This is a genomic window from Burkholderia sp. MSMB1835 (assembly GCF_001526365.1).
Taxonomy (GTDB): Bacteria; Pseudomonadota; Gammaproteobacteria; order Burkholderiales; family Burkholderiaceae; genus Burkholderia.
In genome coordinates, this window is sequence record NZ_LOYP01000014.1 from 57,672 (window position 1) to 104,073 (window position 46,402).

General features: G+C 67.9%; 28 protein-coding genes and 2 pseudogenes. 17 read left to right on the forward strand and 13 right to left on the reverse strand.

Going from position 1 to position 46,402, the window contains the following annotated elements; all coding sequences use genetic code 11:
• Positions 1 to 52 precede the first annotated feature (52 nt).
• Positions 53 to 763, forward strand: coding sequence for an outer membrane protein (locus tag WS96_RS06445; protein WP_059831302.1), 711 nt, complete (start codon positions 53 to 55; stop codon positions 761 to 763).
• A 411-nt stretch (positions 764 to 1,174) separates the two neighbouring features.
• Here WS96_RS06445 and WS96_RS06450 read toward each other — a convergent pair whose 3' ends face one another.
• From WS96_RS06450 to WS96_RS06460, 3 genes are all read right to left on the reverse strand, one after another.
• Positions 1,175 to 2,485: an MFS transporter gene (locus WS96_RS06450; protein ID WP_059831351.1), complete on the reverse strand. Its 1,311-nt coding sequence runs from the start codon at positions 2,483 to 2,485 to the stop codon at positions 1,175 to 1,177.
• Between the two features lie 393 nt (positions 2,486 to 2,878).
• Positions 2,879 to 3,712: a hypothetical protein gene (locus tag WS96_RS06455; RefSeq protein WP_059831304.1), complete on the reverse strand. Its 834-nt coding sequence runs from the start codon at positions 3,710 to 3,712 to the stop codon at positions 2,879 to 2,881.
• 141 nt (positions 3,713 to 3,853) lie between these two features.
• Positions 3,854 to 4,633 (reverse strand): carbonic anhydrase family protein, encoded by a 780-nt coding sequence (locus WS96_RS06460; RefSeq protein WP_059831353.1) that lies wholly within the window; start codon positions 4,631 to 4,633, stop codon positions 3,854 to 3,856.
• Positions 4,634 to 5,292: 659 nt separating this feature from the next.
• On the opposite strand from WS96_RS06460, the gene WS96_RS06465 reads away from it, so the two are divergent.
• The 5 genes and pseudogenes from WS96_RS06465 (at position 5,293) to WS96_RS06480 (ending at position 14,421) form a co-directional block, all read left to right on the forward strand.
• Complete coding sequence (locus tag WS96_RS06465) at positions 5,293 to 6,072, forward strand: response regulator transcription factor (RefSeq protein WP_059831306.1); 780 nt, start codon at positions 5,293 to 5,295, stop codon at positions 6,070 to 6,072.
• A 197-nt stretch (positions 6,073 to 6,269) separates the two neighbouring features.
• Positions 6,270 to 9,176 (forward strand): hybrid sensor histidine kinase/response regulator, encoded by a 2,907-nt coding sequence (locus WS96_RS06470; protein ID WP_257127946.1) that lies wholly within the window; start codon positions 6,270 to 6,272, stop codon positions 9,174 to 9,176.
• Positions 9,177 to 10,063: 887 nt separating this feature from the next.
• Positions 10,064 to 10,186: pseudogene (locus WS96_RS34860) on the forward strand (ESPR domain-containing protein); the annotation flags it as partial.
• 99 nt (positions 10,187 to 10,285) lie between these two features.
• The gene (locus tag WS96_RS06475) at positions 10,286 to 13,480 is read left to right on the forward strand and encodes a YadA family autotransporter adhesin (protein WP_373557863.1); all 3,195 of its coding nucleotides are present in this window, start codon (positions 10,286 to 10,288) and stop codon (positions 13,478 to 13,480) included.
• A 254-nt stretch (positions 13,481 to 13,734) separates the two neighbouring features.
• The gene (locus tag WS96_RS06480) at positions 13,735 to 14,421 is read left to right on the forward strand and encodes a response regulator (protein WP_059823732.1); all 687 of its coding nucleotides are present in this window, start codon (positions 13,735 to 13,737) and stop codon (positions 14,419 to 14,421) included.
• A gap of 114 nt (positions 14,422 to 14,535) precedes the next feature.
• Here the strand turns inward: WS96_RS06480 and WS96_RS06485 are convergent, their stop codons facing one another.
• The 3 genes from WS96_RS06485 to WS96_RS06495 all read right to left on the reverse strand — a co-directional run bounded on the left by WS96_RS06485 (position 14,536) and on the right by WS96_RS06495 (position 23,403).
• A complete protein-coding gene (locus tag WS96_RS06485) occupies positions 14,536 to 15,279 on the reverse strand; it encodes a response regulator transcription factor (protein ID WP_059831310.1) in 744 nt (247 codons plus the stop codon).
• A gap of 315 nt (positions 15,280 to 15,594) precedes the next feature.
• Positions 15,595 to 16,317, reverse strand: coding sequence for an OmpA family protein (locus tag WS96_RS06490; protein WP_059831312.1), 723 nt, complete (start codon positions 16,315 to 16,317; stop codon positions 15,595 to 15,597).
• Positions 16,318 to 16,425: 108 nt separating this feature from the next.
• Positions 16,426 to 23,403 carry a YadA-like family protein gene (locus tag WS96_RS06495; protein WP_257127950.1) on the reverse strand — a complete coding sequence of 2,326 codons (6,978 nt, stop codon included), beginning with the start codon at positions 23,401 to 23,403 and terminating at the stop codon, positions 16,426 to 16,428.
• Between the two features lie 316 nt (positions 23,404 to 23,719).
• Here WS96_RS06495 and WS96_RS34395 point away from each other — a divergent pair, with 316 nt between their 5' ends.
• Positions 23,720 to 23,854, forward strand: a complete 135-nt coding sequence (locus WS96_RS34395; protein ID WP_257127951.1) for a hypothetical protein — start codon at positions 23,720 to 23,722, stop codon at positions 23,852 to 23,854.
• 59 nt (positions 23,855 to 23,913) lie between these two features.
• On the opposite strand, the pseudogene WS96_RS34760 reads toward WS96_RS34395, so the two are convergent.
• Positions 23,914 to 25,374: pseudogene (locus tag WS96_RS34760) on the reverse strand (ESPR-type extended signal peptide-containing protein); the annotation flags it as partial.
• A 289-nt stretch (positions 25,375 to 25,663) separates the two neighbouring features.
• Between WS96_RS34760 and WS96_RS06505 the strand changes: the two are divergent.
• Complete coding sequence (locus WS96_RS06505) at positions 25,664 to 28,663, forward strand: sensor histidine kinase (RefSeq protein WP_059831318.1); 3,000 nt, start codon at positions 25,664 to 25,666, stop codon at positions 28,661 to 28,663.
• A 36-nt stretch (positions 28,664 to 28,699) separates the two neighbouring features.
• Here the strand turns inward: WS96_RS06505 and WS96_RS06510 are convergent, their stop codons facing one another.
• From WS96_RS06510 to WS96_RS34405, 5 genes are all read right to left on the reverse strand, one after another.
• The gene (locus tag WS96_RS06510; protein ID WP_059831320.1) at positions 28,700 to 29,599 is read right to left on the reverse strand and encodes a LysR family transcriptional regulator; all 900 of its coding nucleotides are present in this window, start codon (positions 29,597 to 29,599) and stop codon (positions 28,700 to 28,702) included.
• Between the two features lie 72 nt (positions 29,600 to 29,671).
• Positions 29,672 to 30,376: a cysteine hydrolase family protein gene (locus WS96_RS06515; RefSeq protein WP_059831323.1), complete on the reverse strand. Its 705-nt coding sequence runs from the start codon at positions 30,374 to 30,376 to the stop codon at positions 29,672 to 29,674.
• Positions 30,377 to 30,886: 510 nt separating this feature from the next.
• On the reverse strand, positions 30,887 to 31,714 hold the full coding sequence (locus WS96_RS06520) for a peptidylprolyl isomerase (protein ID WP_059831325.1): 828 nt from the start codon (positions 31,712 to 31,714) through the stop codon (positions 30,887 to 30,889).
• Between the two features lie 437 nt (positions 31,715 to 32,151).
• A complete protein-coding gene (locus WS96_RS06525; RefSeq protein WP_059831356.1) occupies positions 32,152 to 32,937 on the reverse strand; it encodes a glycosyltransferase family 25 protein in 786 nt (261 codons plus the stop codon).
• 14 nt (positions 32,938 to 32,951) lie between these two features.
• Entirely contained in the window at positions 32,952 to 33,224 is a 273-nt protein-coding gene (locus WS96_RS34405; RefSeq protein WP_257127947.1) for a hypothetical protein, read from the reverse strand.
• A 698-nt stretch (positions 33,225 to 33,922) separates the two neighbouring features.
• Here WS96_RS34405 and WS96_RS06535 point away from each other — a divergent pair.
• The 8 genes from WS96_RS06535 (at position 33,923) to WS96_RS06570 (ending at position 44,123) form a co-directional block, all read left to right on the forward strand.
• A complete protein-coding gene (locus tag WS96_RS06535) occupies positions 33,923 to 35,311 on the forward strand; it encodes an undecaprenyl-phosphate glucose phosphotransferase (protein ID WP_059831327.1) in 1,389 nt (462 codons plus the stop codon).
• 134 nt (positions 35,312 to 35,445) lie between these two features.
• Positions 35,446 to 36,651 carry a polysaccharide biosynthesis/export family protein gene (locus WS96_RS06540; protein WP_059831329.1) on the forward strand — a complete coding sequence of 402 codons (1,206 nt, stop codon included), beginning with the start codon at positions 35,446 to 35,448 and terminating at the stop codon, positions 36,649 to 36,651.
• Positions 36,648 to 37,145, forward strand: coding sequence for a low molecular weight protein-tyrosine-phosphatase (locus WS96_RS06545; protein ID WP_059831331.1), 498 nt, complete (start codon positions 36,648 to 36,650; stop codon positions 37,143 to 37,145). The genes WS96_RS06540 and WS96_RS06545 overlap by 4 nt, the downstream gene beginning before the upstream one ends.
• On the forward strand, positions 37,142 to 39,412 hold the full coding sequence (locus WS96_RS06550) for a polysaccharide biosynthesis tyrosine autokinase (RefSeq protein ID WP_059831333.1): 2,271 nt from the start codon (positions 37,142 to 37,144) through the stop codon (positions 39,410 to 39,412). Before WS96_RS06545 ends, WS96_RS06550 begins: the two co-directional genes overlap by 4 nt.
• Complete coding sequence (locus tag WS96_RS06555) at positions 39,409 to 40,632, forward strand: glycosyltransferase family 4 protein (protein WP_059831335.1); 1,224 nt, start codon at positions 39,409 to 39,411, stop codon at positions 40,630 to 40,632. The genes WS96_RS06550 and WS96_RS06555 overlap by 4 nt, the downstream gene beginning before the upstream one ends.
• Positions 40,629 to 41,795, forward strand: coding sequence for a polysaccharide pyruvyl transferase family protein (locus tag WS96_RS06560; protein ID WP_306454026.1), 1,167 nt, complete (start codon positions 40,629 to 40,631; stop codon positions 41,793 to 41,795). Before WS96_RS06555 ends, WS96_RS06560 begins: the two co-directional genes overlap by 4 nt.
• Positions 41,792 to 43,081, forward strand: a complete 1,290-nt coding sequence (locus tag WS96_RS06565; protein WP_034205674.1) for a lipopolysaccharide biosynthesis protein — start codon at positions 41,792 to 41,794, stop codon at positions 43,079 to 43,081. The genes WS96_RS06560 and WS96_RS06565 overlap by 4 nt, the downstream gene beginning before the upstream one ends.
• The gene (locus WS96_RS06570) at positions 43,071 to 44,123 is read left to right on the forward strand and encodes a hypothetical protein (RefSeq protein WP_059831337.1); all 1,053 of its coding nucleotides are present in this window, start codon (positions 43,071 to 43,073) and stop codon (positions 44,121 to 44,123) included. Before WS96_RS06565 ends, WS96_RS06570 begins: the two co-directional genes overlap by 11 nt.
• Here the strand turns inward: WS96_RS06570 and WS96_RS06575 are convergent, their stop codons facing one another.
• Positions 44,124 to 45,116, reverse strand: a complete 993-nt coding sequence (locus tag WS96_RS06575; protein WP_059831339.1) for a hypothetical protein — start codon at positions 45,114 to 45,116, stop codon at positions 44,124 to 44,126.
• Between the two features lie 627 nt (positions 45,117 to 45,743).
• Here WS96_RS06575 and WS96_RS06580 point away from each other — a divergent pair.
• A partial coding sequence (locus WS96_RS06580; protein ID WP_156443595.1) for an amino acid permease occupies positions 45,744 to 46,402 on the forward strand: 659 nt, incomplete at its 3' end.

Here is a 46,402-nt window from a genome sequence, read left to right on the forward strand (position 1 = left end):
CGCAATTCCTACGATGACGGTTTTCATCGATCGTCTACAAGGAAACGCTTTCATGTCCCGACTCTTCGTCATTCCGTCGTCGCTCGCGATGCTGTTCTCCGGTGCCGCCCCGGCCGACGCCGCGGAGCCGACGCCCCGCACGTCGACCAACGGCGACGCCGGCTACTACGCGACGGCCCGCGTCGTCGGCGCATTCGACAACGCCGCCAACATGGAACTCACCAGCCCGCGCGTGACGAGCCGCATCGGCGGCCCGGACGGCCAGTCGCGCGTGACCGGCGCGGTCGGCCTCGGCTATCAGTTCGGCAATGGCTGGCGCGCGGAAGGCGAATACACGTTCAAGCGCAGCGGCAACTTCGTCAGCTACTGGGCGCCGTTCGACGCCAACGCGAACCAGTTCCAGGTATCGTCGCAGCGGCTGATGCTGAACGGCTATCGCGATTTCGACCTGGGCCGCGGCTTCTCGGTCTACGGCACCGCCGGCGTCGGCGTGGCGATCGTGTCGGCGGACGGCTGGCAGACCAACGATACGCGCCAGTTCGCGTCGCGCACGCAAACCAATTTCGCTTATTCGGCCGGCGCGGGTATCAGCTATGCGATCAACAAGCGCTTCACGCTCGACGTCGGCTATCGCTTCGTCGACATGGGCAACGTCGAATCCGGCTACAACACGTTCGTGAACCGCGTGTCGGCGCGCGACGAGCAACTGAAGGCGTCGCTCCGTTCCAACGAAGTGTTCATCGGCCTGCGCGGCCGCTTCTGACCGGCCCGCGAGCACCGCGCGATCCTGTCGCTCCGGATTCCGAATCGAATGGCGGCAGCCAGCCGCTGCCGCATCGTTTCAGCCCAGTCCGATTGGCCGGCAGCCTGCCGGCTTGTATGCTTTCGATGCGCGGTACCGGAACGGTTCGTCGATGGCAGTCTGGACGCTGCATGTCGGGAGGAGCGAACCGCTCCGCCTGCCGCGCCCCGCCTGCCGGCGACGGCTTGAACGCGGGTGCTCGATGGTGGCCGGTGGGCGCGGCCACATGTAGTCCGACGCTATGTTCCGTACCTCTAGAGAAACGCTGCCTCATGCGAGCATCGAGCGCCCGCATCCAAGCCGTCTCCTCCCCCTTCATGATCGATATCCGCACGTGCATCATGCATCGGCACGGCGCGCGTGCGGCGTCCACTACTGCGCGGCGCGCTTGCCGAGCATGTGCTTGAGCAGCAGGCACGCGCCGCCGCCGATCGCGCTCATGCACGCGACGTAGCCGAAATACAGCTGGTAACCGTGCATGCCCGGATACTCGGTGGTCAGCCAGCCGTTCAGCAGCGGCAGGAATACGTCCGGCGAATAGCCGAGCAGCGAGATCACGCCGATCGCGAGCCCCTTGATCGGCGCCGGCACGTCGCAGCGCTCGAGTACGCTCCAGTACAGGCCGCGCACCGCATAAGTCAGCAAACCGATGAAGATCACGACGCCGGCGAGCAGCACGACCTGGTTGAACGACGGAAACACGATCAGCGCGACGAACGCGAGCGCGGCAAGCAACAGCGCGGCGCACAGCACGTTCAGCGTGCCGACGCGATCGCCGACGAAACCGCCGCCGATGCCGCCGATCGGGCGCATCCACAGCTTCAGCGACGCGATGAAGCCGGCCGCGACGATCGACATGCCGACGCCCTTCTGCTGCAGGTACGGCGAAATGCTGTACGTGGCCCACGACAGGTGATAGCCGCAGAACACGATGACGGCGAACACCCACAGCAAGCGATTGCGCGCGAGCGTCGCCAGATCCCGCAGCAGGTTGCCCCGCGCACGCCGGTCCGCCGGCGCGGCGGACGAGGTGCCCGCGTCCGCGTCCTTGACGGTCAGCAGCACGATACCGAGCGCGACGCAGACGATCGCGTAGCAGAACACGACCTGCTGGAACGCGCCGCCATGCGACGTGCCGCGTGCATCGACGAGCCAGGCGAACAGCGCGAGCGATGCGGTGGCGAGCAACGCCTCGATCAACCCGCGCCCGCCGTCGAGGAAGCCGAAGAAGCGGCCCTGCTCTCGAGGCAATGCGATCGTGTTCACGCGCTTGATGACCGAGGCCCAGAACGTCAACCCGGTCGTCACGCCCCAGCCGCAGAAGATGACCATCAGCACCGGATACGACGGTGCGCTCGCGTAAGCGACGCCGAGTGCACCGGTCGCCACCAGCGAGAAACTGATCAGATAGCGCGGCGGCAGGCGATCGGCGAGCCAGCCGCTCGGCAGATAACAGATGAGGAACGTCGTGCCGAGTGCCGAATACAGATAGCCGAGCTGCGCGCGCGAGATCTGGAACAGATCCAGCATCGTGTCCTGGTAGAACTGGCGCAGATACAGCATCGGATAGATCGCGCCCGCCGCGCACACGAGAAGCGCAAGCTGGAAATAGCGGCTGGCCGCGGCCGGGGTGGCCGATTCTTCGGGTATTCCGATGTTCGATGCCGCGTCTCGATCCGACATGTGCTCCTCCATTCGAGTATTCGAAGTTTTATGACGATGTGCATGCGATACGCTCGCCGCGTCGCCGCGGGACATTCGCGGTCGTCCGCCGACACGGACAAAAAAAGCCGCTCCGGAAAGAGCGGCCATCAAGGAGAGGTCTCCGCGTCGAGGAGACACCGACAGGCCACCACACCCACCGGCATGCCCATTGTCGACGACGGTTCATCGGCTGGGAATCGGTTTGGTCCGAATCCGCGACGACCTTCAATTCGTCTGTGATGCGAATTTTTTTATTCGCACGCTTCCTCACCGCCATGCATCGTGTGTGCAAGTGCCGGTCATATCGCTCCGTGATTGTCGCGACGCGCGGCTCGGTGCGGGACCTCCGATCGCGACGCCGCGATGCGTCCCTCAGCGATCCGTCAAGCGAATCTGATTCGTCAGGCCGACGCGCAACGCGTCGGGATTCGACGGCGCGGGCGCAGCCGCCGCGCGCGACGACTCGCGCGTCGCGTCGAGCCAGCGCGAAAACTCTGCAGCCGTCATGCCGATCGCTTCGGCCGCGCTCGGTACCGGCTCGACCGACGCCTGTTGCTGGCGCGGCGCAGCGGGCTTCGCCGCCGTCGCGCGCGCCGGGATGCCGCCGAACGCAGCCGCGCGATCGGGCACCGCGACCGTTGCCTTCTTGCGTCGCGCAACGGCCGGCTTCGACGCGGGCGCCGACGTCGGCAATGCATCCGCCGCACGACCGTCAGGCTGCGCCGCGCCCACGGATTGCACCGCGACTGCCACCGCATCGTCCGCGGCGGGCGGCGGAACGTCCGGCGCCACGATCGCCGCCGCGGGAGTCGTGACGAGCGCCTCCGCCGGCTGAACGGCAATCGCCGCCTCGTAGACGGTATGCGGCGACGGCGCACGCTTGCCGGCGTCGAACAGCCGGGTGGCCGCAAAGCCCACGGAACCGAACGCGAGGCCGGCGATCAGCGCCAGCAGCGTCGGCCGCCAACGGCGCGGCGCCTTCGGTTTCACCCACGGTCGGTTGTCCGAACCGAAATCCGTCGCGCGAACCGACGGGGCGCGTACCGCCACGGGCGCCTCGCGCACCGCACGCAGATCGAACACGCCCGGCGTCGGCCGCTTGCTCTTCACGAACGGCCTGCGACGCCGTCCATACGGCGGCGGCACGTCCGTGTAAGGACGCGCGAGCGGTAACGCGAAATGTCCGGTGATGTCCTGCATGCTCATGATGTCGACGACGAATCGTCCCGCGTGTGCCGCGCCGATCCGCTCTCCCGTAATGTCAATGAATGGTCCCGAGTATCGCCGCGCACACGGTCCGAGTAAATCGGACTGGGCCTATTCGAGCGGCTGCGGCACGCGGACCGCCTATCGCGCGTCGTAACGCAGCAACGGTCGCCCGTTCAGCGGCTGCACCACCCGCGCGTTGTGCGAATAGCGCATCCGGAACGCGGTGATGTCTTCCGCGGACAGCTCGACCGGCTCGTCCAGCACGTACCATTCGACGTTTTCGGTCAACGGCGGCGTCGTCAGCGACCCGAGGTAGTGATAGTAGATATTCATGTTGCCCGGCATCAGCGCGGCCGCGCGGAACGACGAGAGGCTCGCCGTATCGCCTGCCTTGAGCGCGTCCATCGCGGCCGCGAACTGCGCATTCTCCGCGCCGGTGCGATAAAGCACGGCAACGACCGCCAGACGCCCGTCCTGCGCGCGAAACACGAAATGTCCCTCGATCGGATAGTTGCGACCGTCGATCGTGTGCTCCGACGGCGAATGGAAGTGAATCTGCTGAAGCGTGAAATGGCGCCCGCGGATCGTGGCGCTGCCGACGGCCGGAACGATCTGGATCGTATGGCCGTTGTCGATCGCCTTCGCACGCGTGTCGGCGATATGCATGCCGATCGCGTTGTTCTCGTCGGCATAGCGGGTCGCCTGTCTGGCCGTGCTCGCGTCGATCGCCACCGGCGACTGCGCGTCGCCGGATTCCAGATGCCAGTCGCGCTGGTGGTCGTAATCGAATGCATGATCGGTCGGCGCAGCGCTCGCCGGCGCAGAGGCATCGGCCGCATGGGCGGGCAGCATCGGCGCCGTCACCGCACATAGCGTCGCGGTGACGAGCCGGGTAATCGCGGTTCGTGTCACGTTCATGTCGAGTACCGGGTGTTCTTCGATCAAAGGCGCGCGATGCGGCGAATGCCTGCTCGCGGTTCCGTGGCGCACCGTTCCGATGCGGTGCAGCACGCATTGTCGGCACGATCCCGCTTCCGGTGGTCCGATACTGAGCGCGGTATCGGTCAGCCCAGTCCGATACATGCGTCGCGAACGCGGCGTACAACGGCGTTCGCACAGGCGACGACGAGGGGGCCGAACGCATACCTCCGGGAAAAACCGGTACGCCGCATTCGATGCGCACTTCGCACGCATCCTGCCCGCCATTTTCGGACCGGGCCGATTCACGCCACGCGCCAACGCCATCACAATCATTCCGCCGGCATGCCCGTTCCCCCGAATCCGGGCATGCCGCGCATTCCAGAGATAGATAGTCGATATTCATCCCGCCCTCGCGGCGGGATCTTTTTCGCGCGAGATTCGCCTTTCACGCGCGCATCGAGTCCGTCCATGAGCACTCTTCCCTTCGCGCGGCGCGGGCGCATCGAAGCCGCATCCCTCTCGCCGGACGAGCGCCGCGACAGCGCCGCCCCCGTTTTCGGACGAGCCGCCGCGAGCCGGCGACGCATGCAGGCCCGCCGGCCCGCCGCGCCCGACTCGCGCGTGCGCGGCAGGCCGGCTTCCTGTACGCGCCGGACATGACCGCCGACTCGACGCTCTTGATCGGCATCCTGACGATCGACCATCCATCGCGGCATGCATTCGACGATCGGCTGCGACGGGCCGGCCACGGCTACGACCGCCTGCGGATCGACGACATCTTCCGGCGGGCCGGCTATCGTCCCGTCCGCTTCGAATACCTGCCCGACCTGCTGGCGGCCTGCGACCTGCGGCCGTTCGACCTGCTCGTCGTGCAATGCGAAGCGCCGTGCTACCGGGCCAGCGACGCGATCCGCACGCTGCGTGCGCGCTTCTCGGATTCGATGCCGATCCTCGCGACCAGCCAGACCGACGGCGCAACGGCGCAAGTGCTCGCGTTCGAAGCCGGTGCGAACGAGTACCTGCCGTACACGTCCCCCGCCGAAACGCTCGTGTCGAGCGTCGCGATGTGGCTGCGCTGGGCCCACTACCGGACGACCAGCCACCGGCGCTGGCGCATGGGCGACTTCGAGTTCGACACCGGCAGTCGCACGATCCGCGTCGCCGGCCGCGAGCACGTGCTGACCGAGAAACACTTCCAGATCGCGACGGCGCTGTTCATGAACCTGGGCCGGCCGCTGTCGCGCGCCCACCTGAGCCAACTCGTCTGGGGGTCGCTCGTCGCGGTGACCAGCCGCCGCCTGGACACGCACATCGTGAACCTGCGCGACCGCCTCAAACTGGACGGACGGCACGGCCTGCGGCTGCTCACCGTCTACGGATTCGGCTATCGACTCGTCGAATCCGGGCCCGAAGAGGATCACGCTGAGCGGCGTTAGCGGCTCCGCGCACCCTTTTTCACGCCTTCGTCGCGCATCGGCTACCGGCGCGCCCCCGCGCGGCACGCCCGCACCGCGATCGGTCTCGCTTATCATGGCGAAACCTCATCCGCCCGCCCCGTGCCACGATGGATCCTCGCGCCGCCGCAGACCGCCGCCGTCCCGCTTCCCGCACGCCCGTCGGACGCCGCCAGCGCATGCTGCTGTATATGGGCGGCATCGGCGTGACGCTCGCGGCGCTCGTCGCGAGCGGATCGCTGCTGTATGCGATGGGCCGCGACTACGTGCAGGAGCGCTATACGCAGTTCGCGGTGCGCCAGTTCTTCGTCCGGTTCGAGTTCAACCTGCGCACGACCGGCATGGACACGCTGGTCACGCACGAAGAAGCGGTCTGGAGCACGCGCGCGACGGATCCGGTGCTGACCGCGCAGCTCGCCGACGGACATGGCCGCCTCGTGCTGCAGGGCAGCCCGCGGTTTCCGCCCGTGCTCGCCCTCGCCGACCTGTCTCCCGGGCAGCCCGCCGCGTCGTACGGCCCCGATCTCGAGATGGCCAGCGACATGAGTTATCGGGTCGGCGCGTACGTCGCGACGCAGGAGGCCGACCGCGCGATCGCCGGCTACGCGTACGCCCCGAATCGCCATTTCGCGCTCGTCATCCCGCAGCCCGAGCCTGCCGACCCGCTGGCCACGACCGGCGCCGCCGACGTCGCCGCCTTGCTCGACAAGCTCGCGCCCGATCTCGAACTCGCGCCGGCCGGCCGCTACGTCTGGCATGCGCCCGCCTACGATCCGATCCAGCGGCGCGACGTGTTCCGGCTCGTCGGCACCGCGTACGAGGCCGGCCAGCCGCGCATGGTGTTCGTGTCGACACTCCCGACCGGCCTGCTGCGCGAACGGCTCGCAGGGCGGGACGACGGCGATGCCGCGATCATCGTCGACTCGGCCGGCCGCCCCGTGCTGCGCGTCGGCGCCGCGGAACACGGCGATGCGGCCGAGGCTGTCGTCGAGCGGCTGATCGCCGCCGCGCGCGCAGTGCGCGCCGACGGCCCGCAGCCCGCACATCGGGCGGGCGACTTCACGTTGAGCCAGCGTATCGGCGGCACCGACTGGACGCTCGTCCAGTCGTTCTCGATGCGCTCGGTGCTGAGCGCGCTTGCGCGGCGCATCGGCTGGTATGCGGTGCTGATGACGATCGCGCTCGGCTTCGCGTGGGCGATGCTCGTGCTGTTCGACCGCAAGGTTCTGAAGCCCGACGACGCGCGCACGCGGCGCATCGTCGAAAGCGAGAACCTGAACCGCACCATCGTCGAAGCCGCGCCTTCGGGCATCGCGCTGCTGTCGCTCGACGACGGCACCGTGCTGATGCAGAACGACACGATGCGCGCGTACGACGCACGCGCGGCGGGCGACACGTCGCTCGCCGCGCGCCTGTTCGCGCGCTTCGACCGGTCGCCCGGCGCGAACGCGTGGCAGCCCGATCTGCACGTGCCGCTGCCGACCACGCAGGGCGACACGGTCGACCTGCTCGCGACGCTCGTGCGCACGCGCTTTCGCGACGCGGACGTGCTGCTCTGCAACGTGTCCGACATCACGTCGCAGAAAGCCATCGAGCGCCACCTCGACGACGCGCGGCGCGCGGCCGACGCGGCGAACGATGCGAAGTCCGCGTTCCTCGCGACGATGAGCCACGAGATCCGCACGCCGCTGAACGCAATCCTCGGCAACCTCGAGCTGATCGGCCGCGAGCCGCTGAGCGACACGCAAGGCGAGCGCCTGCATACGGTCGAAGGCGCATCGTCGACGCTGCTCGACCTGATCAACGACATCCTCGATCTGTCGAAGATCGAAGCCGGCCAGATGACGATCGAGGCGATTCCATTCGATCTCGCGGAGACGATCCGCCAGACCGGCGCGATGTTCGAACCGCTCGCGGCGGCCAAGGGCCTGCAGTTCGACATCGTCGTCGACGACGCGCTCGCGCCGCGCTACGTCGGCGACCCGACCCGCATCCGGCAGATCGCCGCAAACCTCGTGGGCAATGCGATCAAGTTCACGAGCCGCGGCGAGGTCACGCTCGAAGTCTATCTGCGCGACGACACCGATCCCGCGTCGCCCGTCGCGATCGGCGTCAGCGACACGGGCATCGGGATGACCGATGCGCAGCGCGCGTCGCTGTTCAAGCCGTTCACGCAGGCCGATACGTCGATCTCGCGCCGCTTCGGCGGCACGGGGCTCGGGCTTGCGCTGACGAAGCGGCTCGCGACGCTGATGAACGGCACGATCGACGTCAAGAGCGAAGCCGGCCTCGGCAGCACCTTCGTCGTCACGTTGCCGCTGCGAGCGTCGGCCCAAGCAGATGCCTCGCCCAAAGACGAGGCCGACGATGCGGCGGCGCTGCCCGCGCTCGCCGCGCGCGTGCTCGTGGTCGACGATCACCCGGTGAACCGCACGCTGCAGCAGAGCCAGCTCGTCGCGCTCGGCTATGCGGCCGACGCGGCCGACGGCGGCGCGGCCGCGCTGCGCCGCTGCGCGGACACGCGCTACGACCTCGTACTGACCGATCTCAACATGCCGGGCATGGACGGCTACACGCTCGCGCGCGTGCTGCGCGCGCAGTATCCCGACCTGCCCGTGGTCGCGAGCACCGCGCATGCGAGCGCCGACGAGCGTGCGCGCTGTGCGGAAGCCGGCATCGTCGCGGTGCTCGTGAAGCCCGTGCTGCTGGATACGATCGACCGTACGGTGCGGCGTTTCGCGAACGTCGCGACCGCGCGCCCGCGTGCATCGGCGCTCGTCGAACTCGCGGAAGGCCCGCTGCCGCCGGACGTGCAGGTGCTGCTGACCGACAGCGTCGAGCGCTCGCTCGCGGCGATCCGCGCGGCGCTCGCGCACGACGATCAGCGTGCGTTGCGCGACGAGCTGCATGCGCTGCGCGGCGCATTCGCGACGATTCACGAACATGCGGTGGCGGACGCCGTGCGCGACATGCAGGATGCCGTGCGCGCCGGCAATACCGCGTCGCTCGCCGCGTTGTTTACCGACACCGAGCGCCTGGCGCGCGAAGCGCTGCGACGGCGTGCGGCGCCCGCGCCGACGGCCTGAGCGACGCGCGTCTTTCACGCTCTCCGTCGCACACTCTTGCGGCCGGAATCGGACTGGGCTGATCGTCACACGCACTTTCTGCCGCTAGGATGGCAATGCGCCGTCGGTATGGCATCGAACCGCGCACGGTTTCCATGACTCACGGTACGCATGGCCGAGAAGGCAGCGACCATGCGCGTGCCAGCGACTTGCCGCAACCGCCCCGCATGGATTCCGGCCACTTTCAGCCTGGTCCGATTGGACGACACGGACGGTGAAGGTAAGCTGTCCTGACATGATGCCGGCAACGGTCGTTGCGTTCCGGCCGGGAGCCGGCTGAGGCGCGGGCGTTTGGTGGTGGCTGGTGGGCGCGGCCACGACAGAGATGGGTGATGGTGTTGAAACTTACACGCTGCCAGATGCGAACACTGAACGCTCGCCCCTCAGTCCGTCGTTCCCGTTGCCGCGGAGGCGGCATGCTCGGCGTCGCGATCGCGTCGCGCGAATGCGCATGCAGTGCATCCTCGAGCCGCAGCGGCGCAGCCTTCCAGCGGATCGCAGCCTTGCGTTCTCCCTTCTCACGATGGTCTCCGGTATCGCCGCATGCGAGCGGCGTTCGTTTTTCTTTCTTCCAGCAGACACGCGGTGCGTGCGCTTCGACGCCGCGTTGCCGGCCGGCAGGCGCCACGGCTTGCGGCAAGGTCGCGTTCCGGCTCGTTCCACGTGCCTGCACCGGCTCACGCCCGGCCCACGAGCGCCGGTCAGACACATGCGATATAAAGCGGCCGCCCGCGTGTAGGACTGGCCCCACGGCGATCACGCAGCGATTCAGCCCCGGACGACAGATTCGGGCGCGCCCGATCCCTACCATGCTTTCAGTTACCCAACACACTGAAAGGAGTAGGGACATGAACAAGACGTACCGCAATATCTGGAACGCCGCGACGGGCACGTGGACGGCTGTCGCCGAAACGGCGAAATCGCATTCGAAGGGCTCGGCGCGCGTGGCGCGCAGCGCCGTGGTCGCGCTCGCGCTGAGCGGCGCGGGTATCGGTGGCGCGTTCGCGGCCGATGTTTGTACGACGGCGGAGGGCGAGAGCGGTGCGCTCGACGCGGCTGACGTATGCAAAGTGAGCAGCCCGGCGAGCGCTCGCTCGATCGGTACGACGGCTGCGCTCGACGATGCATACATTAAGGTCAATAGTGGAGGGGGCGCCGCTGCGATAGCTAGTGGAGGCGGCTCGATGGCACTCGGCGGAAGCACGCTCTCGGCCGGGGCGAATTCCGTTGCCCTTGGATACTTGGCTACGGCCGGGAGTGTCGGAGCGATTGCTATGGGTTCGGGCGCAAAGGTCGCCGATACTACTGCTGACAACGGCATAGCTATTGGCCGGGGCGCTAGAGTCAACAGCGGCGGCACCAACAGCGTTGCGCTGGGTAATGGTAGTACTACTGACCGTGCGAATGCATTCGCGGTCGGCAACACCACCACGCTGCAACGCCAGATCATCAACATGGCCGCCGGCACACAAGCCACCGACGCCGTGAACGTGTCGCAGCTCTCGCCTGTCGTCGCCGCACTCGGCGGTAACGCGTCGATCGACCCGACCACCGGTGCGGTGACCGGCCCCACGTACACCCTCGCGAACGGCGGCACGCAGACCACCATCGGTGGCGCACTCGGCGCGCTCGACGGCAACATCACGACCATCAACAACAAGCTCGCCGCGGCCGTCACCGACGATTACTTCAAGGTCGACACTTCGTCGGGTGCGGCCGCCGCACAGGCAGCCGGCAGCGCGCTGGCCATCGGCGCGAATGCGCAAGGCACCGGCGTGGCCGCCACGGTCGTCGGCAACAACACGGTCGCGAACAGCCGGAACAGCTCCGCGTTCGGTTTCGGCGCGCAGGCGATCGGCGGGACCGGCACCACCACGGGCGCGGCCACCGCTGTCGGCGCGTACGCATCGGCCACCGGGTTCCACTCGTCCGCGCTCGGCGTAGGTGCGGTCGCAGCCGGTTCGGAGTCGGTCGCGCTCGGCGTCAACTCGCGTGCCGACCGCGACTACAGCGTTGCAGTCGGTAACGCCACGCAACAGCGTCAGGTCATCAACATGGCCGCCGGCACGCAAGCTACCGACGCCGTGAACGTGTCGCAGCTCGAACCCGTCGTGACCGCGCTCGGCGGCGGCGCGTCGATCGATCCGACCACGGGCGCCGTGACGGGCCCGACGTACACGCTCGTGAACGGCGGTACGCAGACCACCGTCGGCGGCGCGCTCGGCGCGCTCGACGGCGAACTGACGACGGCCAAGAGCGACATCACGAAGAACGCGACCGACATCACGAACATCAACAACCAGCTCGGCGATCTGACGAGCGGCACGATCGGCATCGTGCAGCAGGCGAGCGCAGGCGCGGATATCACGGTCGGTGCAAGCAACGACGGCGAGGCAGTGAACTTCACGGGCACCGCGGGCGAGCGCAAGCTGACGGGCGTCAAGAAGGGCGACGTGACGGCAACGAGCAATGAAGCCATCAACGGCTCGCAGCTGCACGGCGTGTCGGAAAGCGTCGCCTCGGCGATCGGTGCCGGCTCGACGGTGAACACCGACGGTTCGATCACGGCCCCGAGCTTCACGGTCGGCGACGGCAACGGCGGCACGACCGTCGTTCACAACGTCGGCGACGTCGTGACCAATCTCGACGGCCGCGTGACGACCAACGAAGGCGACATCGCGAAGCTCGCCGACCAGATCGGCAACGGCACCGTCGGCCTCGTCCAGCAGGATGCGACGACGCGCACTATCACGGTCGCGAAGGATACCGACGGCAAGATCGTGGACTTCACCGGCACCGCGGGCGAGCGCAAGCTGACCGGCATCGAGGCGGGCGACGTGACGGCGTCGAGCAACGACGCCGTCAACGGCTCGCAGCTGCACGGCGTGGCGGACAGCGTCGCATCGGCGATCGGCGGCGGCTCGACGGTCAACCCCGACGGCTCGATCACCGCACCGAGCTTCACGGTCGGCGACGGCAACGGCGGCACGACCATCGTTCACAACATCGGCGACGTCGTGACGAACATCGACGGCCGCGTGACGAACAACGAAGGCGCGATCACGACGATCAACAACCAGCTCGCGGCAGGCGAAATCGGCCTCGTCCGGCAGGACCCGACGACGGGCGCGATCACGGTCGCCGCGAACACGGGCGGCACGTCGGTGAACTTCGCCGGCACGGGTGGCCCGCGCACGCTGAGCGGCGTCGGCAACGGCGTGAACGACGACGATGCGGTGACGATCGCGCAGCTGAAGGCGACCGGCCTGATCGACTACACGGGCAAGGAACTCGGCGCCGTGGTGTACGACGGCATCGATCTCGACAGCGTGACGTTCGGCGGCGTGGGCGGCACGGCGCTGCACAACGTGGCGCCTGGCCTGATCGCGTCGGGCAGCATGGACGCGGTGAACGGCGGCCAGCTGTACGCGATGCAGCAGGACTTCGCGCTGCAGTATGGCCAGTTGAGCGGCCAGATCGGCGATCTGTCGAATCGCGTCGGCGACCTCGAGACGGGCAGCGGCTCGGGCGGTGGCTCGGGTGGCGGCATGGGCCCCGGCACGGGCACGGGCGGCGACGGCTCGCTCGTGGTCGGCGAAGGCTCGAACGCGTCGGGCGAGAACAGTTCGGCCATCGGCCAGGGCTCGGTCGCCACGGGCGACAACGGTACGGCCGTCGGCCAGGGCTCGGTCGCGTCGGGCGACAACGGCACGGCCATCGGCCAGGGCTCGAGCGCGGGCGAAAACGGCACGGCCATCGGCCAGGGTTCGAGCGCAGGCGAAAACGGCACGGCCATCGGCCAAGGGTCGAGCGCGAACGGCAACGGTTCGGTCGCGATCGGCGCGGGCTCGAAGGCGGACGAAGCGATGACCGTTTCGTTCGGCGACGGCACCGACGAAGGCAACCGCCGGCTCGTCAACATCGCGGACGGCGTGAACGCGTCGGACGCGGCGACGAAGGGCCAGCTCGACCGCGCGATGGAATCGGTGGACCAGCGCTTCGGCGAAACCAACCGCATGATCAACGACGTCGCGAAGAACGCGTACGCCGGTGTGGCCGCGGCAATGGCGATGCCGAACCTGACGCCGTCGCAGCCGGGCAAGACCGTCGTCGCGGTCGGCGCCGCGAACTACAAGAGCGGCTCGGCGGTGGCGGCCGGCGCGACCTACCGGACGCGCGACGGCAAGTGGCTGATGAACGGCGCGCTGTCCGTCACGTCGACGGGCGATGCGGGTGTGCGCGCCCAGGTCGGCTACGAGTTCTGATCGACCGGCTCCGCGAATCGACTCGATTCGATTCTCGGAGCCACGGAGCGAGAGCGGAGGGCGCGATCCCTCCGCCTTTTCGCCCGACGGCCGATGGCGGTTCCTTGCGAGCCGCCATCGGCCGTCGGCGCGAGGGCGTCATCGCGGGGCCGCGAGGCCGGCCGCGAGTGCGCCCTCACGCCGGCGCTCAGCAGGCGTTTATGCAGAACGACGAAACGCGCCCCGCATGGTGCGGCGCGACCATCGAGACCAATATGATGAAGAGCTTCCCCATACGCGTGATCATTGCCGACGACCATCCGGCCGTCGTCATCGGCTCCCAGTACGAACTGTCGGCGTCGAGCACCGTGTCGGTCGTCACGACCGCACACGATTCGACGGCGCTGATGGAGGCGCTCGCCGCGCATCCGTGCGACGTGCTCGTATCGGACTACGCGATGCCCGGCAACGAATACGGCGACGGGATCACACTGTTCAGCGCGATCCTGAAGCGCCACCCGAACCTGAAGATCGTCGTGATGACGATGCTGGAGAACGCGGTCGCGCTGCGCGCGCTCATCGATCTCGGGATCCATTGCCTCGTCAGCAAGTCGGACATGACCAACCATCTGACGATGGCGATTCACGCCGCCTATACGAACGGCCGGTATCTGTCGCCGTCGATGGATCGCGCGCTGCGCCAGCTCGGCGCAGGCGGCGGCAAGACGCCCACGCTGTCGGTGCGCGAGGCGGAAGTCGTGCGGCTGTTCGCATCGGGGCTATCGGTCAACGAGATCGCGGACAAGCTGAACCGCAGCAAGAAAACCATCAGCACGCAGAAAAGCTCGGCGATGCAGAAGCTCGGCCTCGAGCGCGACGTCGACGTGGTCCGCTATGCGATCGCCTGCGGCCTGGTCGCCGACCCCGGCAGCGCAGCGCTGCCGGCCGACTCGACGTCCTGACGGCACGGCATCGTTCGCCGGCCGACTGCTGCCGCTCACCGGCCGCTGCGCCGACTGCCAGCGGCGGCCGCAGCAGGTCGCGCGGCGGCGTGCCGGCGCCGACGCCGGCGGCGCTCACGCGTCGACGCCCGGATTCCCACCGGCGGCTCCCCCGCCCGCCTCTTCCCCGCCTTCCCCGCCTTTCCCCTCGCTACCCGACGCGGCCACGATGCCGTTCTCGATCGCGTAGCGCAGCAGGTCCATGTCCTTGTCGATCCCGAGCTTCTGCATCGCGCGCGACTTCTGCGTGCTGATCGTCTTCTTGCTGCGGCTCAGCTTGTCCGCAATCTCGTTGATCGTCATCCCCGACGCATACAGCCGCACGACCTCGATCTCGCGTGTGCTCAGCGCGGGCGCCTGATCGACGAAACGCGCGCTCGAATGTGCGGACAGCGTGCGCACGACCTTTTCGACCGACGGCGAATAGTAGGTGCCGCCCGTCGCGGCTGCGTGAATCGCGGGAATCAGGTGATCGACCGTATCGGATTTGCTGACGATGCAGCCGATGCCGAGCCGCACCAGCGCGCCGACGACGGCCGCGTTGTCGAGCATGGTCAGCACGACCAGCTTGACGTCCGGATAGCGGCGCTGAAGGTAGGAAAAGAGCGCCGTGCCGTCGCCGTGCTCGTTCGCGGGCATCGCGTAATCGGACACGAGCACGTCGCACGCGCCATCGTCGAGCAGGCGGATCAGCTCGGTCGAATTGCCGGCCTTGCCCGCGAGATGGATCGTCGGCACCGACGACAGGCCGTGCTCGACGCCGACGAGCATTGCCGGGTGGTCGTCGGCCAGTACCACGCGTATCTGATAGCTTCCCATAGTCGTCCGGGGTTCACCGCTGTCGAGGCGGCGAACGGCCGCCCGGTTGCCGGCGTCGGCGCGGCTGCGCGTGGCCGGATCCTGATTCGGCGCTATCTTCGCACGAAACCGGGGCGTGATCCACGGATCGCGGACGGCCCACCGCCGCCCGCCGTGTCCCCCAAAAGAAACAGGCCGCCGGCTCTCGTGGAGCGGGCGGCCTGAAGCCTGCCGGAGGAAGCCTGCACGCGACGGTCCGGTCGCGTGCCGCTCGTGCGCCGGTTCGTGGCCGGCGCCGGCATGACGGGCGCCGGATAGCCGGCGCCCCGCGATGCATTACTGCACGTCGAGGCGAATCTCGACGCGACGGTTCTGCGCGCGGCCTTCTTCGGTCGCGTTCGACGCGACCGGGTCCGACGCGCCGAGACCTTCGGCCACGAACGAGCGTGCCTGCAGCCCGTTCGCGCGCAGGTAGTTCACCACGGTGCGCGCACGCGCTTCCGACAGCGTGCGGTTGTGCGCCGCGCTACCCGTCGAATCGGTGAAACCGGTCACGGCGACACGCGCGAACGTCACGCCGCGATTGACCGCGAGGAAGCGGTCGAGATCGCTGCGGGCCCGCGACGTCAGCACCGCGCTGTCGGTCGCGAAGTTCGCGTCGCCCTGCAGCAGCACCTGGCGCTGCTGCACCGGCTGCGGCGCGGGTTGCGGTTGCGGTTGCGGCTGGGCCTGCGGCGCCGGCTGCGCGACCGGTTGCGGCTTGCCGCACATGAACGTGATCTCGCGCGGATCCTTCATCGGCGCGCGGCTGTATACGCGGTCGATCATCTCCAGCGGCGTGAAGCCCTTGCCCTGGCAGAATTCTTCCGCCGCGCGGGCGCACGAATTGGCGCTGCCGAGCAGCCCGTCGCAGCTCACGCGGAACGCGCGGTCCGGCTGGCCCGGCACCGATACGGCGCGGATGTCGTAAGTCAGTCCCGATTGGGTCGTACAGGCGCCGAGCGCCATCGCGATCGCGCCGACCGACGCGGCGCGCAACAACAGAGTTTTCATGGTCATGATGAAACGTCCGCCCGAAGGCGGACGCCCGATTTGAATTGGAATGAACGGAATGCGTGACGCGGTAGCGCACGGGCGAAGCGGCGCGAGCCGCCCCGCCTCATGCGATTACCACTGGTACGACGCACCCACGCCGACGGTATTGCCGCCGCTCGACAGACCCACGCCGGCCTTCATCTTCAGGTTCTGCGTGATGCGGGCTTCGCCGCCGAACGCCACTGCCTGATAGCCCTTGTAGGTCGCGCCGCCGACACCGAACGACAACGTCTTGCCCGGATCGACACCCGGAATCATCGTCAGCGCGGTGGCTGCCGCGATACCCGAGTACGCGTTCTTCGACACGTCGTTGATCTGCCCTTGCAGACCGCCGACCGCGCGGTCGAGCTGACCCTTCGTCGCCGCATCGCTCGCATTGATACCGTCCGCGATGTTGACGATTCGACGGTTGCCGTCGTCGGTGCCGTTGCCGAACGAGACCGTGTTGGCTTCCGTGGCCACCGAGCCCTGGCCGATCGCGACCGAGTTGCCCGCGCCTGCCGCGACGCTCGAACCCTGGCCGATCGCCGTGCTGCCTTCGCCGCGCGCGCTCGAACCGGAGCCGATCGCGGTGCCGTTCGATCCGCCGACGTTCGAGCTGGAGCCGATCGCCGTGCCGTTGTTCACACCGTCGCTGATCGACGAACCCGAACCGATGGCCACGTTGCCGTTGCCGTTGCCCGGGTCTGCCGGCACGATGTTGCCGCCATCGCCGGCCGTGCCGCCGACGAGGTCGCCGCCACCCGAGCCGCCGCCCGAGCCGCCGCCGGAACCGCCGCCCTGTTCGAGCTGAACGACGCGATCGTCCATGCTGCCGATACGATCGCTCAGTTCGGTGCGCAGGTCGGACAACTGCCCGTAGTTCACGGCGTCGTACGTGCTCGTGCCGTTCGCGACGTTCGTCAGCACCACCGGCGCCGCCGCCGAACCGCCGAGGGTCACGGAGCCATAGTTCACCGTACCGTCGCCGTTCAGGTCGTAACGCACCGCTTGCGGATCGGTCGCGCCGTACGCAGCCGCGGCCTGGACAGCCTCGGAAACGGTCTTGTACTTGTAACCGTTCACCTCGATCGCCGTGCCCGCCAGCTTGCCGTCCGCGTCGACCGTCGTGCCGCCGCCGATCGCATCCGCCACGCTCTGCGCCGAGCCGTACAACTGCGAGCCGTTGATCGCGTCCTTGCTCGCCGCGCTCACCGCGCCTGCCGCCACGTTCGTGATCGTCGTGCCATTCGCACCGCCCAGCGTGATCGAGCCCTTCTGCGCATCGTCGTAGCCGACCGCCAGCGACGTCAGGTTGCCGTTGCCGTCTTCGCCGACGAGGCCGGTCGACTTCAGCTGCGCCACGTTCACCGCATCGTGGTCATCCACACCGTCGGCCACGTTCGACACACGTACCGGCGTACCGTCGTTACCCAGCTTCACCGCCGTCTTGGTGCCGTCCGTGTACGTCAGCGCCAGCGATTCGCCCGTCGTCGGGTCGATCACGCCGCTGTTCGACAGTTGGTCGCGCAGATTCGAAATGCCGTCCGCGTTGGCCTGCGTGCGGCCATCCAGGTTCGTCAGCGCATCGCCGACGTTATGCACGTTCGTGCCGCCGACCGTGTAGGTCGGCGCCGTGACCGTGCCGTCCGGGTTCACCGTCGAGCCGCCACCCAGCGCACCGGCCACGCTCTGCGCGGTGCCGAACAGTTGCGAACCGTTGATCGCGTCCATGCTGGTTGCGCTCACGGTGCCTGCCTTCACGTTCGCGATCGTGGTGCCGTCCACACCAGCCAGCGTCAGGGTCGACTTCGTCGTCGCGTCGTCGTAGGTCACCACACCGTCCACCGGTGCGCCGCCGCTCGCCGCTGCCGCGTCGATCGCGTCGGCCACGTTCGTGTAGTCCTTGCCGTTGACGGTGTACGTCGGCTGGACGATGCTGCCGTCCGCGCCGACCGCCGCACCGCCGCCGAGCGCACCCGTCACACCGGCGAGCTGGCCGACGTTGACGGCATCGGTCTTCTGCGTACCGGCCGCGACGTTGATGATCTGACGCTCCGCGCCAGCGCTGCCGATCGACAGCGCGTTGCCGCGGTTCGCGGTCGAGCCCGCACCGAGTGCGATGCCGCCGTTCGCGCCGGCCGCAACCGATGCGTTCGTGCCAAGCGCAATCGCGTCGGCGACGTTGAGCGCGACGGTCGCCCCCGTACCCGCGGCAATCGCGTTCGTCGTTCCGGCGAGCGCCTGCGCGCCGTTGCCGAGCGCGATCGAGCTCTGGCCGATCGCTTTCGAGTTGCTGCCGACCGCGAGCGCGTTGTCCGCGTTCGCCTGGACGTGCGCGCCGAGCGCCACGGCTTCCTTGCCGTTCGTCTGCGCGTCGGAGCCCATCGCTACCGCATACGGCTGACCGTTGCCGGTCTGCGCGAAGCTGCCGATCGCAACCGAATTGTCGGAACCCGCGAGCGCTTGCAGGCCGATCGCGGTCGCATTGCTGCCGCTCGCGACGGACGCCACGCCGACGGCGATCGCCGATGCGCTCGCCGGATCACCGCCGTTGAGCGACGCGTAGTTGTCGACACGCTGGCCATCGATCGCGACGAGCGGATCGGTCGCATCGTTGACACCGATGGACTTCGCGCTCAGCTCGGCGATCTTCTGGTCGGTTTCCGACTTCAGCGTGGTCGTCAAGCCGTTCAACGCCGAGTAGAGCTGCGAACCGTTGATCGCGTCGGTACTGCCCGCGCTCAGGTCGCCCGCCGCGACGTTGACGATCTTGCGCTCGTTGCCGATGCTGCCGACCGACACGGTGTTCGCCTGATTCGCGACCGAGTTGAAGCCGATCGCCACCGCGCCGTTCGCGCTGGAGCGCGCACCGGAGCCGAGCGCCAGCGAGTTCGGACCCGACGACGATGCGCCCGAGCCGATTGCAACACCCTGTGCACCGGTTGCCAGCGCAGCGGTACCCGTTGCGTTGACCTTGATGTAGCGCAGGTCGATCCCGCCGTTGGTCAGGTCCTCGCGGAGATCGGACAAGCCGCTCGTGAGCTGGCTCACGTTGACCGCGTCGGTATCCGCCGTGCCTGCAGCCACGTTGGATACACGGACCGGCGTACCAGCGTTACCCAGCTGCACCGCCGTCTTGCCTGCGTTCGTGTACGTCACCGCCAGCGATTCGCCCGTCGTCGGATCGATCACGCCACCTTGCGACAGCGAGTCCTTCAGATCACCGATCGACTGGTTCGTCGCGAACAGCTGCGAACCGTTCACCGCGTCCGTGCTCGTCGCCGACAGCGCGCCTGCCGCCACGTTCTGGACCGTCACCGGCGTGCCGGCATTGCCCAGCTGCACCGCCTTCTTGTCCGCGTCCGTGTACGTCACCGCCAGCGATTCGCCCGTCGTCGGGTCGATCACACCGCCGTCCGACAGCTTGTCGCGCAGGTCCGACAGACCATCCGAGTTCGCTTGCGTACGGCCGTCCAGGTTCGTCAGCGCGTCGCCCACGTTGTGCAGGTCCGTGCCGCCGATCGTGTAGGTCGGAGCCGTGAGCGTGCCGTCCGGGTTCACCGCCGAACCGCCGCCCAACGCGCCCGCCACGCTCTGTGCCGTGCCGAACAGCTGCGAACCGTTGATCGCGTCCTTGCTCGTCGCGTTCACGGCGCCCGCCGCCACGTTCGTCAGCGTCGTCCCGTTCGCGCCACCCTTCAGCGCGATCCGGTCGAAGTTCGCCGAGTCGTCCGCGTTCTTGTCGTAAGTCACCGCCAGCGAAGCCAGGCCGGAACCCGGGTTCGTCGGATCGATCGGTGCGATCAGGCCCGCGTCCTTCAGCTGCGCCACGTTCACCGCATCGGTGTCGTCCACACCGGACGCCACGTTCTTCAGTTGAACCGGAGCCGTCGCACCCGCGCCACCCAGCGTGACCTGGTTCTTCGCCGCGCTGTCGTACACCACCGCCAGCGATTGGCCCGTCGTCGGATCGATTGCGCCGCCGTTCTTCAACGAATCGCGCAGATCGCCGATGTCTTGGTTCGTCGCGAACAGCTGCGAACCATTCACCGCATCCGTGCTCGTCGCCGACAGCGCACCTGCTGCCACGTTGTGGATCGCCACCGGCGTGCCCGTGTTGCCCAGCGTGATGCCTGCCTTTGTCGCGTCGTCGTACGTCACCGCCAGCGACGTCAGGTTGCCCTGACCATCGTCGCCAACGAGACCCGAGCCCTTCAGCTGACCAAGGTTCACCGCGTCGCTGTCGCCCGTTGCGTCAGCCACGTTCGTCACCTTCACCGGACCATTGCCGTTGCCCAGCGTCACCGAGCCGTAGTTCGGCGTGCCGTCAGCGTTCTTGTCGTACGTCACCGTTGCGCGTGTATCGCCGTTGCCGTCGACCAGACCGGTATCCGCCAGCTTGTCCTGCAAGTCGACGATATCGCTCTTGTTCTGCGCCGTACGGCCGTCCAGGTTCGTCAGCGCATCGCCCACGTTGTGGTAGTCCTGCTTCTGCGATGCATTCGTCGGATCGGTCAGCGAGTACGTCGGGTTCGTCACGTTGCCGTTCGCGCCGACGGTCGAGCCGCCACCCAGCGCATCGGCCACGCTCTGTGCCGTGCCGTACAGCTGCGAACCGTTGATCGCATCCGCGCTCGTCGCCGACACTGCGCCTGCCGCCACGTTGTGGATCGACACCGGCGTGCCGGTCTTGCCCAGCGTCACGCCCGACTTCGTATCGTCGTCGTACGTCACCGCCAGCGATTCACCCGTCGTCGGGTCGATCAGGCCGCTCTTGGTCAGCGTGTCTTCCAGCGAACCGACGCGCGTGTTCGTCGCGAACAGTTGCGAACCGTTCACCGCGTCCGTGCTCGTCGCCGACAGCGCGCCTGCCGCCACGTTCTGGACCGTCACCGGCGTGCCGGCGTTACCCAGCTGAACCGCCTTCTTGTCCGCGTCCGTGTACGTCACCGCCAGCGATTCGCCCGTCGTCGGATCGATCACACCGCCGTCCGACAGCTTGTCGCGCAGATCCGACAGACCATCCGAGTTCGCTTGCGTACGGCCGTCCAGGTTCGTCAGCGCGTCGCCCACGTTGTGCAGGTCCGTGCCGCCGATCGTGTAGGTCGGAGCCGTGAGCGTGCCGTCCGGGTTCACCGCCGAACCGCCGCCCAACGCGCCCGCCACGCTCTGTGCCGTGCCGAACAGTTGCGAACCGTTGATCGCGTCCGCGCTCGTCGCCGAAACGGCACCTGCCGCTACGTTGCGGATCGACACCGGCGTGCCGGCGTTACCCAACTGAACCGCCTTCTTGTCCGCGTCCGTGTACGTCACCGCCAGCGATTCGCCCGTCGTCGGATCGATCACGCCGCCTTGCGACAGGGAATCCCTCAGATCGCCGATCGACTGGTTCGTCGCGAACAGCTGCGAGCCGTTCACCGCGTCCGTGCTCGTCGCCGACAGCGCACCCGGCGCCACGTTGTGGATCGACACCGGCGTACCGGCGTTGCCCAGCGTCACGCTCGTGTGACCCGCATCGTCGTAGCTCACTGCATCCGCAGACGAGCCGCCTTGCGAAGCCGCCGCCTTCAGCGCGTCCTCGACGTTGTCGAACGTTTCGGTACCGATCGTATAAACCGGTGCAACGATACTGCCGTCCGCGCCCACGGTCGCGCCGCCGCCGAGCGCGTTCGTCACGCCACGGAGCTGGTTCACGTTCACCGCATCGGTTCCTTGCGTACCGGCCGCCACGTTGATGATCTGACGCTGCCCCACGGTGCCGCCGCCGACCGACAGCGCATTGCCGCGGTTCGCGACCGATCCCTGGCCGAGCGCGATGCCGCCGTTCGCGGTCACATTGGTGCCCGCGCCGAGCGCGAGTGCATCCGTCACGTTGCCGGCGACGTTCGCGCCCTTGCCCATCGCGATACTGCTCGTCCCGCCCGTGCTCACGCGCGCGCCGTCACCCATTGCGATCGAGCTCTGGCCGAGCGCATACGTGTTGTTGTTACCGACCGCCAGCGCGTTGTCCGCGTTGGCCTGCACGTGCGCGCCGATCGCCACGGCCTGCGTGCCGTTCGTCTGCGCATCCGAACCCATCGCGACCGAATAGTCCTGACCCGCGCCCGTTTGCGCGAGGCTACCGATTGCGACCGAGTTGTCCGAGCCCGCGACCGTCTGCAGACCGACCGCGATCGCGTTCGAGCCGCTCGCCGCCGACAGCACGCCGATCGCGGCAGCCGTCGACGTCGCCGGATCGCCGCCATTCAGCGATGCGATGTTGTCGCCGTTCTGGCCTTCGACCGCGACGAGCGGCGCCGTGACGTCGTTGATCCCGGCCGACATGCTATCGACGCCGAACAGGCCCGCCGTGTTGCTTTCGAGCGCCTTCGTCTTCGCGTCGAACGTCGAAGACAGCGAGTTCATCGCGGCATAAAGCTGCGAACCGTTGACCGCGTCCGTGCTGTTCGCATCGACGTCGCCTTCCGCGACGTTGACGATCTTGCGCTCGTTGCCGATGCTACCGACCGACACGGTGTTCGCCTGCGTCGCGACCGAGTTGAGGCCGATTGCAATGGAGTTGAGGCCGGACGAACGCGCGCCCGTGCCGATTGCGAGCGAGCCATTGCTGGTCGCGTTCGCGTTCGAGCCGATTGCGACGGCGTTCGTGCCGATCGCGTTCGCCTGCGCGCCCGTCGCATTGACCTTGATATAGCGCATGTTGAGGGTGCCGTCGGCCAGATCGTTGCGGATGCTGTCGACGGCGTCGGTCACCTGACCGACGTTCGCCGCGTCCGTCCGCGCTGCACCGTCGGCCACGTTCGACACGCGCACCGGCGTGCCCGCATTGCCCAGCGTGATGCCCGCCTTCGTTGCGTCGTCGTACGTCACCGCCAGCGACGTCAGGTTGCCCTGACCGTCGTTGCCAACGAGACCCGAGCTCTTCAACTGGCCGACGTTCACAGCATCCGTATCTTCCGTGCCGGCGGCCACGTTCGTGATCTGGCGCTGTTGCGTGGCCGAGCCAACCGAAACCGTATTGTTGCGATTCGCGGTAGCGCCCGAGCCCAAAGCGACGGAATTGGTCACGTTCTCATCGATTCCGGCCTGCGAGCCAATCGCGACGGAGTTGGTTGCCCCAGTCTCCACGTTGGCGCGATCACCCAATGCAATGGAGCTTTGAGCTTGTGCGGAAGCCATATTGCCCATCGCCGTCGCGGCATTATTGGTCGCAGCACTGCCACGGCCAACACTCACGGCGCCGGTTCCGTTTGAGTTGGCGCTATTACCGAGCGATACCGACGACAATCCTTGCGCGCTAGCGTTTGAGCCAATGGCGACCTGATGGGTGTAAGTGCTATCTCCGCTGACTCCAGCGACGGCACCGCTCCCGATAGCAATCGAATTGATCGTGTTCGCCGATGCGTCATCCGCCCCATTGACCTTGACGAGCCTGTTATCGACGGCCGCCGAGAGCCTGTTGTTGATCGTCGTGATGTTGCCGTCGAGCGCCGTCAGCGCACCGCCGACGGTCGTCTGACGGCCGCCGTTCGCGAGGGTGTACGTCGGGCCCGTGACGGCGCCGGTCGTCGCGTTGATCGTCGCGCCGCCGCCGAGGGCGGTCACGACCGGCGTGAGCTGCGACACGACAACGGCGTCGTTCGCTTGCGTGCCGGCCGCCACGTTGACGATCTGCCTCTGTGAATTCGCTCTGCCAACCGAAACGGTATTGGCGCGGTCAGCAACAGCGTTATAGCCCAGCGCAACCGCGTCGCTTGCCGAAGCAACCGTACTGTTTCCGAGCGCAGTCGCGTTCAGCCCCGTCGCGCCCGCGGAGCGACCCAGTGCAGTTGCATTTTGAGCCGTCGCGCTGGCGCCCACACCGACAGCCACTGTCTCGGTGCCCGTTGCCCTCGAAATCGTACCGATCGCCACCGCGTTCTGCGACGCACTCGCCAGTGCGCCGCCGCCGAGTGCGACGTTGGACCTGCCACTGGCAGTGGCACCGGCGCCGATCGCCGTCGCGCCATCTCCGGCAACCGCCGCTCTGGCCGGTGCAAAACTGCCGCTGTTGACCGTGACATACGGATCGTCCGCCGCTGCGATAGCGGCATTCATCTGCGCCAGGTTAACGGCGTCGTTCGCCTGCGTGCCGGCTGCCACGTTGACGATCTGTTTCTGCGCGTTTGCTGTACCAACCGAAACGGTATTAGCACGATCGGCAACGGCCGCCCCCCCAAGCGCAACCGAGCCACCTGCCAAAGCTCGCGCACCATATCCCAGTGCAGTCGCCCCTGCCCCCGACGCAGTCGAAGCACGCCCCACCCCAGTCGCATAGTCGGCCGTTGCGTTGGCGCCTACACCGACGGCCACGGTCTCGATGCCCGTTGCCCTCGAAATCGTACCGAGCGCCACTGCGTTCTGCGCGTTCGCCAATGCGCCGCCACCAAGTGCGACATTAGATATTCCGCTAGCAGTGGCCCCAGCACCGATCGCCGTCGCCCCATCTACACCAGCGACTGCCGGTCTGGCAGGCGCATATACACCCGCAGTGATCTTGATATACGTATCATCGAGCGCCGCCATCGTCCCGATCGAATCCGTGCTCGTCGTGCCCATCGGCATCAGCGACTTCGTGCTCGTGATCGGCGTCTGGATCACGCTTTCATCATCGACCTTGCTATCGCCGCCTTCCGACGCGCCGACGACATCCGCCGCCGACGCACCGCCGATCGCCATCCCGCCCAGCGCGACAGCGGCAAACGCCTTGCGCGCCACGCGCGACGATCCCTTGGATTTCGAGCGCGCCGTTTCTTCGGCTGCTGCCCACGTGCCCGTCGTGGCATTCCAGACGGTCCGGTAAGTCTTGTTCATGTTGATTGCCTCATGTGCAAAAGAGAGTGAGACGAAGCCCGTGTTACACGAGGCAATATATTTTTCGCGGGCAATTTCGATAATCAGACGTCTGGATACACCCCAAGTATTTTTATAGGACTCGTCTGAATATGACGATGCCTGACAATTCTGCGAGGAAAACGCGACATGCACGCTTCGCCACATCGTCGTTTCGTTTGACACGCGCCCGCCTCGGGCCGTATAAACGCAGCTCTCGGCGACTTTCAAAAAATAGGACTAGTCCTAGCCATCTGCGTCAATTGTTTCGGACTGCCCTACATACCGATGGCCCCGCCATCTCGATAATTGGCTCGTTCCCCGAGCCGGCAGCGCAACCGCCTGCCTTCCCACACGGCTTACGGATATCGCCGCGCGTCACGGATCGCACCCGGCCTTCATCGGACGACCCCTGCGCGCCACCCGATCTGTGCATTGATTTCACGGTATTCGTCCCATGCCCATCCGAAAACTCTTTGCGTCCACCACCGATGCCGGCGCGCCGTTCGCGACGATCGAAGGCGAAGCGCGCGACCTGAGCCTGCTCAACCGCTACCAGCGCTTCACGCTGTACGGCGGGGCCGCGGTGCTGTCGCTCGTGATCCTGTTCGCGACGAGCATCCTCGTCGCCGGATCGGTGCGCGACTACATCTCGAAGCGCCGCGAGCTGTTCGAGACACACAAGGCGCTCGTGCAGCTCGAGATCGACGCGAAGCAGGCGTCGATGCGGCGTGCGGTGATCAATGCGGAACTGCTGTGGAACAGCCACCCGCGCCACGCGCGCAGCGCGGTGGACGCGATCGTGCGCGACGGACACGTCGTGCTGGCGCCGCTGAGCAACGTCAGCGAGATCTTCGCGGCCGCGACGCCCGCCGCCGCGGCCAGCGGCGAAATCGACGCGTACGTGCAGTTGATGGAGCGTCTGACGATTTCGGTGGCCGCCGCCGAGCGGCAATCCGGCATGCCGATGTCCGGTTATGCGTACAGCCCCGATCGCGGCGTGATCGCGATCACGCCACCGCCGTCCGTGCCCTATCGCGACGTGCTGGCGCGCATCGGCGTGCCCGATACGGGCGCGCTGATCGATCGCCTGGCCCTCGACGCCGCCGACTGGTCGAATCCGTCCATCGCCCGCTACTGGCGCGACACGCGCCGCATCGCATGGCAGGCGCCATCGATCGATCCGCTCACGGGCAAGAACGTGTTCCGCCTCGTCGAACCGGCCTTCGAAGGCCAGCGGCATTTCATGACCTTCGTCAGCGACCTCGACGTCGACGTGATCGACGACCGGCTGAAGCAGGCGCCCGAGGACGCCGTCGTGATGCTGGTCGATCATGCGGGAAACATGCTGTTGAACGAGGACCGCACGCGCGAATCGATCGACGGCGGCGCGCTGATGCGTCACGCGCTCGCCGAAAATGCGTGGCGGCGCGGCTTCGACCGCTTCGACGAGAGCTACCTGCATGGCATCTTCACGATCAGCGACCGGCTTTCCAATTCCGGCCTCGCGATCGTCTACGCGTATTCGTGGCGCACGATCGCGATCGCGATCTGGCCGACGATCGTGCGCGAGTTCGGCGTGGCCGGACTGATCCTCGCCGTGTTGTGGACGCTCGTGATCATGTTCGACCTGAAGGTGCTCGCGCCGCTGTTCCGCCGCTCGCGACGCGTGTTCGACAGCGAGCAGATGAGCCGCGCGATCATCGCGACTTCGCCTTTCGGCATCGCGCTCGTGTCGCTCGGCACGCGCGACGTGCTGCTGCGCAACCGCATGCTGGAACTGTACGAGCGCGAGGCCGGCACGCCGCCGCTGCACGAGCGCCTGCTCGCGTGCTACCAGGCGCGCGCCGGCGGCGCGCCGGTGCTCCTCGACGTCGAGTTGCCGTTGACGCTCGGCGACGGCCGCACGCGCGATCTCGTCGTCAACTTCGTGCGCGGGCGCTACCGGGGCAAGGACACGCTGCTGTGCAGCTTCTCCGACATCACGACGCGCGCCGACGCCGAGCGCGCACTCGACAGCGCGAACCGCGCGAAATCGACCTTCCTCGCGACGATCAGCCACGAGATCCGCACGCCGCTCAACGCGATGCTCGGCAATCTCGAGCTGCTCGACAAGGCACCCGACCCGAGCCGGCAGAAGCTGCGGCTGCATGCCGTCACGTCGGCCGCGCGGATGCTGCTCGACATGCTGAACAACGTGCTCGACATGACCAAGATCGAGGCGAACCGGATGACGCTCGAAGCGACGAGCTTCCGCATCGACGAGCTGATGCGCGACATCGTCGACCTGTTCGAGCCGATCGCCGCCGCGAAGGGCGTCGTGCTGTGCACGGAAATCGACCCGCGCATCGCTCGCCCGTACATGGGCGACCCGATGCGGGTGCGGCAGATCGTCGTCAATCTCGTCAGCAATGCGATCAAATTCACCGACCGTGGCTCGATTGCGTTGTCCGTTTCCGCGTCGGGCGCAGACGCGACGCCCGTGACGATCCGCGTCAGCGATTCCGGAATCGGCATGACGGCCGCGCAACTCGAACGCATCTTCGAGCCGTTCGCGCAGGCCGACGCGTCGACCGCGCGCCGCTTCGGCGGCACCGGCATCGGCCTCGCGCTGAGCTGCAAGCTCGCCGAGTCGATGGGCGGCAGCATTTCGGCCGACAGCGTGCCGAACATCGGCTCGACGTTCGTCGTGAAGCTGCCGCTGCCGTGCGACGACGCGCCGGGCGCCCCGCACGCGGGCGCGGAAGCCGACGCGCCGAACCTGCGCGTGCTGTTCGTGGACGACAACCCGGTAAATCGCGCACTGGTGCACGATCAGCTCGACGTGCTCGGCTACCGCGCGGATCTCGCCGCGAACGTCGCGGATGCGCTGGAACTGATCGGGCGCAACGACTACGCGGTCGTGATGACGGACCTGAACATGCCGGGCCTCGACGGCTATACGTTCGCACGGGTGCTGCGCGAGCGCGGCCACCGCGCGCCGATTCTCGCGGTGACGGCCCACGTCGAGCCGGACGAGCAACACCTGGCGCTGGACGCCGGCATCGACGGGATCGTCACGAAGCCGACCTCGCTGAAATCGCTCGAACAGGCGATTGCCCGATACACGGGTGTGCGGCGCGACACGCGACCGGCGGCGAACGCGCTGTCGTCGGCGGACGGGCCGCTGCCGGGCGAACTGCACGCGGTGCTGTCCGACGCGATGCTGCGCGCGAATGCCGCGATCGTGCGTGCACTCGAACACCGCGACCTGAAGCTCGCCCGCACCGAGATTCACAGCATGCGCGGCGCGTTCGCGATGATCGGCGAACGCGATATCGCGGATAGTTGCGCGACACTGGAGCGGTTCGCGATCGCCGGCGACGCCGCGGCGTTTGCCCGGGAGTTCGAGCGTTATCGACGGGAAGCCGGGGATGCGCTGGCGCGGCGGGCCGCAACGAGAATCGAAGCAATGTGATGTGGGATGGCCGGCGGTTGCGCCGGCCGTGCGTCGTTACGACTTGGCTTTACCGTAAAGGTCCGCCACGAAGTCGACGAACGCGCGCAGCTTCGGCGCGACATGGCGTGCTTTCGGATAGAGCGCGTAGTACTTGCGCTTCGCCAGCGTGTAATCGGGCAGCACGTGCACGAGACGGCCGCGCTCGAGGTCGCCGCGCACGGTGAGCTGCGTGAACGCGCCGATCCCCAGGCCGGCGACCGCCGATGCGTGAATCGCGGTGATCGCGTCGAGCCTCAGGTAGCCGTCGAGCTTGACGGAAACGGCCCCGCCGCGCGACGGCGTGAGCTGCCACGCGCCGCCGTCCTCGCGTCCGCTGTAGGGCAACAGTTCATGGGCGTCGAGTTGTGCGGGCGTTCTCGGCAATCCATGCCGCGCGATATAGGCAGGAGAGGCGACGAGAATCTCGTCGGAGACGGCGAGCGTTCTCGCCACCAGGTCGGAATCGGGTAGATCGCTGCTGATGCGCAGCGCGACGTCGAAGCCTTCGCCGACCAGATTCGAGAACCGGTCGCTGCACGACACGTCCAGACGAATATCAGGAAAACGGCGATGGAAAGCCGGCAGCCAGTCGGGCATCTCCAGCGTGCCGATCGACAGCGGCATGCTCACGCGCAACGTGCCCGACGGCTTGCGCGGGCTGTCGGCGACGGCTTCCGCCGCCGCTTCGACCCGATCGAGAATCTCCACGCAGGACGCGTAATAACGTTCGCCGGCCGCCGTCAACGCGACGTTCCGCGTATTGCGATTGACCAGTTGCACGCCGAGCGACGCTTCGAGCAGCTTCAGCTGACGCGATACGGTCGAATGGGTCGTATCGAGGCGCGCGGCCGCCGCGGAAAAGCCGCCGGCTTCCACGAGACACCGATAAACGCGCATTGCGAACAATTGATCCATGGTGGAGCGCAGCGTGATGGCGGAACCGACGCAGGTCCGGCCGTGCTTTCATGCGGGCACGGCCCCGTACGCTTACCGAACCGGCAGCGCGATGATCTCCGACGTGGACTTCACGTCGCCGAAGGTATCTTCGATCTCCGCGAGCGCTGCGCGATGCAGCGTGTCCTTGTCGACCGTCTCGCCGTTTGCCCGGGCGATGCTCCGGGTGGCGGAGGCGTCCGATGCTACCACGACCTGGTAGCCGAGCGGCACCGCGTCGCGCGCGGCGCCGGCGACGCACGCATGCGTCATCAGGCCGGCGATCACGATCGTCTTGATGCCGTCGTCCTTCAGGCGGCGGTCGAGATCCGTGCTGGCGAACACGCTGACCGTATCCTTCTGCAACACGGTGTCGGTGGCGCGCGGCGCCATCTCCGGAATGAACTTCACCGTCTCGCCGTCGCGCGCGAACACCGCCGAGCCGGCCGGCGTGACGTGCTGGACCTGGAACACGCGAATGCCATTCTTGTCCGCGAATTCGATCAGGCGGCGCGTATTGACCATCGCGCGCTGCACGTCGGGAATCGGCATCTTGCCGTTCAGATATTCGTTCTGGAAATCGATGACGACGAGCGCGGTCGACTTCGGATCGATGCGGTCGATCGGTTGCGCGCCTGCCATGGCGCGAATCGTCGGCGTGGCCGGGAATGCCGGCGCGGCTTCGCTCACCGGCACGATGGTGGCGGCGGAAGCGAGGACGACGAAGCGTGTGAGCGTGCGAAGCGAGAATGCAAACATGAGACGTTTCTCCGAATGTGAACAAAGGGTGCGACGAATTTAACTTCGTTCTCGCCGCATCACGACCACATCAGGACGACAACTCCTGTGCACTCGGCGCACAGATGCAACGCTCCCCCGTTCGGCTCGTGCAGCGATGGCCAAGACCATGACGCTCGTGCATCGGCCACGGCTGGCCGTGCCGATCCGACTGCAATCGTTCGTGAGGATCGCGGAAAAATCGCGGAAACCGCGAGAGGAAAGGTGCGTGGCACGCGAAGTACCGGCCATCGACGCTCGCATGAGGCAGCGTGAGGAGTAGTGCTACGGGGAAGTAGCGATGGATGCGGCCGCGCCCACCGGCCGCCGTCGATGTGGCTTCGATGCCACGCATGACCAGCATAGCGGCGATCGCGCCCCGAACCAATCGGACTGGACTGATTCGGCAGGTGCCGCCGCGCGCGGAAGCCGCCAACGCGCCGCGCACGCGTTCGGGCGCAGCGGCGTTCGCCGCCGCGCGCCCTTGCCGCGTTACTGCTCGATCTTCGCTTGCGAAGCCAGTTTGTCGACCAGCGTGCCGAGCGCGCGCTCGGTCGCCTGAGCGTCGAGCTGCTGACGCAATACGCCCTTCGCCTGCTCGAAGGTCGGTACGACCGTCTTGCGCTTCTCGTCGAGCTTCACGATCACGTACGCGTTGCCGACCTGGATCGGGCCGGTCGTCGCGCCGGCCTGCATCGACGCGATCGTCTGCGCGAGCGGCAGCGGCAGGCCGCCGGTGTTGCCTTGCGCGAGCGGCGTCTTCAGCGACACCCATTGCGCCACGCCGCCGTTGGGCGTCGTATTGAACGCGTTCGCGACGTCGGCGAATGCCACGCCCTGCTTGAGTTGCGCCTGCGCAGCGTTCGCCTTGGCCGCATCGTCCACGGCGATGACTTCCGCGCGATATTCGAACTGGCCCGCGGCCGCGACGATCGCGTCGTAACGGGCCTTCACCTGCGCGTCGGTCACCGGCTGCGGGCGCAGTGCATCGCGTACATAGAGATCGGTCGCGGCGTCATCGCGCACGCGCTTGACGGCGCCGAGCACCTCGGGGCGGCTGCCGTAGTTCGCCTTGTCGGCGGCCTGAGCAAGCAGTTGCTTGACGATCAAGTCGCGCTTCACCTGCGCGCGCAGCGCCGGCGTGTCCGGCTGGCCGGTCGCCTTGAGCACGGCATCGAACTGGCTTTGCGGAATCGGCACGCCGTTGACGACCGCCACGACGCCGGCCGGCAGCGGCGTTTCGGCAGCGATGGCATGGGTTGCGCCGGCCGCGCAGGCCAGCACGATCAGGGCGCTCATGGCGCGAAGTCGGGTTTTCATGATGAACTCCTTGATGATGAGAAATCCGGAGCACCGAACGAAAACGGCACGATGCGTCCGCAGACAGGAAGGAATGCCCTACGCTCGCATATGGCAGCGTGGTTCCGTCAATCAACTGGAATAGGTCAGTCGATAAGCGGCCGAGCCCACCGGCCGCCGCAGGGCATTCGTTCGTGTCGAATCTGAACCCGGTTCCGGTTCGTTGCGCGCCGACGCGCGACGTGTGTCCGGAAAAAAGACGCCGCTCGCTCGAGCGGCGTATGAAACGAAGACAAAGCTTCGGATACGAGGTATCGAGCGGTAAACCATGCAGCCGCTCGACCCGGACATTCTCCGATGGCCGCATCGCTCGCACAATCGGCCTGGTCCGATTTCGCTCGATGTCCCGCCGTGCCGGACAGAGCGGCCATCCGGCCCTTGGGTCGCGCGGCATCGCATCATGTCTGAATCGTCGACGTGCGACGGTCGTTCATCGTGATCGCGAGCGGCGGAAACGACGCCACGCTCCGCATGTCGCCATAGCACTTGTTCATCGCGACGTCGATGCCGAAGTTCGATATGGGGCGGTCGAGCCCGTACGAAAACAGGACCTCCGGCTTCAGCGGAAAACAGCGATCGAGCAGAAAACGTGCACCCGCCGGCGAGACGGTATAGGCGCAAATCCCGTAGAACTCCAGCAGGTTCATCACGAGCACCGCGCTTCGGTCGCTTCGAAACGCGTCGACGGAGCGCGCCAGCGCGGTTTCGTCGAAACGCATCGTCACAGGCGTCCGCGAGTTGAAGATCGAGCCGCGCAGGATCGAATCGAAGTTGTAGCCCCACGCGATGAAGTCGTAGCACCCGGCGTTCGCCTGCAAGAACTGCTCGGTGATCTCGTGAAAATCCGGCCTGAAAATCGCGTCGTCCTCGGCGATCGTCACCAGCTCGTCGCCTGCCGCGATCTCGGTCCACAGACGATGCGTCGTCATCGCAATGCCGTATGCGCCGCGGGAATACGGAAGCCCGGGCGCGAACAGGCCGCTGTTCGCGATGTCGTCGTCCGACAGCGCAGCGCCGTCGACCGCATCGACGAACTCGACATCGAGTTCGGGGTTGCCGGCGCGGAATGAAGCGCGGCGCGAGCGGCCGTCGGTCAGCGAAATGACGCTTACCGCGCGCCGCAGCGTCGGCGCGCACGTGCCATGAGTCGCGACGATGGGTCGGCCCGGGTTTCGGGCGCGCATCTGAACGGGATTCATCACCAGCCCGCCACGACGGAAATGCCGAACACGATGCCGAGCACGATGCCGATCGAGCGCCCCTGCAGCATCGGCTTCAGTGCATCGGGCTCGAAGAACGGATCGATCGCCGACTCGCGATTGCGCCATGCGCTGACGACCGGCGGCACGAGCAATGCAGCGGCCATCAGCAGAACCGCCACGATCGTCACGACGGGACCGTCGGCGGACCATCGCGTGCCGACGTCGATCACGAAATGAACGAGCGCGACGGTCGCCGAACTCGCAATCATGCCGGTTATCGCACCTTTCACCAGAAAATCCGCTTGACTCATCGCCAGTACTCCACGTTGTCAGATTCGCGCCGATCGATGTCGGCCGGGATGCTTCGTATTAAAGACGGACTCGACGCCGGTCTCTATCGGACTGGTCCGATTTCTGAGTCGCAACGTACGGCTGCAAGACAGGGACGGCAGGCAACCGGGGGGCGAGGAGGGAAAGGAGAATGTCGACTCGGTAACTGCGGTGCTCGACCGCCGAGCGGGCACGTCTTGCTTCGACGCAGAAAATCGGACCAGGCTGATTCCACCGGCGGTCCATGCCCGACAGAATGACGTCGCTGGATGGCTGAACCCCGTCACCCCAGCTATCGCGTTCTATCCGCGATGCCTCCGTTCTGCGCCGCCCCCTCCGGGCGGCGTTTTTTTTATGCGCGCGCCGACACCGCGAACTGCCGTTTTCCGCGCACGCCGTTCGATCGAAAAAGTCAGATTTGGTCAACCCGCACGGCCAATAGGCCCAGTCCGATCCGAACACGGTCTTGACTGCTCGCTGTCCGATGGTCTGGAAACGACATCGCTCATAGACTCGTTTCATACCCGGATGCACGCAGCGATTGTCCGGGTGATACGCCGCGCATGCGGTCGCGGGAACCGAGGCGTGCAACCCGTGACACGAGCATGTACGTGACAGGCTTGGATGGGTAGATGAAATGAAGAAGAAGCAAGCTCCGGGCAACGAGATCGTCGTATGTGCGATCGACGTCGTCGTGATCGTCGCGGTCGCGGCGCTGGCCCACCAGGGATCGATCGGCGATTTCGCCACGCTCAGGATCGAAGCGATCCTGACCGGCGTCAGTGCGCTGTTGGCCGCCTTCCTGCTGCGGCTGGCCGGCATCGGCCTTGACGGTCGCAAGCTGCCCGCCACGCGCCATGCAATGCGCACGGTGGCGCTGTGGCTCGTCGTGCAAGGCTTCGTCTTCGTCAAGATGGTTGCGCTGACAACCGTCACGCTGGTGCTGACGAAGTGGTTCCTCGACTGGACCATCGGCGTCGCGATCGCGCTCGTCGTATTCCGGATCGTGCTCTGCATCGTCCGACGCCGCAGCCTTCGCGCGCCGGTTACGCCCGCCACGGTCGCCATCGTTGGCAGCGGCGAGCGCATCGCGCAGATCCGCGCCGAGCTCCGTGCGAGCGCGGCGGCCCGCTACCGGGTCGTCTGCGTGTATCGCACGACCGGCGAGGCCGCCACGCTCGACGACGACGTACCGGTAATGACCGATCTTGCGTCGTTTGCAGCCGGCGTACGCCGCGAGCATGCAGACGAAGTGTGGATCGCGCTGCCGCTCGACGACGACGAGACGGCCCGCACGGTCGACGCGTTCCGCAGCGACTTCGTCGAGCTGCGCCTGATGCCCGACGTCAGCAAGCATGCGCTGTTCGGCAGCCGCGCCGGCGAGATTCTCGGCGAGCCGGCGATCTCGCTGGCCGCGCCGCCGCTGTCGCGAGGCGCGCTGGCGCTGAAGGCCGTGTTCGACCGCGTGTTCGCCGCCGTCGCGCTGATCCTGCTGATGCCGGTGCTGCTCGCGATCGCCGTCGCGGTCAAGCTGTCGTCGCCGGGGCCGGTGCTGTTTACGCAAAAGCGCCGCGGCGCCGACGGCCGCACGTTCGACATCTACAAGTTCCGCACGATGCGCGTGCACGTCGAACAGGCGGGCACGGTCGTGCAGGCGACGCGCGGCGACCCGCGCGTCACGCGGATCGGCGCGCTGCTGCGCCGCACGAGCCTCGACGAGCTGCCGCAGTTCATCAACGTGCTGCTCGGCGACATGTCGGTGGTCGGCCCGCGCCCGCATGCAGTGGAACACGACGCGCAGTACCGCACGCTCGTCGACGGCTATATCCATCGCTACCGGATCAAGCCGGGCATCACCGGCTGGGCGCAGGTCAACGGGCTGCGCGGCGCGACCGAGCAACTCGAAAGCATGCAGTCGCGCGTGGAGTATGACCTGTATTACCTGCGCAACTGGTCGTTCGCGCTCGATCTGCGAATCATCGGCGCAACCGTGCTGAAAGGGATCGTGCACCCGAACGCGTACTGAGTGGCGCGGCCGTTCGCCTGCCTGGCGACGCGGCCGACGCATTGTCGATTGACCCCATGCGGGTCCGCGCAAGCGGGCCCGCGCGCGCTGCCTCGTCGATACGTCGATACGCGCCGCGCAACAGGAAGGAATCCATGAACACCTCGATCGCATCGACGGCCACAAGCCGCCGTCGCGCGCTCGCGCTCGTTCTGACGGCCTGCATAGCGCTGTCCGGATGCGTGCTGGCGCCCGGCATGAAGATGAACACGACCCAGCCCGGCACGCCGGCGGGCAATCCGAACCCCGTCGCGTCGCCGGCCGGCGACGCGCGCGCGGCCGCGACGCCCGATGCCGCGACGCCCTCGGCCCGCACGGCCGTCGAGATCGTCGCGATCGATCCGGCGCTGATCGCGCGTCAGCGCGCAGCGCGCGACGCGACGATGGCGTCGTTCGACGCACCGGCCCCGGCGCGTGCGCCGGCCTACCGGATCGGCCCCGGCGACGTGCTGCAGATCACCGTCTGGGATCACCCCGAGCTTGCCGCCGCGCAAGCCGGCGCGCAGCAGACGCCGCCGCGCGCGGCGGACCCGATCGCCGGCTTCGTCGTCGACGACGACGGTAATCTCACGTTTCCCTATGCGGGCAGGCTGAAAGTCGCGGGGCTGACCGCGGCCGATGCGCAAGCACGCGTGAAGCAGGCGCTTGGCCGGATCTACCGCGATCCGCAGGTCACGCTGCGCGTCGCGTCGTTCCGCTCGCAGCAGGTCTACGTCGACGGTGAGGTCCACACGCCGGGTGCGCTGCCCGTGAACGACGTGCCGATGACGCTGGCCGACGCGATCGCGCGTGCGGGCGGCTTCACGGCCGCCGCCGATCAGAGCGACGTGACCGTCGTGCGCAACGGCGTGCCCGTGCGCATCGATCTGGCGCGCCTGATCGAGCGGCATCGCGATCCGTCCGCCATTGCGCTGCGCGGAGGCGACCTGCTGCGCATCGGCGCGCGCGACGACAACGGCGTGTACGTGATGGGCGAAGTGAACCGTCCGATGCTCGCACTGCCGAAGCGCAACGGCCGCCTCACGCTCAGCGACGCGCTGCTGCAGGCCGGCAGCATCAATTCGAACACGGCGGACGCGGCGCAGATGTTCGTGATCCGCGGCACGCACAGCGGCGCGCCGACGGTATTCCATCTCGACGCGCGCTCGCCGGTCGCGATGGTGCTCGCGAACCAGTTCGAGCTGGAGCCGAAGGACGTCGTCTATGTCGACGGCAACGGGCTCGTCCGCTTCAGCCGCGTGCTGAGCCTGCTGCTGCCGAGTGTCAACACGGGCGTCGCCGCCGGGATTGCAACGAAATGAGCGCGCGCCCGTTCCTGCTCGTCGTATGCGAAGGCAACATCTGCCGCAGCCCGCTCGCGGCCGCGCTGCTCGCCGCGCGCCTGCCGCAGGCCGACGTGCGCTCGGCCGGCCTCGCGCCGCCGCCGGGCCGCCCGGCCGACCCGCTCGCCTGCGACATGGCGCACGCGCGCGGCGTGACGCTCGCCGGCCACACCGCCCGCGCGGTGACGACCGACCTGTGCACGCACGCCGACCTGATCCTCGTGATGGACGACGGCCAGCGTCGCGTGCTCGAAGCACGCCACCCGTTCCTGCGCGGCCGCGTGTTCCGGCTCGGCGAATACGCGCGCGCGTCGGACGACGCGCGCCCCGGCCTCGACATTCCCGACCCTTATCGCGGCACGCGCGCGGATTTCATCCGCTGCGCGGCGCTGATCGATCTCGCCGTCGCCAGCTGGCTGCCGCGCGTCGCCGCGCGCTGGCCGGCCCCACCCGTTTCCACACTCCAGTCATGAACACGCCCGCTATCCCCGAACGCGAGATCGACTTGATCCGCGTGCTCGACACCCTGCGCAACGCGCGGGGCACGATCGCTGCGATCGCGACGGCCTGCATCGCCGCCGGCGCGCTCTACGCATTCGTCGCGCCGCCGACCTACCAGGCCGACCTGATGATCCAGACCGACGATGCGACCGACACCGCATCGAAGAACCTGCTGGGCGATGCCGCATCGTTCTTCAACGTCGGCTCGCCCGCGTCGGCCGAAGCGCAGATCCTGTCGTCGCGGCTCGTCGTCACGCGCGCCGTCGAAGACCTGCGCAGCTACATCGTCGCGAAGCCGTCGCGCGTGCCCGTGCTCGGCGCGTTCGTCGCGCGCTTCAACGACGGCGCGGTATCGCCCGGCCTGCTGGGCTTCGGCGGCTACGCGTGGGGACAGGAACGCATCGACGTCGCGCGGTTCGACGTGCCGACGCGCGCCGAGGGCGACACGTTCCACGTCGTGCGGCTCGACGACACGCGCTACCGGCTGACCGGATCGGACCTGACGGCGGACGCCGTCGGCACCGTGGGCGCCGCGGAAACCTTCGCGACGCGCTACGGCCCGCTGCACATCGAAATCACGGGCTTCGACGCCCTGCCCGGCACGCGCTTCAAGCTGATCCGGCAATCGCGCGCCGAAACGATCGACACGTTGCGCACGGCGCTCGACGTGCAAGAGAAGGTCAAGCAATCGGGTGTGCTCGTCGCGTCGCTGCGCGGCAACGATCCGGCCGAGATCAGCGCGACGCTGAACGCCGTCGCGAACCGCTACGTCGAGCAGAACATCGCCCGCCGTTCCGCCGAAGCGGCCCAGTCGCTGACGTTCCTGAACACGCAACTGCCGCTCGTCAAACAGCAACTCGAACGCGCTGAAACGCGATATGCGTCGCTGCGCAGCCGCACCGGCTCGGTCGATCTGGCCGAGGAAGGCAAGCTCGTTCTCCAGCAAGGCGCCGATCTGCAGACGCGCATGCTCGAACTGCAGCAAAAGCGCGACGAGCTGTCGAAGCGCTTCCTGCCGACCCACCCCGACATGGCGGCGCTCGACGCGCAGCTCGCGACGCTGAAGCGCCAGCAGGGCGCGCTCGACACGCGCATCGCGCGGCTGCCCGCGCAACAGGGCGAGGAGGTGCGCGCGCAACTCGACGTGAAGGTCAACACCGATCTGTATACCGCGCTGCTGAACAACATCCAGCAGCTCGAACTCGTGCAGGCCGGCAGAACGGCCAGCGTGCGCGTGGTCGATTCGGCCGTCGCGCCCGCCGATCCGGTCCGACCGAACCGGCCGGTCGTGATCGCGGCCGCCGCGCTGGTCGGTCTCGCACTCGGCGTGATCGCGGCGTTCGCGCGCGAATTCCTGTACGGCGGCCTCACGGCCGTCGACGAGATCGAGCGCCACACGTCGCTGCCGGTGCGCGCGGTGCTGCCGGCCGCCGCGCACCAGCGCAGGTTGATGCGCGCGGTCGAGCGACGCGACGCGGGCCTGCACGTGCTCGCCTACGACGATCCGTACGAACCCGCGATCGAAGGTCTGCGCAGCCTGCAAACGGCACTCCATTTCTCGCTCGCGGACATCGAGCACCCGCTCGTGCTGATCACGGGCCCGACGCCCGGCACCGGCAAATCGTTCGTGTCGGTCAACCTCGCCGCGGTGCAGGCATCGAGCGGCCGGCGCGTGCTGCTGATCGACGGCGACCTGCGCAAAGGCTATCTGCATCAGTACTTCGGCCTCGAGCGCGGCCCCGGCTTCGCCGAACTGCTCGGCGGCCACGCCAGCGCCGACGACGTCGTGCGGCGCGGCGTCGCGCCGAACCTCGACTTCCTGCCGACCGGCGAGCTGCCGCCGGCGCCCACCGCACTGCTGCAGCACGCGCGCACCGGTGAGCTGCTCGCGTCGCTGCGCGCCCGCTACGACCTCGTGATCGTCGATTCCGCGCCGCTGCTCGCGGCGACCGACGCGACCTGGCTCGATACGCACGCCGACGCGACGCTGCTCGTCGCCCGTGCGGGCTCGACGCGCGCCGGCGAACTGACCGAATCCGCGAAACGGCTGCCGCAGCGGCCCGGCCGCGTGCCGGCTGTGGTGCTGAACGGCCTCGATCCGCGTTCCGGCGCCTCCGCGTTCGGCTCGAAATACGGCGGCTATCGCTACGAAGCGTATCGCTACACGTGCGACACGCGCTGCACGCACCTCGCACGCCTGCGCGCGGCCCTGCAACGTCTGCTGCGGAGGTCCGCATGAGCGATACCGTTCTCGCCCCGAAGCTGGACGATCGCGCGGCGAACGTCCGTCACACCGGCCGGCAGGCGCCGCCGGCCTCCCGCGCGCGGCCGATGCGTATCGCGCTCGTCGTCGAAGCCGCCGGCGGCGGCGTCGCCGTGCATCTGACCGATCTGATCGCCGGGTTGCGCGCGCGGTCGGATGCGGAAATCCATCTGATCGCGCCGCTCGGCGAGCGCTTCGACGAGGCGATGCTGCACGGCGCGGCCGCCCAATGCGATTCGTTCCATCGGCTGCCGCTGCGGCGCGCGGTCGGGCTGCACGACCTGCGCGGTGTGCAGGCGCTGCACCGCCTGCTGCGCCGGCTCCGGCCGGACATCGTGCACAGCCACAGCTCGAAGGCCGGCGCGCTCGCGCGACTGTGCCGCGGGCCGTGGAAGCAGGCGTACACGCCGCACGCGGTCTACACGCTCAACCCGACGCTGTCGTCCGCCAGGCGCGCGTTCTACGGCGGCATCGAGCGCATGCTCGGCAACACCTGCTCGGACGCGGTGATCGCGGTCTCGCAGGACGAAGCCGATCATCTGCACGACCTCGGTATCGCGCGCCACCGGATTCGCGTCGTCGAGAACGGCGTGTCGCCACCGCGGTTGCTCGAGCGCCATGCGGCACGCGCCGCGCTCGGCCTGCCCGACGACGCGTTCGTCGTCGGCTTCGTCGGGCGCTTCGATCACCAGAAGGGCGTCGATCGCCTCGTGCGCATTGCACGCCTGCTGGAGCGACGCCATGAAGCGCGCCTGCGGGTCGTCGCGATCGGATCCGGCGATTTCGACCGCGCGGCCGGCGACGAAGCGCGCGATTTGCCGACGAACCTGCACGTCGTGGGCCGCGTCGACGACGCGCGCCGCTATTTCTCGGCATTCGACCTGCTGGCGCTGCCGAGCCGCTACGAAGGCTTTCCTTACGTATGCCTCGAAGCCGTCGCCGCGCACGTGCCGATGGTCGCGACGCAGGTCGCGGGCGCGGCCGAACTGATCGCGGCGCATCAAGTCGGCCTGACGGTACCGAACGACGACAATCCGGCCGCCTTCGCGGCAGCGGTTTGCCGGCTCATCGACCATCCGGCCGCCTTTCGACTGATGCGCGACCAATGCGCGCGCGCGTACCCGCATTTCTCGGCCGACGCGATGGTCGATCGCACGCTCGCCGTCTATCGCGATCTTCTCCAGGAGCAAGCATGATGAATCGCCCCGTTCACGTCGCGCTGCTGCATGCGTACAGCGCGCGCAACTCCGGCGACGGTCTGCTCGTCGACCTGTCGGTCGCGCTGCTGCGCGACGCGTTCGGCCCCGACACACACGTGTCGGTCGTCGCGGCCGATCCCGCGTCGTTTCCCGGCCATGCCGACGTACAGCCGGCGCCGGTGCTCGCGGCGAGCGGCGTGCGGCGCCTCGTCGGCGCCACGATGGCGGCGCTGCCGGTCGGCATCAATCCCGCGCTCGCCGGCCTGCGCGCGCTGCTGCGGCGCGCCGACCTGATCGTCGGCGTCGGCGGCGGCTACCTGCGCGCGCGCAATCGCGTCGAGGCGCTCAAGCTCGAAGCCGGGCATCTCGTGCAGATGCGCGCAGCGCGCGCGGCACGCAAGCCGACCGTCTATCTTCCGCAAAGCATCGGGCCCGCCGCGGAAAACCCGTTGCTCACGGAACACCTGAGGTCGCTGCTCGGCGGATTCGATACCGTGTTCGTGCGCGACGACCGCTCGGCCGCGTTGCTCGCCGAGCATGCCAACACCCGGCGCGCGCCGGATCTCGCGGTGCTCGAGTTCGCCCATCGAGCGTCCGGCGTGCGCGACCTGGCCCGCTCGGCCGCGGCGACGCCCGCGCACGTCGCGCTCGTGCTGCGCCGCCCGCCGGCATGGAGCGACGCACAATGCGCGCGTTACCACGCATCGACCGACGCGCTGATCGAGCGGCTGCGCACGTCCTGCCGCGTCACGTTCGCCGTCCAGAGCACCGGGCGCGGCAACGACGACGTCGCGTACTACCGCGAACGCGGCTTCGACGCCGCTCGCACGCTGAAGGACGTGCTCGCCGGCGACACGCCCGACGCGGTCGTGTCCGTGCGCCTGCACGGCGCGCTCGAAGCGATCCTGCACGGCGTGCCTGCGTATCACCTCAGTTACGAGCGCAAAGGATTCGGCGCCTATGCCGATCTCGGCGTCGGCCGCTGGGTCGCGAATGCGGCCGACTTCGATGCGGGTGCGGTCTGCGACACGCTGTTCGCGCCCGACGCGCTGAGCCGGTTCTGGCTTCAGGCCGAAGTCGGGCTCGAGCGGCTCGGGCACGAACGCGAGCGGATCGTCGCCGCGCTGCGCGACGCGCTCGACCATGGAGCGGCGCGATGAGCGCCGCGTGGTTCCGCCTGGTGTTGCGCGTCGGCGCACTCGGCCTGAAGTTCATGCTGACGATCGTCGTCGCGCGCGCGCTCGGGTTCGACGCGGTGGCCGTCTACGGTTTCGCGCTCGCCGTGTCGGTCGTCGCGTCGAAAGTGCTCGGCCTCGGCTTCAGCACCGAGATCAATCGCCGGCTGGCCGGCCCCAATCCGCATGACGCGGTCCGAACCTGCGTGCGCCTGTCCGTGCTGTATGCCGGTGTCTACGCGCTGCTGTGCGGCCTCGCCGTGCTGCCGGGCCATGCGTTCGGGCCGCTGCACCTCGGCGCGCTGCCCGACATGTCGCTCGCGCTCGTCGCGCTCGTCGCCTGTGCCGAGCATGCCGCGCTCGAAGTCAACACCTGGCTCTTCTCGCTCCATCGCGCGCGCGCCGCGTCGTGGCTGCTGTTCGTCCGGACGGGTGCATGGGCCGCGGTCGCGATCGTGGCGCTGACGACGGGCACGATCGGATCGATCGACGGGCTGTTCGCGATCTGGATCGCGGGCGATATGGTCGTGGTGGTGGCCGGCTGGGGGTTGATCGCCGCCGCCGCGCACCGGTTGCCGGCGATGCCGGCCCTGTCGGCCACGCGCGTGCGGCTCGCGACGGTCTGGCGCGACGGCGCGCCTTTCTTTGTCGCGTTGCTGCTGCTGTCGGTGCTGCAGTATCTCGAACGCTTCGTCGCGTCCGCGCAGCTCGATGCGAACGAGCTGGGGCGCTACGTATTCGTCTGGTCGATCGCCAACGCGATCCAGACGATCGCATCGGCTACCGTCGTCGCGGTAGCCGCACCGCGCCTCGTGAGCGCACTCGACAGCACACGCGCCGCCGCACCGGCGTTCCGCCGCGAGCTCGCCCGGGCGTTGCGCGCGTCGCTCCTGCTGACCGGCGCCGCCGCACTCGCGATCGTGCTGGCGCACCCATGGATCTTCCGGCTCGCACACGCCGGCGACGACGCCCCGTCGATCGCGATTCTCGTGGTGCTGCTCCTGTCGTTCGTCCTGCGTGCGGCCACCGACGTTCTGTGGGCGGCGGCGGTCGCCTTGCGGGCGGGACGCACGGTCGCGTGCGTGATCGCCGCGCTGACGGTCGTCTGCCTGCCGATGTCGATCGCGCTCGTTCACGACCAGCGGGCGCTCGGCGCGGCGGGCGCGCATCTCGTCGCCAGCATTGCCGTCAGCGCGTGGATGACGTGGCTCGTGATGTCGCGCCTGCCCGCCGCGCGCGGCGGGCGCATCGGAGCCGGCGATGCTGCGTGACGTCATCGGCAGCGGGCCGCTGTTGAGCCGCGGCCTGCGCGACGCGATCGCGGCCCTCGCCGCGCTGTTGTACGTCGGCGTTTACGCGAACGCGCGCGCGCTGCTTCCGGAATTCATCTTCCGCGACGCAGACAAGATCCAGACCCAGATCGGCGGCGGGTCGACCTACGACGGCTCGTCGTTCGACGCGGTCGGCAAGCTGTACCAGATGCTCGGCGACGCCGGAACCGCGCTGTTCGTCATCGCGCTCGGCGTCGCCACGATCTGGGTCGCCGTTCGGCAAGCGCAGCGGCTCGGTGCGCTCGTCGCCTATCTCGCGCTGATCGCGCCGTGCCTGTTCTTCAACCTGTTCGTCGCCAGCAAGGACACGATCGTCGTCGCGATGTCGATCGTCGTACTCGCCGCCGCGCGCCGGCGCGGCATCCTGTGGCCGATGATGATCGCCGCCGTGCTGTATCTCGGCTACGCGGCGACGATTCGCAGCTATTTCGCGCTGATTCTCGCGATCGCGTTCGCCGCGTGGGCCTTTCGGCGCGCATCGACGCTGCCGAGGCTGGCCGGTGCGTTGCTGGCCGTCGCGGCGCTGGTCGCGCTGCCCGACGCGGCCTACATGCTGCTTCAGCAACCGCGCGACCTCGCCGTGGACTATCTCGTCTATTCGTCGCCATTCGGCGCCCGGACGAGCTTCTACAACCCGTTCACGCCCGATTCGTTCGCGCATTTCGTGGGCAACTACGCGTATTCGCTCGTCCGACTCAATCTGCCGGTGCTGTTCTCGCTCGATCCGAAGGGGTTCGCGATGCAGGCGCTGATCGCGCTGTTTCTCGGCGCCGCGTGGCGCCGCATGCCGAAGCAACCCGTGCACGACGACGGTGCCGTGCCGGCTCGAAACGGCGAGCTGCTCGCCTGTCTGATCCTCGGCCAAGTGGCCGTGTCGATGCTGTTCGAACCCGATCTCGGCAGCTATCTGCGGCATCTGTCGAGCGTCGCGCCGTTCGCGGTCGCCCTCTGGTCGATTCGCGCGCGACAGGCGGGCGCCTGATCACCGCGCCGCAGGTGTCGCACGCAGCGACGCACGGGCCGCGTCGAGCACGGGCTTCCGCGAGCGGTCCGCGTGCACGAGTCCATAGCTCCGCTGCGCGGTATCGCCGGCATTCGCGGTATCAGCCCACTCATAGATCGAGATCAGCGGCGTCCGAATGTCGCCGCGCGCGTCGAGCAGTGTGCGCAGGCGCTGCGCCTGACGACGCTCGCCGTCGGCGCCCACCGACGCCGCACCGTCTTCGGTGACGAGCGCCGGCAAGCCGTAGTGCGCGTCGATGGCTTCCGCCGCCGTACGGACTTGTGTGGGCGTCATCCCGTACGCGTGGTACGACACGGCATCGAGACAATGCGGTGCAGCCGCGTGCACGCGCGCGAGCAGATCGCCCGAGACATTGCCGGGCAGCGGCGGGTGTGCGAACCCGAAGCCGACGATCGGCACCGCCGGTGGTCGCTCCGCCAGCCGTCGACACAGCGCGACGGTGAACGGCGGGAACGTTCGCGCGACGTCGCCCGTCGGCCAATAGCGACCGAGGTCCGGTTCGTTCCAGAGTTCGATGGCGATCAGGTCGCGCGCATGTCGCGCCGCCAATGCCGTAACGGCGTCGGCCATCCGGTCGCCCGCATCCGCGAGCAAGGCTGCCGTCGCTTTCGCGTCCGCGCCGTCGGTTCCCGCGAAGCGGCCGAGCGTGCGAACGGTCAGCAGCACCGGCAGGCCGGCGGAGCGGGCGGCAGCGAATGCGCCGTCGAGCTGCGCCCGGTAAGCGGCCTCGTCGAGGCGATCGGTCCACGCACCCAGCCTGACGAACGCGAAGCCGGTGTCCCGAATCATGCGTGCGTCGTCGCGCGTAAACGACTGGATCTTGACCTGCACGCCGACGCGCGGCATACCGCTCGCCGCATCCGGCCAACGATGGCGGTCAGCCGCGCAAGCCGCGACGGTCAACGTGCAACCGGCGGCCAAAACCGACAGCTTGCGAATCCAGTTCGACATCGAGCACACGCTCCCTCTTCCTCGGTTGAAATCCTGCGTACCGATCGACCGCCGCACGGTGCAGCCGACGGCGTATCGCGTGCCGTACCGCCTCGACACCCTGCCGAATCGGATCGCTCACAGCACAAAAAATATGGCGATAGCGACGAATATGGAAATGATCAGTAGACCCATGCATCGAATCCCGGAAAGCCGGACAGCATCGCCTATCCGACGCACGCCGGCAATCGGACCGGTCCGATCGGCGCCATCGCACGACGTCCGATGCCGCCGCCAGAATCCGACCAGTCCGATTGTCGCGCCCGGCGATTGTTGGGACCATGGCCGTTCGGCGCGGGAATACGTTCGTATACCCGTGGCGGCACGCACCGTGCACGCGCACCGTGCACGCGCGCCGACGCACGGCGCCAGCGGTGCGCATCGCGCACTTTCCGCTGCCGCCGCGTCTGTACGACGCGTCGACCGCAACACTGCCACCAATCGATCCGCGACGCATTTCACCCGTCGGCACCGGCATCGCCTTGCGGCGGAACCGGCGCTACGCCGGCAAGCCCGACTTCATCCAGCCATGCGCTCGTGCTGTCGCCCCGCTTCCGCCGACGGACCGAATCAACAAGGACATTCTCGATGAGCGATACAGGATTGCCCCCCCGTCGCGCCGACGCCGCCGGTCTGCCGGCGTCGTCCGCCGCCGAAAGCCGGACACTGCAGCGCAGCCTGACCTGGAAAGACGGTTTCTGGGTCACGAGCGGCGTGCCGGCAGGCGTGCTGTTCACGATCGGCGGCGTGTCCGCGACGATCGGTCATCCCGCGTGGGCGATCTGGATCGCCGCGATCACGATGGGGCTGATTCAAAGCGCGACTTATGCGGAAATATCGGGGCTATTTCCTCATAAATCGGGCGGCGCGTCCGTGTATGGCGCGATCGGCTGGGTTCGTTACAGCAAACTGATTGCCCCGGTGTCCGTGTGGTGCAACTGGCTCGCGTGGTCGCCGATGCTCGCGCTCGGCTGCGGGCTCGCGGCGAGCTATGCGCTCACGAGTCTCTTTCCCGCCGATGCGGCGGTGCTGCACTGGCAGCTCAAGGTTGCGGATCTCGGGTTCATCAAGCCGGGGCTTTCGCTGCGGATCAACGCGACGTTCATCATCGCGACGATTCTGCTTCTCGTCACGTTCAAGCTTCAGCACAGCGGCGCGTCGAAGGCTGCACGCACGCAGCGCATTCTCGGCATTGCATCGCTCACGCCGCTCCTGATCGTCGGCATCGTGCCGTTCGTCACCGGCGA

What these genes read in the sequence shown, in the direction of transcription:
- WS96_RS06540 (WP_059831329.1), top strand. Translation starts at nt 35,446, where the DNA reads ATGAACACCTCGATCGCATCGACGGCCACAAGCCGCCGTCGCGCGCTC.
- WS96_RS06560 (WP_306454026.1), top strand. Translation starts at nt 40,629, where the DNA reads ATGATGAATCGCCCCGTTCACGTCGCGCTGCTGCATGCGTACAGCGCG.
- WS96_RS06550 (WP_059831333.1), top strand. Translation starts at nt 37,142, where the DNA reads ATGAACACGCCCGCTATCCCCGAACGCGAGATCGACTTGATCCGCGTG.
- WS96_RS06450 (WP_059831351.1), bottom strand. Translation starts at nt 2,485, where the DNA reads ATGTCGGATCGAGACGCGGCATCGAACATCGGAATACCCGAAGAATCG.
- WS96_RS06505 (WP_059831318.1), top strand. Translation starts at nt 25,664, where the DNA reads ATGCCCATCCGAAAACTCTTTGCGTCCACCACCGATGCCGGCGCGCCG.
- WS96_RS06465 (WP_059831306.1), top strand. Translation starts at nt 5,293, where the DNA reads ATGACCGCCGACTCGACGCTCTTGATCGGCATCCTGACGATCGACCAT.
- WS96_RS06455 (WP_059831304.1), bottom strand. Translation starts at nt 3,712, where the DNA reads ATGAGCATGCAGGACATCACCGGACATTTCGCGTTACCGCTCGCGCGT.
- WS96_RS06460 (WP_059831353.1), bottom strand. Translation starts at nt 4,633, where the DNA reads ATGAACGTGACACGAACCGCGATTACCCGGCTCGTCACCGCGACGCTA.
- WS96_RS34405 (WP_257127947.1), bottom strand. Translation starts at nt 33,224, where the DNA reads ATGATTGCGAGTTCGGCGACCGTCGCGCTCGTTCATTTCGTGATCGAC.
- WS96_RS06575 (WP_059831339.1), bottom strand. Translation starts at nt 45,116, where the DNA reads ATGTCGAACTGGATTCGCAAGCTGTCGGTTTTGGCCGCCGGTTGCACG.
- WS96_RS06490 (WP_059831312.1), bottom strand. Translation starts at nt 16,317, where the DNA reads ATGACCATGAAAACTCTGTTGTTGCGCGCCGCGTCGGTCGGCGCGATC.
- WS96_RS06555 (WP_059831335.1), top strand. Translation starts at nt 39,409, where the DNA reads ATGAGCGATACCGTTCTCGCCCCGAAGCTGGACGATCGCGCGGCGAAC.
- WS96_RS06565 (WP_034205674.1), top strand. Translation starts at nt 41,792, where the DNA reads ATGAGCGCCGCGTGGTTCCGCCTGGTGTTGCGCGTCGGCGCACTCGGC.
- WS96_RS06570 (WP_059831337.1), top strand. Translation starts at nt 43,071, where the DNA reads ATGCTGCGTGACGTCATCGGCAGCGGGCCGCTGTTGAGCCGCGGCCTG.
- WS96_RS06515 (WP_059831323.1), bottom strand. Translation starts at nt 30,376, where the DNA reads ATGTTTGCATTCTCGCTTCGCACGCTCACACGCTTCGTCGTCCTCGCT.
- WS96_RS06545 (WP_059831331.1), top strand. Translation starts at nt 36,648, where the DNA reads ATGAGCGCGCGCCCGTTCCTGCTCGTCGTATGCGAAGGCAACATCTGC.
- WS96_RS06445 (WP_059831302.1), top strand. Translation starts at nt 53, where the DNA reads ATGTCCCGACTCTTCGTCATTCCGTCGTCGCTCGCGATGCTGTTCTCC.
- WS96_RS06470 (WP_257127946.1), top strand. Translation starts at nt 6,270, where the DNA reads ATGCTGCTGTATATGGGCGGCATCGGCGTGACGCTCGCGGCGCTCGTC.
- WS96_RS06510 (WP_059831320.1), bottom strand. Translation starts at nt 29,599, where the DNA reads ATGGATCAATTGTTCGCAATGCGCGTTTATCGGTGTCTCGTGGAAGCC.
- WS96_RS06535 (WP_059831327.1), top strand. Translation starts at nt 33,923, where the DNA reads ATGAAGAAGAAGCAAGCTCCGGGCAACGAGATCGTCGTATGTGCGATC.
- WS96_RS06480 (WP_059823732.1), top strand. Translation starts at nt 13,735, where the DNA reads ATGATGAAGAGCTTCCCCATACGCGTGATCATTGCCGACGACCATCCG.
- WS96_RS06485 (WP_059831310.1), bottom strand. Translation starts at nt 15,279, where the DNA reads ATGGGAAGCTATCAGATACGCGTGGTACTGGCCGACGACCACCCGGCA.
- WS96_RS06520 (WP_059831325.1), bottom strand. Translation starts at nt 31,714, where the DNA reads ATGAAAACCCGACTTCGCGCCATGAGCGCCCTGATCGTGCTGGCCTGC.
- WS96_RS06525 (WP_059831356.1), bottom strand. Translation starts at nt 32,937, where the DNA reads ATGCGCGCCCGAAACCCGGGCCGACCCATCGTCGCGACTCATGGCACG.